This window comes from Nostoc sp. ChiQUE01b (assembly GCF_034531255.1).
Lineage (GTDB): Bacteria > Cyanobacteriota > Cyanobacteriia > Cyanobacteriales > Nostocaceae > Nostoc.
In genome coordinates this window covers 1-57460 of sequence record NZ_JAVRBM010000048.1, presented here as the reverse complement: position 1 = coordinate 57460, position 57460 = coordinate 1, and the positions used below count along the sequence as shown (strand labels likewise).

At 42.3% G+C, this 57460-nt stretch carries 58 protein-coding genes and 2 pseudogenes; 23 read left to right on the top strand and 37 right to left on the bottom strand.

Annotation, left to right across the window (positions count from 1 at the left end):
* Window positions 1-199 precede the first annotated feature (199 nt).
* On the bottom strand, window positions 200-661 hold the full coding sequence (rimP, locus tag RMY63_RS26565) for a ribosome maturation factor RimP (protein ID WP_322731563.1): 462 nt from the start codon (window positions 659-661) through the stop codon (window positions 200-202).
* A gap of 203 nt (window positions 662-864) precedes the next feature.
* Window positions 865-2283 (bottom strand): hypothetical protein, encoded by a 1419-nt coding sequence (locus RMY63_RS26560; RefSeq protein ID WP_322731562.1) that lies wholly within the window; start codon window positions 2281-2283, stop codon window positions 865-867.
* 626 nt (window positions 2284-2909) lie between these two features.
* Here RMY63_RS26560 and RMY63_RS26555 point away from each other — a divergent pair.
* Window positions 2910-3611 (top strand): peptidoglycan-binding protein, encoded by a 702-nt coding sequence (locus tag RMY63_RS26555; RefSeq protein WP_322731561.1) that lies wholly within the window; start codon window positions 2910-2912, stop codon window positions 3609-3611.
* A gap of 35 nt (window positions 3612-3646) precedes the next feature.
* Here RMY63_RS26555 and RMY63_RS26550 read toward each other — a convergent pair whose 3' ends face one another.
* Window positions 3647-4540 (bottom strand): SDH family Clp fold serine proteinase, encoded by an 894-nt coding sequence (locus RMY63_RS26550; RefSeq protein ID WP_322731577.1) that lies wholly within the window; start codon window positions 4538-4540, stop codon window positions 3647-3649.
* A gap of 106 nt (window positions 4541-4646) precedes the next feature.
* Window positions 4647-6536 (bottom strand): serine/threonine-protein kinase, encoded by a 1890-nt coding sequence (locus RMY63_RS26545; RefSeq protein WP_322731560.1) that lies wholly within the window; start codon window positions 6534-6536, stop codon window positions 4647-4649.
* Between the two features lie 294 nt (window positions 6537-6830).
* On the opposite strand from RMY63_RS26545, the gene RMY63_RS26540 reads away from it, so the two are divergent.
* Entirely contained in the window at window positions 6831-7751 is a 921-nt protein-coding gene (locus RMY63_RS26540; RefSeq protein WP_322731559.1) for a Tll0287-like domain-containing protein, read from the top strand.
* An 89-nt stretch (window positions 7752-7840) separates the two neighbouring features.
* Here RMY63_RS26540 and RMY63_RS26535 read toward each other — a convergent pair whose 3' ends face one another.
* Complete coding sequence (locus RMY63_RS26535) at window positions 7841-9085, bottom strand: serine/threonine-protein kinase (RefSeq protein ID WP_322731576.1); 1245 nt, start codon at window positions 9083-9085, stop codon at window positions 7841-7843.
* 582 nt (window positions 9086-9667) lie between these two features.
* Window positions 9668-10501 (bottom strand): Uma2 family endonuclease, encoded by an 834-nt coding sequence (locus tag RMY63_RS26530; RefSeq protein ID WP_322731558.1) that lies wholly within the window; start codon window positions 10499-10501, stop codon window positions 9668-9670.
* A gap of 589 nt (window positions 10502-11090) precedes the next feature.
* Between RMY63_RS26530 and RMY63_RS26525 the strand changes: the two genes are divergently transcribed.
* Window positions 11091-11564 carry a hypothetical protein gene (locus tag RMY63_RS26525; protein WP_322731557.1) on the top strand — a complete coding sequence of 158 codons (474 nt, stop codon included), beginning with the start codon at window positions 11091-11093 and terminating at the stop codon, window positions 11562-11564.
* Here the strand turns inward: RMY63_RS26525 and RMY63_RS41905 are convergent.
* The 5 genes from RMY63_RS41905 to RMY63_RS26500 form a co-directional block, all read right to left on the bottom strand.
* Window positions 11530-11664: a hypothetical protein gene (locus tag RMY63_RS41905; protein WP_416212551.1), complete on the bottom strand. Its 135-nt coding sequence runs from the start codon at window positions 11662-11664 to the stop codon at window positions 11530-11532. The genes RMY63_RS26525 and RMY63_RS41905 overlap by 35 nt on opposite strands.
* 244 nt (window positions 11665-11908) lie before the next feature.
* Entirely contained in the window at window positions 11909-12148 is a 240-nt protein-coding gene (locus tag RMY63_RS26515) for a DUF2283 domain-containing protein (RefSeq protein ID WP_190881993.1), read from the bottom strand.
* Between the two features lie 13 nt (window positions 12149-12161).
* Window positions 12162-12413, bottom strand: a complete 252-nt coding sequence (locus RMY63_RS26510) for a DUF4258 domain-containing protein (protein ID WP_322731556.1) — start codon at window positions 12411-12413, stop codon at window positions 12162-12164.
* A 27-nt stretch (window positions 12414-12440) separates the two neighbouring features.
* Window positions 12441-12563, bottom strand: a complete 123-nt coding sequence (locus tag RMY63_RS26505; protein WP_322731555.1) for a hypothetical protein — start codon at window positions 12561-12563, stop codon at window positions 12441-12443.
* Window positions 12563-12796 carry a hypothetical protein gene (locus RMY63_RS26500; RefSeq protein WP_322731554.1) on the bottom strand — a complete coding sequence of 78 codons (234 nt, stop codon included), beginning with the start codon at window positions 12794-12796 and terminating at the stop codon, window positions 12563-12565. Before RMY63_RS26500 ends, RMY63_RS26505 begins: the two co-directional genes overlap by 1 nt.
* Window positions 12797-12824: 28 nt before the next feature.
* Between RMY63_RS26500 and RMY63_RS26495 the strand changes: the two genes are divergently transcribed.
* Both RMY63_RS26495 and RMY63_RS26490 read left to right on the top strand, forming a co-directional pair.
* Window positions 12825-13151 carry a hypothetical protein gene (locus tag RMY63_RS26495; RefSeq protein WP_322731553.1) on the top strand — a complete coding sequence of 109 codons (327 nt, stop codon included), beginning with the start codon at window positions 12825-12827 and terminating at the stop codon, window positions 13149-13151.
* A 21-nt stretch (window positions 13152-13172) separates the two neighbouring features.
* Window positions 13173-13346 (top strand): hypothetical protein, encoded by a 174-nt coding sequence (locus RMY63_RS26490; RefSeq protein WP_322731552.1) that lies wholly within the window; start codon window positions 13173-13175, stop codon window positions 13344-13346.
* Between the two features lie 93 nt (window positions 13347-13439).
* Here the strand turns inward: RMY63_RS26490 and RMY63_RS26485 are convergent, their stop codons facing one another.
* Window positions 13440-14210: a Uma2 family endonuclease gene (locus tag RMY63_RS26485; protein ID WP_322731575.1), complete on the bottom strand. Its 771-nt coding sequence runs from the start codon at window positions 14208-14210 to the stop codon at window positions 13440-13442.
* A gap of 123 nt (window positions 14211-14333) precedes the next feature.
* Window positions 14334-15857: a DNA repair protein RadA gene (radA, locus tag RMY63_RS26480; RefSeq protein WP_322731551.1), complete on the bottom strand. Its 1524-nt coding sequence runs from the start codon at window positions 15855-15857 to the stop codon at window positions 14334-14336.
* A 170-nt stretch (window positions 15858-16027) separates the two neighbouring features.
* On the opposite strand from radA, the gene rpaB reads away from it, so the two are divergent.
* Window positions 16028-16756: a response regulator transcription factor RpaB gene (rpaB, locus tag RMY63_RS26475; protein ID WP_292866575.1), complete on the top strand. Its 729-nt coding sequence runs from the start codon at window positions 16028-16030 to the stop codon at window positions 16754-16756.
* A gap of 115 nt (window positions 16757-16871) precedes the next feature.
* Window positions 16872-17525, top strand: a complete 654-nt coding sequence (locus RMY63_RS26470) for a cofactor assembly of complex C subunit B (protein ID WP_322731550.1) — start codon at window positions 16872-16874, stop codon at window positions 17523-17525.
* 328 nt (window positions 17526-17853) lie between these two features.
* Here the strand turns inward: RMY63_RS26470 and RMY63_RS26465 are convergent, their stop codons facing one another.
* A complete protein-coding gene (locus tag RMY63_RS26465) occupies window positions 17854-18768 on the bottom strand; it encodes a M48 family metallopeptidase (RefSeq protein ID WP_322731549.1) in 915 nt (304 codons plus the stop codon).
* A 284-nt stretch (window positions 18769-19052) separates the two neighbouring features.
* On the opposite strand from RMY63_RS26465, the gene RMY63_RS26460 reads away from it, so the two are divergent.
* The 3 genes from RMY63_RS26460 to RMY63_RS26450 all read left to right on the top strand — a co-directional run bounded on the left by RMY63_RS26460 (window position 19053) and on the right by RMY63_RS26450 (window position 22475).
* Window positions 19053-20282 (top strand): RNA-guided endonuclease TnpB family protein, encoded by a 1230-nt coding sequence (locus RMY63_RS26460; RefSeq protein WP_322731548.1) that lies wholly within the window; start codon window positions 19053-19055, stop codon window positions 20280-20282.
* Window positions 20283-20556: 274 nt separating this feature from the next.
* Window positions 20557-21075, top strand: coding sequence for a DUF456 domain-containing protein (locus tag RMY63_RS26455; RefSeq protein WP_292748077.1), 519 nt, complete (start codon window positions 20557-20559; stop codon window positions 21073-21075).
* 707 nt (window positions 21076-21782) lie between these two features.
* Window positions 21783-22475 (top strand): PEP-CTERM sorting domain-containing protein, encoded by a 693-nt coding sequence (locus RMY63_RS26450; RefSeq protein WP_322731547.1) that lies wholly within the window; start codon window positions 21783-21785, stop codon window positions 22473-22475.
* A gap of 247 nt (window positions 22476-22722) precedes the next feature.
* Here RMY63_RS26450 and nblB read toward each other — a convergent pair whose 3' ends face one another.
* The 7 genes from nblB to RMY63_RS26415 all read right to left on the bottom strand — a co-directional run bounded on the left by nblB (window position 22723) and on the right by RMY63_RS26415 (window position 31675).
* Window positions 22723-23388: a phycobilisome degradation protein NblB gene (nblB, locus tag RMY63_RS26445; protein ID WP_322731546.1), complete on the bottom strand. Its 666-nt coding sequence runs from the start codon at window positions 23386-23388 to the stop codon at window positions 22723-22725.
* A gap of 105 nt (window positions 23389-23493) precedes the next feature.
* Window positions 23494-23958 (bottom strand): CBS domain-containing protein, encoded by a 465-nt coding sequence (locus RMY63_RS26440; RefSeq protein WP_322731545.1) that lies wholly within the window; start codon window positions 23956-23958, stop codon window positions 23494-23496.
* Between the two features lie 187 nt (window positions 23959-24145).
* Complete coding sequence (gene mutT, locus RMY63_RS26435) at window positions 24146-24562, bottom strand: 8-oxo-dGTP diphosphatase MutT (RefSeq protein ID WP_322731544.1); 417 nt, start codon at window positions 24560-24562, stop codon at window positions 24146-24148.
* 526 nt (window positions 24563-25088) lie between these two features.
* Window positions 25089-25433, bottom strand: coding sequence for a DUF760 domain-containing protein (locus RMY63_RS26430; protein WP_099102117.1), 345 nt, complete (start codon window positions 25431-25433; stop codon window positions 25089-25091).
* A 222-nt stretch (window positions 25434-25655) separates the two neighbouring features.
* Window positions 25656-26612, bottom strand: a complete 957-nt coding sequence (locus tag RMY63_RS26425) for an RNA polymerase sigma factor, RpoD/SigA family (RefSeq protein WP_322731543.1) — start codon at window positions 26610-26612, stop codon at window positions 25656-25658.
* A 656-nt stretch (window positions 26613-27268) separates the two neighbouring features.
* Window positions 27269-30559 (bottom strand): carbamoyl-phosphate synthase large subunit, encoded by a 3291-nt coding sequence (gene carB, locus RMY63_RS26420; protein WP_322731542.1) that lies wholly within the window; start codon window positions 30557-30559, stop codon window positions 27269-27271.
* A 561-nt stretch (window positions 30560-31120) separates the two neighbouring features.
* Window positions 31121-31675: a Dps family protein gene (locus RMY63_RS26415; RefSeq protein ID WP_322731541.1), complete on the bottom strand. Its 555-nt coding sequence runs from the start codon at window positions 31673-31675 to the stop codon at window positions 31121-31123.
* 455 nt (window positions 31676-32130) lie between these two features.
* Between RMY63_RS26415 and RMY63_RS26410 the strand changes: the two genes are divergently transcribed.
* The 5 genes from RMY63_RS26410 to RMY63_RS26390 all read left to right on the top strand — a co-directional run bounded on the left by RMY63_RS26410 (window position 32131) and on the right by RMY63_RS26390 (window position 34129).
* Window positions 32131-32388, top strand: coding sequence for an Asr1405/Asl0597 family protein (locus tag RMY63_RS26410; protein WP_322731540.1), 258 nt, complete (start codon window positions 32131-32133; stop codon window positions 32386-32388).
* A 62-nt stretch (window positions 32389-32450) separates the two neighbouring features.
* Window positions 32451-33119, top strand: coding sequence for a (2Fe-2S) ferredoxin domain-containing protein (locus tag RMY63_RS26405; protein WP_322731539.1), 669 nt, complete (start codon window positions 32451-32453; stop codon window positions 33117-33119).
* A gap of 296 nt (window positions 33120-33415) precedes the next feature.
* Complete coding sequence (locus tag RMY63_RS26400) at window positions 33416-33562, top strand: hypothetical protein (protein ID WP_322731538.1); 147 nt, start codon at window positions 33416-33418, stop codon at window positions 33560-33562.
* Window positions 33559-33840 (top strand): hypothetical protein, encoded by a 282-nt coding sequence (locus RMY63_RS26395; protein WP_322731537.1) that lies wholly within the window; start codon window positions 33559-33561, stop codon window positions 33838-33840. The genes RMY63_RS26400 and RMY63_RS26395 overlap by 4 nt, the downstream gene beginning before the upstream one ends.
* A gap of 43 nt (window positions 33841-33883) precedes the next feature.
* Window positions 33884-34129: a toxin-antitoxin system HicB family antitoxin gene (locus RMY63_RS26390; protein WP_322731536.1), complete on the top strand. Its 246-nt coding sequence runs from the start codon at window positions 33884-33886 to the stop codon at window positions 34127-34129.
* 171 nt (window positions 34130-34300) lie between these two features.
* Here the strand turns inward: RMY63_RS26390 and RMY63_RS26385 are convergent, their stop codons facing one another.
* From RMY63_RS26385 to RMY63_RS26345, 9 genes and pseudogenes are all read right to left on the bottom strand, one after another.
* Window positions 34301-36973, bottom strand: coding sequence for a tetratricopeptide repeat protein (locus RMY63_RS26385; protein WP_322731535.1), 2673 nt, complete (start codon window positions 36971-36973; stop codon window positions 34301-34303).
* 95 nt (window positions 36974-37068) lie between these two features.
* The gene (locus RMY63_RS26380; RefSeq protein ID WP_322731534.1) at window positions 37069-37386 is read right to left on the bottom strand and encodes a hypothetical protein; all 318 of its coding nucleotides are present in this window, start codon (window positions 37384-37386) and stop codon (window positions 37069-37071) included.
* 105 nt (window positions 37387-37491) lie between these two features.
* The gene (locus RMY63_RS26375; RefSeq protein ID WP_109009951.1) at window positions 37492-37965 is read right to left on the bottom strand and encodes a hypothetical protein; all 474 of its coding nucleotides are present in this window, start codon (window positions 37963-37965) and stop codon (window positions 37492-37494) included.
* An 84-nt stretch (window positions 37966-38049) separates the two neighbouring features.
* Window positions 38050-38844, bottom strand: a complete 795-nt coding sequence (gene phnE / locus RMY63_RS26370) for a phosphonate ABC transporter, permease protein PhnE (RefSeq protein WP_322731533.1) — start codon at window positions 38842-38844, stop codon at window positions 38050-38052.
* Between the two features lie 22 nt (window positions 38845-38866).
* Window positions 38867-39601 carry a phosphonate ABC transporter ATP-binding protein gene (locus tag RMY63_RS26365; RefSeq protein WP_322731532.1) on the bottom strand — a complete coding sequence of 245 codons (735 nt, stop codon included), beginning with the start codon at window positions 39599-39601 and terminating at the stop codon, window positions 38867-38869.
* A gap of 60 nt (window positions 39602-39661) precedes the next feature.
* Window positions 39662-40636 carry a phosphate/phosphite/phosphonate ABC transporter substrate-binding protein gene (locus RMY63_RS26360; RefSeq protein ID WP_322731531.1) on the bottom strand — a complete coding sequence of 325 codons (975 nt, stop codon included), beginning with the start codon at window positions 40634-40636 and terminating at the stop codon, window positions 39662-39664.
* Window positions 40637-40782: 146 nt separating this feature from the next.
* Window positions 40783-41172, bottom strand: a pseudogene (locus RMY63_RS26355) (RidA family protein); the annotation flags it as partial.
* 71 nt (window positions 41173-41243) lie between these two features.
* On the bottom strand, window positions 41244-41675 hold the full coding sequence (locus RMY63_RS26350; protein ID WP_322731530.1) for an NUDIX hydrolase: 432 nt from the start codon (window positions 41673-41675) through the stop codon (window positions 41244-41246).
* A 13-nt stretch (window positions 41676-41688) separates the two neighbouring features.
* Window positions 41689-41847 carry a hypothetical protein gene (locus RMY63_RS26345; protein ID WP_322731529.1) on the bottom strand — a complete coding sequence of 53 codons (159 nt, stop codon included), beginning with the start codon at window positions 41845-41847 and terminating at the stop codon, window positions 41689-41691.
* A gap of 14 nt (window positions 41848-41861) precedes the next feature.
* Between RMY63_RS26345 and malQ the strand changes: the two genes are divergently transcribed.
* Window positions 41862-43370 (top strand): 4-alpha-glucanotransferase, encoded by a 1509-nt coding sequence (malQ, locus tag RMY63_RS26340; protein WP_322731528.1) that lies wholly within the window; start codon window positions 41862-41864, stop codon window positions 43368-43370.
* On the top strand, window positions 43345-43488 hold the full coding sequence (locus RMY63_RS26335; protein WP_322731527.1) for a hypothetical protein: 144 nt from the start codon (window positions 43345-43347) through the stop codon (window positions 43486-43488). The genes malQ and RMY63_RS26335 overlap by 26 nt, the downstream gene beginning before the upstream one ends.
* Here RMY63_RS26335 and RMY63_RS26330 read toward each other — a convergent pair.
* A complete protein-coding gene (locus tag RMY63_RS26330; protein WP_322731526.1) occupies window positions 43478-44290 on the bottom strand; it encodes a RodZ family helix-turn-helix domain-containing protein in 813 nt (270 codons plus the stop codon). The genes RMY63_RS26335 and RMY63_RS26330 overlap by 11 nt on opposite strands.
* 29 nt (window positions 44291-44319) lie before the next feature.
* Window positions 44320-45078, bottom strand: a complete 759-nt coding sequence (locus RMY63_RS26325; protein ID WP_322731525.1) for a pseudouridine synthase — start codon at window positions 45076-45078, stop codon at window positions 44320-44322.
* Window positions 45079-45212: 134 nt separating this feature from the next.
* Here RMY63_RS26325 and RMY63_RS26320 point away from each other — a divergent pair, with 134 nt between their 5' ends.
* Window positions 45213-45926 carry a DUF2993 domain-containing protein gene (locus RMY63_RS26320; protein WP_322731524.1) on the top strand — a complete coding sequence of 238 codons (714 nt, stop codon included), beginning with the start codon at window positions 45213-45215 and terminating at the stop codon, window positions 45924-45926.
* 479 nt (window positions 45927-46405) lie between these two features.
* On the opposite strand, the gene tnpA is transcribed toward RMY63_RS26320, so the two are convergent.
* A complete protein-coding gene (gene tnpA / locus RMY63_RS26315; RefSeq protein ID WP_322731574.1) occupies window positions 46406-46807 on the bottom strand; it encodes an IS200/IS605 family transposase in 402 nt (133 codons plus the stop codon).
* Window positions 46808-46839: 32 nt separating this feature from the next.
* Between tnpA and RMY63_RS26310 the strand changes: the two are divergent.
* A pseudogene (locus tag RMY63_RS26310) lies at window positions 46840-47325 on the top strand (RNA-guided endonuclease InsQ/TnpB family protein); the annotation flags it as partial.
* Between the two features lie 182 nt (window positions 47326-47507).
* Here the strand turns inward: RMY63_RS26310 and RMY63_RS26305 are convergent.
* A complete protein-coding gene (locus tag RMY63_RS26305) occupies window positions 47508-48404 on the bottom strand; it encodes a phosphatidate cytidylyltransferase (protein WP_322731523.1) in 897 nt (298 codons plus the stop codon).
* A gap of 15 nt (window positions 48405-48419) precedes the next feature.
* Window positions 48420-49022: a precorrin-6Y C5,15-methyltransferase subunit CbiT gene (cbiT, locus tag RMY63_RS26300; protein WP_104905801.1), complete on the bottom strand. Its 603-nt coding sequence runs from the start codon at window positions 49020-49022 to the stop codon at window positions 48420-48422.
* Between the two features lie 93 nt (window positions 49023-49115).
* Between cbiT and RMY63_RS26295 the strand changes: the two genes are divergently transcribed.
* From RMY63_RS26295 to tatA, 3 genes are all read left to right on the top strand, one after another.
* Window positions 49116-50519: a serine/threonine-protein kinase gene (locus RMY63_RS26295; protein ID WP_322731522.1), complete on the top strand. Its 1404-nt coding sequence runs from the start codon at window positions 49116-49118 to the stop codon at window positions 50517-50519.
* A gap of 207 nt (window positions 50520-50726) precedes the next feature.
* Window positions 50727-51809, top strand: a complete 1083-nt coding sequence (locus tag RMY63_RS26290; RefSeq protein WP_322731521.1) for a site-specific DNA-methyltransferase — start codon at window positions 50727-50729, stop codon at window positions 51807-51809.
* Between the two features lie 210 nt (window positions 51810-52019).
* Window positions 52020-52193, top strand: coding sequence for a twin-arginine translocase TatA/TatE family subunit (tatA, locus tag RMY63_RS26285; RefSeq protein ID WP_094348761.1), 174 nt, complete (start codon window positions 52020-52022; stop codon window positions 52191-52193).
* A gap of 48 nt (window positions 52194-52241) precedes the next feature.
* Here the strand turns inward: tatA and cphA are convergent, their stop codons facing one another.
* Together cphA and RMY63_RS26275 are read right to left on the bottom strand one after the other, a co-directional pair.
* Entirely contained in the window at window positions 52242-54947 is a 2706-nt protein-coding gene (gene cphA / locus RMY63_RS26280) for a cyanophycin synthetase (protein WP_322731520.1), read from the bottom strand.
* 174 nt (window positions 54948-55121) lie between these two features.
* Entirely contained in the window at window positions 55122-55985 is an 864-nt protein-coding gene (locus RMY63_RS26275; RefSeq protein ID WP_104905797.1) for a cyanophycinase, read from the bottom strand.
* A 653-nt stretch (window positions 55986-56638) separates the two neighbouring features.
* On the opposite strand from RMY63_RS26275, the gene trmD reads away from it, so the two are divergent.
* Complete coding sequence (gene trmD, locus RMY63_RS26270; RefSeq protein WP_322731519.1) at window positions 56639-57391, top strand: tRNA (guanosine(37)-N1)-methyltransferase TrmD; 753 nt, start codon at window positions 56639-56641, stop codon at window positions 57389-57391.
* Window positions 57392-57460 lie beyond the last annotated feature (69 nt).

Here is a 57460-nt window from a genome sequence, read left to right as displayed (position 1 = left end):
GGGCATTGGGCATTGGGCATGGGACATTGGGCATTGGGAAGAGAACAAGGGGACAAGGAGAATTGGGGACAAGGGGAAAAACTTGTTGCAAGTTCTCACGTTCTTGTCACCTTGTCACCTTGTTACCCTTGCTCCTCTGCTCCTCTGCTCCTCTGCTCCTCCAATCCCTAGTCCCTAGCCTCTAGCCTTAGTAACTTGTTTATCGGCGCTCCTCTAACTGCACCTTACTTATTAGGGAGCGGGGAATTTCGACTACACGACCTTTTTGATTTAAGTAAAGTGCTGTCTCATCCCGACGAATCAACTGACCAATCCATTCTTGTTGTCCGTCGTAGGGTGGCGAAGTGGAGATTATGACAGGAAATCCTTTAAAGGAAATAAATTCCCTATCTGTTACCAGTTGGCGCGAAATACCAGGACTAGACACTTCCAAGACGTATGTATCTGGAACGATTTCCGCAGCATCTAAGGAGGCTTCTAAAGCACGGCTCATCTTCTCACAATCGTTCAACCCAGTGTCTTGCTCAGGATTGCGAATGTCTACCCGCAACACTGGTGGACTTTGGTTAGTGTGAAAAACCACGCCAACCACTTCCAATCCCAGTTCTTCTGCCACTGGTGTCGCCAAATCAATAATTTGTGGAACTAAAGGATGAACCATGAGAGAATTCAACAAAAAAAAGTGGGCATCGACCCACTTCCTGCGATAGGTATATCTTCCAAGAAGTCTTGTGACGAACCAAATTATGATTCGCCTAATTCGAGTTTAGCGCATTTAATAATCATTGGGCATTGGGCATTGGGCATTGGTTTAATAATTCTTCTACCCCTGCCTCCCCTGCTCCCCTTGCTCCCCCTGCTTCCTCATCTTTTCACTACTGCAGGAACTGATACTTGTGTTCTTAACTGCCTGGTTTGCTCGATAATTTGGTCTATGTCTTCTTGGGACAAACGCTGGACGTAGTTGAGTTTGATTTCCTCTAAGAAGTCAAAAAGTAAACTCTGAATTTCTGAAAGTACGTGTTTTTCCTTTATTTGAGATTTCAAAGCGTCACTGAAGCTTTGTATCAATTGACTGGTGAGTTTTGCGCCCACAGGGTCTTCAACAGCGCTAACTAAAGTTTTATAAAGATTAGTTGTGATTTGAGTCGCCAGTTGTTCGCTTAACTGGGTTTGAGCGTGTCCCACACCAGGGAGGTTTTGGAGATTGCGGTAGACGGGGATTTGATGGAAGACGGTTTCGATGTTGTGGCGCAGAATGGCAACGATCGCAGGTTGAATATCGGGTAGCACTCGGTAGACAATTGTTTTTACCAAAAGACCTGCGATCGCTTCCACTTCATTCACATTATTAATATCTATGTAGGGACGTAAATTTTCTTGTTGCGAGAGCCAGCTAGTTAATTCACCCCGCCGAATTGAACCCTGAACCTGATTAATCACTCTCACCACTACAATTTCTGTGAGTTCTTCGGCAAAATTGGCGACAATCCCCTGATTAATTTGCTTTCGTACTGGATGCAGATTCAATAACTGCGCTTGATCGAGGCGAATTAATACAGGTATGATTCGTAACCCCCGCCAAAATGGTATCAGTAAAAATAAATCGTACCAACGCCACAATAGTGCTTCCAACCAGCTTAAACCAGGATGTTGGCGTCTGAGCAAGAAGGTACGCCCTAGCAATTCTACACCAAATAAAATCACAAAGGGTAAGTCAATAATCCAGAATTTATCAATAAAATCGCCATTTTCCCCGATTTGGCGGTAGTAGTTACTGGCGATCAAAGGACGGATTTTCTGGTTGAAAAAATTAATTTCTTGAACCCAGCCATTTTGTGATAGGTACGGCTGACTCCAAAAAGTCGTAAAGGACTGTTTTGCAGATTCTTTACCGATGCGATCGCGCATCCGATTTTTGATTTTTTCCAGAGTACCACTCTTATTCACTCCCGCAAACGGGTTACTGTCAATCATCTCGTTGCTCAGACGTCTGATTTCCTCTAGTCTGCTATTTACCTGAGGCGACTGTAACCCTGTTTGGCTAACTTGTTCTTTTAATGCGTCTATTGTTTTTAAATAGTTTTCTGTGTCTCGATGACTTTCAATACCTTTGATTTGGTCATAAATCTTAGTAATTTGGGGAAGTTTTCGCAAGTAGAAATCCCGCCAAGGTACGTAACTTAAATCAAACAAAACTAAACTTAAATTTACGGTGGCAGCAATTGCCATAAAACTTTCAAACCAAAGATTACGCTGCTTAGAAGATTTTATATTTTTCATTTTCTGTAATATATGATACTTATTTAGGTGTTGAAAACATAAATTATTTCATTTATTAATTTTTGGCCCTTTCTAACCAGTTACAGCAATTTCTAGTCGAGTACACCCCAGGTTTCAACATTAAGCTCAAATCAAAACCCCTTTAAAACCTCTTTTCCAACCATAGGCTGGAAATACTCTTCATTTCGGCACAACCACAAGTCAAAAGACTGGCTATCACCTTAAATTGATACCAATGCACTGATGTGCTTAACTACCGCAGTTTAGTGTTATAGCACAAGCCTTGGTGGTTAGGACATCAAGAGATGATAAAACTTAGACACCAAAAGACTTTTCACCCAGTCCCCATTACCCCTTATCCCCAGAGGGACCCCACCATCCCCAGTCCCTTGCTATAAAAGGGTATATTTGCTTCAAATGATAACGGCTGTATCTTTGCTAATACAAGATACTTCTTTTGATAGATGACACAAATTATTTTTTATATTTTTAGTTAAATTTAACAAAAAAAATCACAATTTGTTCAAAATTCATTAAATAATCGTGAAAAAAGTTATTAAACAAACTTAAAATGCAGCTGTTAACGTTTATGATCCTGCTGATTTAACCCAAAGGAGTTTTTAAGTATGTGGTGTGGGTTTGGAAAATCAAGCGCAACCTTTGCTGTTACTTGCCTAATGACTGCTAGTTTGGTAATTACAGACACAGGTTTTGCAGCCCCTCGAAAAAGTTATACGCCCCAGCAATTCCGTGAGGTATTACGGGGATTAGGTTATAACGTCAAGGTAACAAATACTGCTTTGACAGACGAGGAAACTAAAAAGGCAATTCGAGAATTTCAGACTGGTTATAAGCTAAAACCAGTTGATGGCATCGCAGGGCCAAAAACCCAAGATTTTGCTGCTAATATCGTTCAAATTCTGCACAGAAATTTGAATGCAGTGGTGAAGCCAAATCCTCTCCTGCCGCGCGATCATTTTTATGGTTCCCGCACGGAAGAAGTGGTGAAGGAGTATCAGAAGAAATATCAGTTGCAAGAAACTGGAATTGCTAACTTAGCACTCCGCCAAAAGCTGAATGAAGAAGCAAAGACACTCTTCAGCCAGCCGACAACTAAACCATCACCTACACCAACGGCTAAACCTACGGTTAAACCAACGGCTAAACCAACGGCTAAACCAACGGCGACACCAACGGCGACACCAACAACTACACCAACAGCGACACCGACAGCGACACCAACAACTACACCAACGGCGACACCAACAACTACACCAACAGCGACACCGACAGCGACACCAACAACTACACCAACAACTACACCCTAGTCACCACAAAAAACTCCTACCCCAAAGCCAGCCCCTCAAGTCATCTGATTTGGTTCTTCTAAGGGTCTGCCTTTGGGTATAGGTAGAATTGGACGGGGGTCATTGTAAGGCATAGGAATGTACTGCACGCTGGGTCGTCCTCCTTGTGGCTGTGGGAACAGATCCATGAGGTCATAAATAGAATGGGGCAGTCCGACGGTTACGGGCAGTCCCATTTCTGTTGCTTCTTCAATAGTGATGGGATAGTCGTGGGTGACGCGCCCAGTTGTCAAGGCTTCGATAATCGGTTCGATGTTTTCTGGCAGAACTTTTTGTTTAGGTATACTGTCTTTTAGCAAAGTTCGCACAAATCGCTGTACCTGCTGTATTGCTTTGCGTGAGAGGTCGGCCATAATTAGAGTTTGGTCATCAATCTCACTGATGGGTTTATCTTCAACCACTTTTAGGATACTGGCTGCGGGGTAATTACCCAATTGGGGATCAACTGGCCCCAAAACAGCGTTAGCATCCATAATAATTTCATCAGAGGCGAGGGCAAGCATTGTACCGCCACTCATGGCATAGTGGGGTACAAAGACTGTGACTTTTGCTTGGTGGCGAATTAACGCTCTGGCGATTTGTTCAGTAGCCAAAACTAAACCGCCAGGAGTGTGTAAAATTAAGTCAATAGGCACATCTGGGGGTGTGAGGCGAATTGCTCGCAATATTTGTTCTGAGTCTTCGATAGTAATGTAGCGAGATATGGGAATTCCCAAAAAGCTAATGGACTCTTGGCGGTGAATTAGTAAAATCACCCGACTTTTGCGTTCCTGCTGGAATTGTTGTAAAGCACGCAAGCGCCGATATTCTATTTGACGTTTTTGCCAAAGGGGTTGCAAAGAAGTCAGAAGGAGGAAAATCCAGAATAAATCACCGATACCAAAGCCCATAAATATTAATTCTTGTTCAAAAATAACGGTTGCCGTCATTATTGTCACAAATTTGGGGCGATCGCAGTTCTATCTATAGATTTATAGAAAAATTACGAATTATTTACTATCCTCTTCGCCAAATTTTAATCGTGTCGTCATCACTACCGCTAACTAAGGTTTGGCCATCGGGACTGAAGGCAACGCATCTAACATAGTTGGAATGCCCTGTAAGTGTGCTGATTTCTCTACCACTGTGTATGTGCCACAGTTTGATAGTTTTATCCCAACTGCCACTAGCAAGAAATTGTCCATCCTGACTAAAGGCGACTGACCAAACTGAATCAGAATGACCAATAAGAGTACGAATTTCTCTGCCTGTATTTACATGCCACAGTTTAATCGTGTTGTCACCACTACCACTAGCAATAATTTCCCCATTTTTACTGAAGGCAATACAGTTGACAAAGAAGGAATGGCCTGTAAGTGTGTAAATATTTCTGCCTGTATATATTTGCCAGAGTTTAATCGTGTAATCATTGCTGCCACTAGCCACTAGCTGTCTCTCCTGGCTATTAGTTGCAGGTGTTCTCGGAGAGTAAGCGACTGACGAAACTGGGTCACAATGACCTGTGAAAGTTTGGATTTCTATGCCTGTGTTTACCTGCCACAGTTTAATTGTGCAGTCAGCACTGCCACTAGCCAGAAACTTGCCATCTGAACTAAAAGTAACGGAATTCACCCAATTAGCATGACCAGTGAGAGTGCGAATTTCTTTACCTGTGTTGACATCCCACAATTTGATTGTATTATCCCAACTGCCGCTAGCTAAGATTCCCCGGTTCAGGTCTGCAACTCCCGCAGATTTGCCGGACTCGCCTTGATAAGAAAGGTTTGAAGAGATTGGGCTAAAGGCGACAGAATGAACCATACTAGAATGATTAGAAGACCAACGACCCAGTTGACGCACTAGCTTGCCAGTACCTACTTGCCAAAGTTTGATGGTCTTGTCATTACTGCCACTAGCAATAAATTGCCCGTCTGGGCTAATGGCGATCGCATGAACCATACTAGAATGACCTTTGAGAGTCTGTACACATTGCCAGTTCTGTCGGTCTAATACAACAGGTACAGGTGGTTGCAGCTTAGGGGTTATCACTAAAGTAGATGATGTTTTTGTTACATATTCCCCTGTCTCAGGGCCCAATAAATCCAACCACTCCTGCACAGACTGGGGACGGTACGTTGACTCCAGATCCATGCCGCACATAATAGCCTGATTTACCCTGTTGCTGATGTTGGGATTAAAATATTGTGGTGGTTCTAAATTAATATTGTGACGCCTATCATCTGCACTAGTTGGTACAACTGCGGTAAGCAAATTATACAAAGTAGCAGCTAGGGCGTAAATATCAATGTATTCTCCTCGTGGCGCTTCTGATTCATACTGTTCAGGTGGGGCAAAACCAGGAGTACGATACACTGTATGCCTTTGGATCATATTAGGAACAAATTCTCTAGCAATGCCAAAGTCTATCAGCACTGCTTCTAATTTATCAATGCGGATCATGATGTTGCGTGGTTTGAGATCCCGATGCAACAGTCCTTTAGAATGGATTAGGGTCAAAGCATCGCCAATTTGCCGGATGTACAGTAATGCTTCTGCCTCTGATAGCACCCCTATTCGCCTCAAACGCTGTGCTAAGTCTTCCCCTTCGATGTAATCCATCACCATGCAGGGCAAATTCCCCTCATCAAAGATGGTTTCTATTTGTACTATATGAGGATGGTGGCACACAGCCAGCCGAACTGCTTCATCACGAAAGTCTTGCCGTAACTTGTTTCGGTGGAGTATCCAGGCGGGGTGATTCAGGATTTCTTCTTTGAGAGTTTTAATCACTCGCAGTTGATTTCGTTGATTTCTGGCAAGATAAGTAATGCCAATTCCGCCTTCACCTAGTTGGCTTTCAATAATGTAGCGTCCCCCGAATAAAGACTTTCCTGCATTCCACACCATTAGTAATATTTGACAATTGCTGGTATTTATTTTGGCAAGGTATCAGAACAGCCAACACGAATTTTTGGGAATTCCATTTGAATTGCTGTTGTAGCTTTTTGGAACTTAGTTACTTAGATAACATTTTCATTAACCTCAATAATTACTAATAGTATAAAGTTGGATATACTCTCATAGTTTTGCCTAAACTATGCCTTTACACGAAAATATGAAAGTTGATTGCTCGTGTTAGAGTAAGCAGTAACTTTAGACATATTTGTTCATAATAATTTGACTTGTAGGTAATCTAAAATTATGCTAAAGAATCTCAATTTGAAACAAAAATTTACAATTCTGCTACTGGTAATTTTGACATTTGGTCTGAGCTTGAGTGGATTTGCTCTTTCTTCTCTACTGAAGGAGAATGCTAAACAAGATATTAGCTCAACTGGTCTGATGCTCATTCAAACAATGAGTTCTGTTCGTAAATACACCAGTACTCAAGTGAATCCAGAGCTAGTTGATAAATTGGCTACTGAATTTTTGCCGCAAACCGTGCCTGGATACTCAGCACGAGAGGTGTTTGAAATTTTACGGAAAACAACAGACTACCGTGATTTCTTTTATAAAGAAGCAACTCTCAATCCTACAAATCTTCGGGATAAAGCTGACGGTTTTGAGACGGAAATTGTAGAACAGTTCAGAAATAAATCAGACCTTAAAGAAGTTAGTGGATTTCGCTCAATTCCTGGCGGGGATATCTTTTATATTGCTCGTCCCTTAGCAGTTTCTGAAGAAAGCTGTCTGGTCTGTCATAGTGTACCTGAAGCTGCACCTCAAAGCATGATTAGTCTTTATGGTGCTGCTAATGGATTTGGGTGGAAGCTTAATGAAATTGTCGGCGCTCAGATTATATCAGTACCTGCCAAGAATGTCATCAACAAAGCTAATCAGTCTTCCTTACTAATTATCTTGATTGTATCAGCTATATTTATCACTACTATCCTGTTAGTCAATTTGTTTTTGAATCGACAAATTGTCATTCCTCTCAAACGCATGACTCGCATAGCCGAAGAAGTTAGTACGGGACACATGGAAGTTGAATTTGAGCAGATGTCTAATGATGAAATCGGTAATTTAGCTAAAGCCTTTAAACGGATGCAGTTAAGTTTAGAAATGGCGATGAAAAGAATCAAACGTACTCAAGGAGGTACAGGCGATTATAATAATTCGTAATGACGCTCTCAAGACGACTCTCTTGACTTAAAGCCACAGAATTAGTTAAGAGATTAAAAATTTTCCCTCAATTCATGATGTCTAAATCTCTATGAAAATAAGCTTTTTTTGAATTCAAAAGCTGCTTGAAGGTTAGGAATTTCCTTTGTGACAAGTTCAATAAATTGGTCAGCTGAAATATAAGGATTGTGAGCTAGTATTTCTTCTATAATCAGATTTGCCATTGGGCCAATGTGGTAAGCTAATTCTTGCTGGCAATGTTTGATAAATGCTGGCTGGAGTAAAGATTGTTGTTGTTCAATTCTTTGCCCAGTTTGGGGACTAGTAGGTGAACTAAAAATTGTTTCTTCAGGTTGGTTATATGACTGTGATATAACCGACATAGCCTGAAATTCAGGGTTAAATACCGTGGCTGGCAAATCATCAACCATGATTGCAGAAGATATTGCCACTTCTGGTTCTCCAATATGCTCTAAATCTCTAAGAACTTCGCTGGCTGTTTGGTATCGCTTATTAGGTCTATCTTCCAACATGCAATCAAGCACTTGAGCCAACCCATCAGTAACATAAGTATAATCACGCCAGTTCCATTCAAGTGAGTATTGATCCATTAGTAAAGATGGATCTCTAGCTGTGAGTAATACAATAGCAGTTACACCTAAAGCATAAAGGTCACTAGAGGGTGAACATAAACCCAAACTAATCTGTTCGCGGGGAGCATATCCCACTTTGCCGACAAGGGACATTTTACCAACAAACGTTACCTGGTGGTTGGAACTTCTCCCTTCGTTCATGTCAGCAATTTGCTTGCCTACCCCAAAATCAATCAGCACTGGCAGATCCTTGCCATCGGGTAACATGATGTTGTCAGGAGAAATATCTCGATGGATGATGTTGTGCTGATGGACATATTCTAAAACAGGCAGTAGATTCTTTAGCCACTGTATAACTTCGTCTTCAGAAAAATTTCTTCCTTGACGTTGAAGTTCTCCTAGCAGTCTTGAATATGTTTTACCGTCAACATACTCTTGTACTAAAAATAGCCGACCATCTCCTTCAAAGCAAGCCAAAAACTTGGGAATTTGAGGATGTTGCAATTGATGAAGGATTTTTGCCTCTCTTTTAAATAAGTTACGATATTGTTCCAGTCCACTTTCGCCTGTGCCAATGGGTGCAAATTCTTTAAGAACACAGGCTTCATTAAACCGACGAGTGTCAAATGCTAAGTAAGTTCGTCCCAATCCTCCCTGTCCTAGAAGTTTTTGGATAATATAGCGGTTATCGATTAGAGTTCCAGCAGCTATTTCTGGTCTTGTCATAGGGGACTGTGACATCATCATCGCACTCCTAGCGATTTTGTTATTGATAAATTATCTAATTTGCTGAAAGTCAGAAACTCTAGCAGATAAAGGCTGATAACATCCTTTAAATTGAGGTTAGCACCACTATCGAGCCAAGGAAATACACTTTTCTACAATTTTCTGATGGTCTTGTGTTACCAAATAGACAATTTTAACCTGAGTAGTTTGATCATACTACCCATACTTAAGTATTTTAGCCGCCGCAACATAATCAGTGTCTGCGGTAATATCTGCAAATGTTCAGGCATCGCCTTTTAGATTTGCTGCTGAACCTTATTTTCCCCTTAGTAACCCAATTGAAACTCAGTTGAGGAACAGTAAGGATATAGCGTGACATCATGATTTTTCATAAAAACTGAGGTTGCTATAGACTTGCCCAAAGGAATATTATATGTATTTCAAGTGCTAAATATGCGATCGCTCTCAAAAATTAATCTTTCTGAGAGCTAATATTGTTAAGAGATAGCTGCTTCGGCATCGGCTATCAAAGTTTTCAGTACAGGTGATTCCTCAAAAGCAGAAAATTATGCTGCGTATCAGAAAATACTCGTGAAGCTACAATAATTCATCTATTTCATCAGGATTCACGCCTAACTGACGCAAACGTTCTGCTAATTGTTCTGCTTTTCGTTTGGCTTGAGCAGCTTCTTGTTTAGCTTCTATAGCTTCTTGTTCTGCAATCATAGCTCGTTCAGTTGCAGCAGCAGCTTCCTCTGTGGGTGCGGTAATTAATTCTCCCGCCAAAGTGAACCACCTTAACCACAACCTTTCAATATCTCGAAATGAACCTTGCCATAAGCCTAAACTTAAATCTATCTCTGGCATTAGTAAGCGCCCTTGGGTCAAATTCATCGGTTCATAGTGACCGCCGACTAACTGAAAAGCCCGAAGTTCATTAGTATAGCGACTAAATACAACATAGTAGGGAATTCGTAAAATTCGCTCATAAACTTCCCATTTGCTAGGAGGTTTATCTGCTGCACTTTCCCTTCTTGTACCTAAATCTTCGTCTTCCGTACCTGGAGATAATAACTCAATAACCACGAATGGATTTGCTGGTTCTTGCCAAGTTACATAACTTAACCGCAAGTCTTGCCCTTTGTATAATTTTCTTACACCTACTACACCAAACCAATCTGGGCGCTTATACCACAAAGGATGCTGTAAATCATAGTAGAGATTAAGGTCAGCAGCACTGTAAACTAGTTCTGAATTCCAGTTAATGGGCTGAAAAGTTAAGTATAAAAGTAAGGGTTGTAAAAAGTGAAAATCGTCTGGCAAGCCTGGTTCCTCTGGGTTGTCACTTGGTAAATCATACATCGTTGGTAGCGTTTCCCAAGGAGGAAGCGGCGGGTCAGATTGAGGGATGTAATGGGGAGAAGAAGTCATAATAAAAATTGGGTTTGATATTTTTCGGCTATTACTTTTATGGCTCTACCGTACTGATTATCCTAGATTCACAGCTTCTAAGAGGGAATAGGGAATAGAGAACAGAAGCGAATAGATATGTACTGAGTTTTTTCACGCAATCAAATACGATTCCTATAGAAGTAATAATGTTATTCCACAACTAGCTGCGAAGTGTTCGCGCACCGCTCTGCTAACGCTAAATTTTGAGATTACCTCTGCTACTATTATCTCTAAATGTTCGGCTTCCTTGGGTCAAATGCCACTGCAATACCGTTCGGTTAAGGAATTTTTTGGTTGAGGCAGGCAGGGGGGCAGGGGGAGAAGAGAAGCAGGGGGAGAGAAGAATTACTGAACAATAACTCTCTTTCCTTAAGAGCCTCAAGAGCTTATCCGAACAGTATTGAATGCCACTGGACTCTAATCGTGAAACTTGCTCAAGGTTGGTAATTAGCGAGATATCACTTATTTAAAAATATAAAAATTTTTTCTTAATTGCTTATAAATAACTATTACTGCCTAAATAACTTGGGGAATACTGAAAATTAGTACCATTAAAGGCGTATGAAAAATGGCAGATAATAAAGTCAGTGCAAAACTTTCCTCCGCAGACAGGGAAGCCGTGATGCAAGCTATTACTACTATCTGCGAAAAGTTACCGTTTTTGATTGATTTGACAACCGAGGAGCGTAAAGCTTTACCCAAGCTGGGGGATAAGAGTCGGGCGTTTGTGAGTAAGGCGTTGGAAATCGGCACACAAAACCCTGACTTCTTACCTCGTTCTTTTGACTTGAATGAAATGCGCCAAGATATCGAATTATTTGAAGCCCTGTATCCCATTTTGCTGTCATTGACGCAACTGCAAGAACTGGTGGATGATACATCTGTGGCTGTTGGTAGCGAAGCTTATGCGGCGGGTTTGATGATATATAACTATGCTAAAGCCAGTGGTAAAGGCTCTGGTTTAGATTCAATGGTTGATGATTTAGGACGCAGATTTGCTCGGAAAGCTAAAAAAGTGCAACCACAAAGTTCATTGCGTTGATATGGGTGAAAATTCTATCTAGTTCTCCAATTTCTTCAAGTTCAATCGCTTCTTCTGAAGTTAGTAAATCAGCTTTTTTGCGTTCTAAAAGTTCTTCCATTTGAATAGGTTAAATTTATCCAGCTTTTCTATTCTGATACTGCCAATCAAGGATGAAGGTCTAGCAATTACGGTTGTCATAGTCAGCGCGATACAATTTATGATATGTGTTTATCTAAAGATATTGTATCAAGGAAAAGTTTTATAAATATCTTTACAATGTGCGACTCTTTGACAAATTAATGTTTGTGAGCATCGACTTCGGCATCATAGCTAATTTTTATAAGAATATCAGTAGTTTGACACTATAGTAAAAGCTTAATTTCGGCAGATTCTCCTAATGCTTCATTGACTACGATTAACTTCCCCTGTTCATCAGCACCTAATTGCTGGTTAGCATTGAGCAATTCAATTCCATAAATTGTGCCATCAGGAGCAATATCTACATTCATTTCTTCGCTGACTTGAATTGTTTCTACTTGTGCAGTTTTTTCTTGGAGATAGATATAAGCTATGTTGTATCTTGGGTCGTAGGTAATTTTCATGGAATTTTTCTCTTTAAAAGTATTTGACGATTACTGTAATAACTAACCAGTCTTCTTCTTCTTGAACAGCTATTGCCTCAATTTTTTTAGTAGTATAAAACTTGCCATTCCATTCAGCATTGAAGGGAAAGTTACACCTAAATCCCGTTCTACCAAATTGAGCAGGAAAGGTAACACCATTTTCCACTGTGGCAATAACTTCTGCTTCTGTTGCCCCACGTTGATTTAATCGTGCTTGTGCATGGGGATGCAACCTGACGTTCATATATTGTTTAATCCTAACTCCCACAAATTATCCATCTTCATTTTCTCGCGCCATAACAATATGTTCGCGTTCCCGAACTATGCGAAACCCCAATAACTCAAATGCTTTAATAACTCTCTTCTTGGAAGCATCTACAGGAAACTTAGGCATTAAATAGCCACCTCTGCATCTGTCACAAAAGCTTCGATTACTGGTGAGTCATCTTCAAGTATTTCTTTGCCAAATATCTCGATATAACAGCGAATAGCTGAATTGACATCAGCTAAAGCTTCTTCATAAGTGTTTCCTTGACCAACTACGGCCCCTTTTATACCAAGAGGATAGGCAACATAACCGTCAGAATGTTTTTCTACAATAATTTTGATTTGTTTCATTACGGGCATTTAGCAAGGTAAACTTTAAGCAATGCTGATGGAGCCTACAATAAGCGATATATCCAATTGTAATAAACTTATGGCGATCGCACCTATTAAACCCTCATCCTGGCTAGAGAATGGTATTCGACTTGAAAAAGTTAGTAATATTAATCTATTTAAAATTACAGATGAATTGTCAGATCGGATGCAAGAACTTGTTGATAAGAAAACAGCTAATTCTCAGACACCAGAAGAAGAGGCTGAACTGGAAGCAATTGGAGAATTAGTGATAATTGTTACCTACATCAATGGGATGATTGCTAATAAAGTGCAAGAATCCAACGAGACAGAAAACAGGGATATGGGAATAGACAGAAATTAATCCAATAATCCTATCTTATTTGTGAAAATTCTGATAAAGGGGCCAGATAAGGGCGATCGCATTCATCTTTTGCGGGATTGGGCGATCGCCTTTATCATGCTTGTAGCTAAATGTATAATTTTATACTTATTAACTATAAATTCCCAAATTTCTATGAATAATTGTCAAATTTTAACGGCAATAAATTATGCCTAATTCGAGTTATTTAAAATTTCATTGCTATAAAAAAATGCTAGATTTAGCAAATTTTTAACTAAACCTAGCAATCTTTAATTATTTACAAGAAGTCTAATCTTCAGGTTCAATTCCCGCCGCCCACAATTGTGCTGCTAGTCGTTGGGCACGTTGGCGTTCTTCTTGGGCACGTTGGCGTTCTTGTTGTGCGCGTTCGCGTTCTTGTTGTGCGCGTTCGCGTTCTTGTTCGGCTAACTCAGAACCCCAAGGTAAAAGGTTTCCTTGTTCATCCCACCACCGTAACCACTTTCCTGTGCGATTTTCACGAGTACCTTGCGACACTCCAAGGTAAAGATTCATTTCTGTTATCCAATAGCGTTGATTTTCATCAGGCTCTTGCAAAACGTACTGTTCTGTGTTTTCTAAGCGATACATCTCGAAACTGCCACTATCTGGCTCAAAGATAATGTAGTTTGGCACTTTTAAGATGCGCTCGTAGAAAAACCATTTTCCTGGGGGATATGTCGCTTTGATAGAATATTCTGTTTCCTGTGTATCAGAAACAAATTCCATCACAATTACGGGAATGTCACCCTGTAATTGAGGTGTGTAACTGCGTGTTACTTCTTCTCTACTAACATTAATTTTGGCAATGAAAGCCCAATCAGGCGCTTTAATGACTATTTTGTTGTTTAGAGTGGCACAAATGCCGTAATTAGTTGTTGTTAGGGCGTTAGCTGAAATTTTTCCGGCTAATTGTAGGCTTTCTGTAAGTGCAGCAGCTAAGGCTGGTTGATTAATGTTGTCCACTGGATCATCTGGGAGTTTGTAATCATCGGGTAGTTTTTCCCAAGTGATTTGGTAGTCTTGGGTGAGGGTTGTCATAATGGGTTTTCCTTTCAGATTGGGCATTGGGCATTGGGCATTGGGCATTGGGCATTGGGCATTGGGCATTAATTCTTGTCCCTCACTCCCTCACTCCCTCATCTTCCCAGTCCCCAATAGTTACTAATCTTCGTCGGGTTCTAAATCGTCGGCTGTCAATTCTTGATGGGGGATGGCGGCGATAATTGCATCTATGACTTTGGATACTGGCAATATCTCTATATTCAAGTCGGGAAATTTTGTCCCTTTTGGCACGATCGCTCTTTTAAATCCCAACTTAGCAGCTTCTTTCAACCGCAGTTCCATTTGGGAAACCGATCGCACTTGTCCACCTAACCCAACTTCACCGATTAATACTGTACTGGGATCAACTATGCGATCGCGGAAACTGGCAACGATTGCGATCGCAATTCCCAAATCTACCGCAGGTTCTTCCACATTCAACCCACCCGCAGAAGCAACGTAAGAATCTAACTTTGACATGGGAATTCCTACGCGTTTTTCTAAGACGGCGAGAATTTGCACTAGACGGTTGTAGTCTACGCCAGTTCCAGCACGCCGAGGGGAAGGGTAGCTGGTAGGACTCACTAAAGCCTGCAATTCTACAACTATCGGGCGAGTACCTTCGCAAGCAACCACAATGGCAGTACCTGGTGCAGGATCGTCACGGTTGCCTAAAAATAGCTCTGAGGGATTGGAGACTTCTCGCAATCCATCTGTCACCATTTCAAAGATGCCGATTTCGTGAGTTGCACCAAAGCGGTTTTTGACTGTCCGTAATAACCGATGGGAGGCAAAGCGATCGCCTTCAAAATACAACACTGTATCGACTAAATGTTCTAAAACTTTTGGCCCGGCGATCGCTCCTTCTTTGGTGACGTGTCCCACAATCAGCATGGTGACATCTTCGTGCTTTGCCACCTTCATCAATGCTGCGGTACATTCCCGTACCTGAGCTACTGAACCTGGTGCAGAAGTCAGCGCCGGAAAAAACACTGTTTGGATACTATCAATCACCGCCACATTTGGTTTGAGAGAGTCTATTTCCCGTAAAATTTCTTCTAAATCTGTTTCTGGCAGTACATATAAATCTGCACCGATACTGTCAGGGTCTATAGGAAGTGTAGTATCTACTACTACTGTTACCTTCTCCTCGTTTACCACACTTAGGGTTTTTGATACTCCCAAACGCGAAGCTCGTAATTTTACCTGCTGTCCCGATTCTTCACCAGTTACGTAAAGGATGCGGTATTTCTGTGCTAATTGATTAGATACTTGCAACAATAAAGTCGATTTACCAATACCTGGATCGCCACCAATCAGCACCATAGAGCCAGGGACAACCCCACCTCCAAGCACTCGATCTAATTCTTCGTAACCAGACTCCCAACGAGCAATTTGGCGATCGGTAATTTGATCAAATGTTAAAGAGGCTCGTGCTTTAGCTGGTTTACCGTGAGATTTGCCATTGCCTTGAGCTGATTGCCAACTACTCACTCCCCCCCGACTGGGTACATCTACTGAGGATTGAATCGAAATTTGTTCTTCTAGAGAGTTGTAAGTACCGCAAGCAGGACACTTACCAAACCACTGGGGCGATTCTGCTCCACATTCGTTACAAGTGTAAAAAGTTTTTGGCTTTGCCATTCTTAAATCTTATTAAATAATCTTAATATTTACTTAATTATTGAAAAAAACTAAAAACTAATAATAGTGGTATTTAGAGCTTTTTCCAAATCAATTCATGGAATGATATCTTAATATTATGGTATTAAAAATTAATCATGTAAATTTTTAGTCAAGGAGCCTAGAGAAACTTGGAAAGCCATAAAGAAAAAATCTTGGTGGTAGACGACGAAGCCAGCATTCGCCGGATTTTGGAAACACGCCTTTCCATGATTGGCTACGATGTAGTGACTGCTGGCGACGGGGAAGAAGCTTTGGATACTTTTCGCAAAACAGAGCCTGACCTGGTAGTTTTAGATGTAATGATGCCAAAGCTAGACGGCTATGGTGTATGTCAAGAATTACGAAAAGAATCAGATGTCCCCATTATTATGCTAACAGCCTTGGGTGATGTCGCCGATCGCATCACTGGATTAGAATTAGGTGCTGATGACTATGTAGTTAAACCATTTTCCCCCAAGGAGCTAGAAGCCCGGATTCGCTCGGTACTGCGGCGAGTAGATAAAAACGGTGCTTCTGGAATTCCCAGTTCTGGGGTAATCCATGTCGCTAATATTAAAATCGATACGAATAAGCGACAAGTCTACAAAGGCGATGAGCGGATTCGATTGACGGGTATGGAGTTCAGCTTATTAGAGTTGTTAGTCAGTCGCTCTGGAGAAGCTTTTTCTCGTTCGGAAATTTTGCAGGAAGTATGGGGTTATACACCAGAACGTCATGTAGATACCCGCGTAGTAGATGTGCACATATCACGTTTGCGGGCAAAATTAGAAGATGATCCTAGCAACCCAGAATTAATTCTCACCGCACGGGGTACTGGTTATCTTTTCCAGCGAATTATTGAACCAGGGGAGGAGTGAGAGATGAGGGAGCAGGGGGAGCAGGGGGAGCAGGGGAGAAGTTGCAGTAAGTGTTTTCCCCTCTGCCCCTTTGCATCTCTGCCTCTTATGCCCAATGACAAATGACAAATGACAAATGACAAATGACAATCGAGTTTTGCGGCGTCTACCCATTGTCGTAGGTGGGCTAGGCGCTGTACTTTTATTGATTAACCGTTTATTGACACCGGAATTAACCCAGTCTCAATCGCGTGGTGATGTCGTGGGCGTGATTTTGAGTGCGGTGTTAATTTTGACGGGTTTAATTTGGCAGCAAGTTCAGCCGCGATCGCCTGATATTGTAGAACTAATTGGAGAAGAAGGTTTTGTACTCGCAGCAGATTTACCAGAATCCGTAAAAACAGAGCTAGCCTGGGCATCTCATTTATTGTTGACTAATACAGTAACGCGATCGCTTGTAGTTTTTTATCAAGGTAAAGTTTTGTTGCGTCGCGGCATTCTGGGTACTAAATCTGAAGTTGTGCCAGGAGTAATCTTAAAACAGGTACTCGAAAAACAAAAACCGATTTATCTAGTTGCTCTAAAAATATATCCAGGTAAAGTTGAATTTGATTATTTACCAGAAAATACTCAAGGTGTAATTTGTCAACCTATTGGCAACCAAGGTGCATTAATTTTGGGAGCAAATGCTCCTCGAAGTTACACCAAACAAGATGAAAACTGGATTGCAGGAATTGCTGATAAATTAGCCGTTACTCTTGGCTCGAATTTATCCAACCAAGCGACTTAACCTAAATTTAGGTTTGTCATCTGTGAGAATAACTCGTAATTGTAATTACTAAGCTGTTACGCAAAGAAAATTGCACATTAACTAGTGAGGGTTGTTTTTTGTCATTTGTCCTTTGTCTTTAAAAACGCTTTTGATTAATGATTAATGACGGTCTATACAGAAAATAGTGCAATACATATAGCAATCCTATCTGATTTGTGAAAATTCTTGGTGTCCAGATCCCCGACTTCTTTGAGAAGTCGGGGATCTAATTTTTCACGAATGATTTAGGATTGCTATAGGCGCATTAGCTTATCTATAAGTTAATTACGAATTACGAATTATTAACTCACCAAGAAGTCAAAAAATTCCAACCTTCCTTTTCTTCTGGTATGTTTCCTTCTTTTTCTTCTAGTTCTTCCGGTGTCTTTAAATTTGTCTGTTGAATTAAATTATCATAAGCTCCTGAATCAACCCATTTTAATAACTCGCCAGCCCGCATAACTATCCAAGAAAGCCCAGGCTCTGTATAGCTTAATATTTTAGTGACTTTATCCACGCTATCAAAGTTATTGGATGCAAACTCACGGGCTTGGACGAGGAAATCTTCAATTACAGCAGTAGTCAAGTACTCATCTGGTAAACCCGCGAGTTTCATCAGTGTAGTAGTTGCTACATCAATATCCTGACAAGCCAGCATTGCAGCCCGATCGGCAGTAAACCTAGCCATCATCCGCCAATTATACAAACCTAATTCCATTCCACCAGCTACTAAGCCACCAACTCCCAGTGTGGTACTGCTCAACAAATTTTTCAACGTTGGCATAACAATTGCCATTTGGTGATAAACCATGTGCTGACTCTTGATGCGAGCGATTTCGTGTCCGAAAATGTAAAGCAACTCATCTACGCCAAGCCACTCCATTGCATCTAAATTGATACCGACAAGGGGTTTTTCTACGCCAACAATATAGGTTTGAATGTTACCTGTGCCTCGAAATAGATACAATTCAGGAAGTGGAGCAACATCAAGAATTTGGCAGGTTTCTACAAATGTTTGATGTAATTGGGGAAAATTACGGGGCGAAATTCTAATTTCACTACCAAGGCTTTGCAGTCTAAGTAGGCGATCAATACCGTATTCGTTAATTTTTTTGAGTAGTAGAGAGACACCGGGCATATTTTGCAAAGAAGCCAAAGCTTTGCGATCAAAGGGGTGCTCGTAGGCTTCAGAACTTAGTCCAGTTAATATTTTTCTCGTCATAGGTTTTGAGCTTTTAAATAAATCGCCGTAAGTCCCGCGCTATAACGGTACTCCGTTTAGCGCCGGGATATAAGGCGGGTGACGACGAAAGTATCTTCGACGGCAGTTGCTCTACTTGGGGAAACCCCTTGGCGCTAGCCTCTCCCTTTGGGAGAAGACCGCACTGCCTCACCAATGCCGTAAGGCAAGGAAGAAGATGCTTGAGGAGTCACCAATTTTTTCTACAATAATATTATCACTAAATGCATATTGTGATAAAATAAAAACCAAGGAGGTGATACTGAGTGCTACACAAAGCCATACAAGTTCGCTTATACCCATCAAAAGAGCAAGAAATACTACTAGCGCAGACATTTGGTTGTTCTCGCTGGTGGTGGAACTATGCCTTGAATAAGTCAATTGAAACCTACAAAGAAACAGGGAAGGCACTTGGACGCTCGGCACTCAATGCACTTCTTCCAGACCTTAAAAAAGCAGAAGATAGTTGTTGGTTAGCTGATTGTTATAGCCAAGTTTTGCAAGCTACAACACTCAACCTAACCACTGCATATAAAAACTTTTTTGAGGGTAGAGCGAGGTTTCCCCGATTCAAGTCTAAGCACGGAAAACAGTCTATTCAGTATCCTCAAAACGTCAAAATTGTAGAGGATAGCGTTAAACTTCCCGGTAAGATCGGGGTAGTCAAAGCCAAAATACATAGACTCTTTGAAGGCAAAATCAAGACTGTCACTGTTAGCAAAACTCCATCAGGAAAGTATTTTGCATCTATCTTGACTGAGGTAGAAGGAGATAGCCCAACTACTACAGAAGGCAAGATTTATGGCGTTGATTTAGGATTGAAACACTTTGCTGTTGTTACAGACGGTGAAAAGGTTTCTAAATACGATAATCCTAAACATATAGCCAAGCATGAAAAAAACCTGAAACGTAAACAGCAAAAACTAGCACGTAAACAAAAGGGGAGTAATTCAAGAAATAAGTATAGAAAAGTTGTTGCTAAAGTGTACGAACAAGTTAGTAATTCACGGCAAGATTTTCTACACAAACTTAGTTACAAGTTGGTCAGCGATAGCCAAGCTGTCATAGCAGAGAATCTTCATATCAAAGGTATGGTTCGTAATCACAATTTGGCAAAAGCAATATCTGATTGTGGATGGGGAATGTTTACCAACTTTTTAGCCTACAAGCTAGAACGCAAAGGTGGGAAGTTGGTTGAGATTGATAGGTGGTTCCCTAGTTCCAAAATCTGCTCAAATTGTTTCCATCAGTTAGGTGAAATGCCGTTGGAAGTGAGAGATTGGATTTGTCCTCACTGTGGTATTCATCATGACAGAGATGGAAATGCGGCTATCAATATTAGAGCAGAAGGTATCAGAATGCTAAAGGCGGAAGGTTCAGCCGTCTCTGCTGTAGGAGGGGAGGTAAGACCAAAGATGGGACGAAAGTCTCACCTGCGGCACTCGCCATTGAGTACAGAAGCCCACACCGTACCCGATAGGGTCGGTGCTGGGTAGTTCACCCAGATAGAATAAACTAGTAGGAGCGCGCAGATGGCCATTGGTGTAAACTTAAGCCAAAACCCTTTTCAAACCTCGTTTCCAGCCAGAGGCTGGAAATGCTACTTCTGGCGGCAGAGCCGCGAGGAGAGGGAGGCGGAGCCTCAATGAGGGGCATTCCCAGTCTCCGACTGGGAACGAGATAACGAGATAATCTGCTAAAAGCTTTTTCTAGAGTAGCTTTAACCTGAAGTCACCCCTATGAGAAAATTTGGAAGTTTACAATTGATTTATGCAAATTATTTATTGGCTATTAGTTGCTGTAATGGTTGTGGGTATTATTGGTGCTGTAGTTCCAGCCATTCCCGGTAGCAGCTTAATTTTAATTGCAATTATCATCTGGGGAATCGTTAGTAGTTCCTTTGCAGCTATCAAGATTCCACTAATTGTGACAATTATAGTTTTACTGCTCAGTGTCGGAGTAGATTTTTTAGCTAGCTATGTGGGAGCAAAACAAGCTGGGGCTAGCAAGTGGGGGCAAATTGGCGCAATTGTTGGTTTGGTGGTCGGATTTTTGGGATTATTGCCAACTTTACCTTTTGGGGGCCCACTGTTAGGAATTTTACTAGGCCCGCTTTTGGGAGCAATTATTGGTGAGTATCTTTACCGACGTGAATTCGGGTTGGCGGTTAAAGCAGGTATAGGAATTGTAGTCGGGTCTTTGGTTGGAAATTTGATTCAAGGGTTGTTAGCGATCGCCGCAGTTGTAGTTTTTGTGGTGACAACCTGGCCACAGGTATTTGGCTCTTAGGATTTGAAAAATCTGACAGATTTGAGAACAGTGGTAATAGCTAGCAATTAGCTATTTATTACAGACATTCAATTTGATAACCAAGACTATCCATAGTAAACAAATACAGCGGTTCCTCCCATTTATTCTATGAGAGGAACCGTTTCACTAAATATTAGTAAGTAGAAAGATTATAGATCAATACGGTTCAGATAAGCTTTTTTTCTCCCCCTGCATCCCCTGCTCCCCCTGCCTGCCTCAACGGATAAATTTCCTTGACTGAACCGTATTGGATTATAGATACCCCAGTCCCCAGTCCCCAGTCCCGAGCGGCGTTCCTCCCGCCACCAACCTTCAGTATGTATGGTGGGGGACTCCTCGTCACAACTTGCTAAGTATAAAGAATGGCTTTAATTTCTAGTATTACGTAAGCAATTTTTCTTGAAGTCGGAGCTACTGCCAATAATTTAAACCTTAGAGAGTAAGAGATATACGAAGCGCAGATATGTAAGAAATTAAAACTTTATGAAGACGTTTTACTAGTTGAAGATGTGATGAAGACCACTCAGTAAATATTGCAGGTTCCAAATCTATGTGATTTTATGGAGATAAGAAATACATCACACAAGTTTCGCTTTCACTGACAGTATTTTAAATAGATTACTGATAGTAAAAGTTAAGCAATCAATTTCTCTGTTCCATATTATTGTTAGGACTATCAAACGCTGATGATTAGTTTAAAATCTAAATTAGTAAACGCGACTCTGGCTGCTACTTTTGCAATCCCTTTGGCTACTGCTGGGATGTTTACATCTGCTGGTTCTGCTCAAGCGGCTATTATTGGAAGTGCCTCTTTCGACGGAAATTTGATATTTCAGAATAAAACACAGGACACTCCAACCACTGAAGTACTCAAATTTGATAATCCAGCAGATGTATCGTTTGCAGATGGTATATTTAGTGGTGTGACTGAGGTTATGGTAGGTAACACCGACCCTTACAGCTTAATATTAAATCAACTTTCAGTCCTAAGCTCTACACCTGGAAACGCATCAGCTTTGTACAAAGTTGATATGAGTTCAGTAGTTGATCCGTTCCTTACTTTTGATAATGGGATCAAGTTTAAGGCAACTAGTATATCTAATATTACTAGGAGAAGGCAAGAAACTACTCCTGGGTCGTATACTACCAGTATAGATACCTTTTCAGTTTTAGGAACCTTCTATAATGGTGTAAATGCTGTAGGCGATGGCTCGATTAATGCACTTCAGAAGAACACAAATAATGCTCGTCCTGGGCGCTATGAGTTTCAAATAGATGCTATCTCAAAATCCGTTCCTGAGCCAACAACAATACTAGGCTTAGGTGCAGTAGGTGCAGTCGTGGCTATGTCTCGCCGTCGCAAAACTCTGGCTAATTAATGAAAAATATCCAGCAGAGAAATTGCTGAGAAAAAAGGTGGTAGAACAATTGTAAAGACTACCACCTTGTACAAAATCTATCCAATTATATCGGTTTTCAATGAAGTGTTATAGGCTTTGGTTCGTAGTAATTTAGCGATTACTGCGAACCTTTAATTATTTCCAAGAAAAACTTTATTGAAAACGACTTTTCCAGTTTTGGTAATTCTATGGAAAAGTCAGGTTAACTATTCCTAGAAAGACGAACTCAGGCTGACTGCAAAAAATTTTTAGCTTCGCTTGCGATCGCATCTACTTCATCATTAGCCAGAATTTCTAATATAGATTTGGCTTCTGGATTACCCAAACGAATCAAAGCTTGTACAAGTCTGTAACGAATTTGCCAATCTGGATTGCTAGCATAGGGAGCCAACAGAGGAACTGCTTGTACATCTCCCAAGTCACCCAAAGAACTAATAGCAGCAGTTTGAACTAATTCGTTTTCTGATGAAAGTGCCTCTTTGAGTAGTTCAAAAGCTCGCGGATCGCCCAACTCTCCCAATGTAGCAATAATACTGAATTGTATTAGCCATTCATCGGTTGTATGATAAAGCTGCTGTAAATCTTCAAAAGCTTCATGTAACTTCAGAGCGCCCAAACAGTCTGCTGCTGCTGCTTGTACATCTACTTCGGAGTCATGAAGCAAGCGATCGCGCAAGATATCCAAGGATAACTGTAAATCTTGGGTTCCGAGTGTATCCATTTGACTCACCGCTGAGTAACGGACACGGGAATTGCGATCGCCAATCGCACTTTGAATTAATTCAAAGCCAACCGCAGGTTCTAATTGGCGGATTTGATTTACAGCACGTAAGCGATCGCCTAAATCCTCAGAACTGAGCAATTGCTTAACAGACTCCGGAGTAATACTCATTTAGTTATCCTTGATTTTCAAATGTATAAAAAAGACAGACGCGATTAATCGCGTCTCTACTTTTGGCTTTTGTACAGACGCGATTAATCGCGTCTCTATTATTGACTAATCTTGACTAGCAGCCATTGCGCGAATAATATCACCACGAGTGAGAATACCAATTACTAAACCTGTGCCGTCAAGTACTGGTAAGCGGTGAACGCTGCGATCGTGCATGATTGTAGCTGCTTCTTTTAAAGTTTTATCAGGGGAAATAGCGATCGGGTTTTTACTCATCACCTCCCCGACGGTTTGCCCTAAAGCCTTGTGCAAATCACGGTCATACGTAGCAGGATTTTTTAAATAGATAACACTATCAAGAAACATAATGTACGCAGGTGGAGTAACACCAGTTTCTTGCCACATCAAATCGGTTTCCGAGATAATGCCTACCATTTTACCGAGATCATCCACAACAGGTAGTCCGCTGATATGGCGTTCTGCGAGAATTTGGATAGCTTCCTTGAGTGGAGTTTCCTCCCGGACAACAATAGGATCGCGGCTCATTACATCGGCAACGGTTTTAGGCATTTATTTGCTGACACCTTAAATCAAAGTCCCTGCGCCTATTGTAGAAAATTGCGGGACTCAACCTGATGCAATTAATAGATTGTTACGGGATTAGTCATTAGAAATTGGGCATTGGGCATTGGGAATGGGGCATTGGTTATTCTTTCTCCCCCTGCTCCCCTGTTCCTCTGCTGCATCTGCTTCTTTCCTAGTCTCCAGTCGCTTTTAATGCAGCAATAATTTGAGTATTTGCTTTCGGAAAAGTAAACTGCTCCAGTTCTTCCAAAGTTACCCAGCGAATTTCATCGGATTCTAAAGGTTGGGGAACACCTGTAAGATGGCGGCAGTGATGTACTGTGAGAGTAACGCGTAAGTTTGTATAGCTGTGGTCAATAGTAATCAGATGCTCTCCCACTTCAATTACTATTCCCAGTTCTTCGGAAATTTCCCTTTTAATACACTCTTGGATGGTTTCACCAGGCTCTATTTTACCACCAGGAAATTCCCATAAACCACCCATCGCTCCTTCTGGACGACGGCGGTCAATTAAAATTTGCTTTTGGTCATTCCAAATTACTGCAACACCAATGATTTTATGGGGTGGGAAAGAACTGGTTTCACTCATAATTGAATGGGGAGTAGGGAAAGAATTCTTGAATTTAGACTTTTGACTAATAACAAAACTCGGCAGACTAGTTGTAACTCTGCCGAGTTTAGATTTATTTATTGCAAAGGTCATCTAGCACTGTTCGTTTATCTACAAATGTGCATTAATTATTTATAAATACGCCTTTAATATCGTGTTCGGTTAAAAACTTATTATTAAAACCGCAGAAGGTTAGAGGAGAGGAATTTTTATACTTTCTGCATAGGTTCAGAAATTATAACTAACTAGCCGAACAGCATATAACTCATTGAATTAATCAAAAAATTACAAGAGTTCACAGAGAAGCGAAATCAAAGACTCCGCATTCCTCTGCGTTTAAATTTCAACCTGAATTCGTCACTATTTTGAATATTTTAAAAAAATCTAGCTGATTTGGGAATTAGGGGCAAAGATTTCGCAGAGACTTATTTTCAATTCGTATCGCCGTAACTATAACTAGCTATCAACCTAACAATATTGATTGGATTTCCCAAATATTACATTTCTAGTCAATTTCGCTGTTGTCGGTTTCAGATCCTTGTAGGGCCATTTCAAAATTCATTCTCTGTTCAGCGTTACGCAAGAAATAACCACTAATCATGGCAGAAGCAAGAAGCCTACCCAGATTTTCTCGATTTGTGGTTACAGTAACACCAAAGTGTTCTGAAGGTAGATTACCTAATAGTCCTGTAATATTCCGTTCCATCACCTGAAAGACTTCGGCAGACGTGGGTTTGGATAGCTGGGTAACTGTCTCTGGACTCAAGGATTTAACGTACTGCCAGAGTAAATCGTTAGTTTCTGATTCGCTATTAAAAAATTCTGAGACACGATTGGATGGGTTACTCATTTTTTAGCTCCTTAACTACCACTATTAGCTGCGGTGCTTGTGATTTGAATATTAAATGTCTGTTTTGGATTTGACTTAGTTATTTTGTCTTCCTGTCAACTAATGTAACAGCCTAGCGTCAGAGTGGGAGTAGGTGTAACCGTACCAAAGTCAGCGTATTTTCTCACCCCATTAAATAAGTAAGGAGTGGGGAGTTAATTAAAAACTCATCACTCCTTACTCCTAACTTGCCAAATATTCATCCATATTGGCTTTAGACTTGCGAAGTTTGCTTAAGGCTTCCCGTTCAATTTGTCGGACTCGTTCTCGACTGATGTTCAATATTTCACCAATTCTAGCCAGAGTTAGAGCTTGCCCATCAGTTAAGCCAAAGCGCAGTGTGATTACTTCCCTCTGTTGTGGTGTGAGATCGCCCATTAAGCGATCTAAATCATAAGATAGGGAAGATTGCATAACAAACTCTTCGGGAGAAGCCCCTGGATCTTCCAGCATTTCTCCGAGTTCGGTGTCGTAGTTATCACCCAGCCGCAAATCCAAAGAAAGAGGCAAACGCGCCTTTTCTAAATATTCTCGTACTTGTTTGGGCGTCAATTCTAATTCTTGAGCTAGCTCCCCAGCCGTCGGAGCGCGTCCCAACTTTTGAGACAAGTGGCGCTGTGCCTTTTTAATCTTATTTAATTTTTCGGTGATATGGATTGGCAACCGAATGGTACGAGCTTTTTCAGCTATAGCACGAGTAATAGCTTGCCGAATCCACCAATAGGCATAAGTAGAAAATCTGTACCCTTTGGTGGGGTCAAACTTTTCTACGCCCCGTTGCATACCAATACTACCTTCTTGGATCAAGTCCAGTAAATCGACGTTGCGCTTGATGTATTTTTTGGCAACGGAGACTACCAGCCGCAAATTGGCTTCTACCATTTTGCGCTTGGCAATTTCACCATCTGCGATCGCTTCATTCAACTCTGCTGGTTCTAGGTTTGTTACTTTGGCCCACTCTTCTAGAGTCGGTTGATGACCTAGCTGGGTGGCAAGAGATTCTCTTGATTCGTGCAAAGCGCAGGAACGTTGCACCTGTTTACCATAGAAAATCTCTTCCTCGTGGGTTAAGAGTGGCACACGGCCAATCTCACGCAGGTAAGTCCGCACGAGGTCTGTGGCTGTCTGAGCGGTCTTCATGGCGCTACTCTTTGGTAATGATGGGTTTGGCGGTAGGGTCATTAAGGGATAGATGCTTTTTTATTTATTAGGGTGCTACCCAGTCAGACTGGGAACCCATACTATGGTTTGCAACTTACGGTTTGCAATTTACGCGCCTGAGAAACTCGGCTGCTCATAATAATCAAATTTAGGCTTCTTAACTGCTAAAACTACAGTTATTTCCTACTTTTCACAAGTATCTACAGTTAGATAAAAGGTTGCTTTTTAAACATTTTTTATGGAAGTCCTATTAACAATTGTAACATTTATGAGAATATTTTGGCTAGATGGCGACATGAAATTTCCTAGTTTTTCCAGTTCATGCAATGTTGCCCTCTATCTTAAGGCTGACTAGAAGTCAATTTAAAAAATAATCTGGTTCAAATAATTTTCCTCATATTTGTTAAAGTATCTCAATGAGAACTATATTCATTCTCTTCTAACAATTGTTTAATTTTTTTTGGGCATGGGGCATGGGGCATGGAGCATAGGGCATGGGGCATTGGTAAAAGACAAGGAAGAGGGGGGAGACAAGGAAGAAACTTGTTTAATAATTCTCCTTTGTCCCCCTTGTCCTCCCCACTCCCCACTCCCCACTCCCCACTCCCCACTCCCCACTCCCCACTCCCCACTCCCTAGTCCCTCGCGATCGCGCAGTACTCTTGGATAGTTTTTACATCCAAAGTCGTATTTTGTAAGGAACGGATGGCGGCGACGGTAGCTTTTGCACCGGCGATGGTAGTAATGATGGGAATTTTGTAAGCTAAGGCTGTGCGGCGGATTAACCTAGCATCAGTCTGGGCTTCTTCCCCTGATGGTGTGTTGATAATAAGTTGGATTTTCTGGTTTTTGATCGCATCAAGGACGTGGGGACGACCTTCATGGAGTTTTAAGACTAATTCAATATTTAACCCCTGTTCCAGAAGAACTTGGCGTGTACCAAGGGTAGCCATCACTGTAAAGCCCAAATCGATAAATTCCTTGACCACACCACTTGTAGCAGCTTTATCGCGATCGCTCATTGATACAAATACAGTTCCCGTTAACGGTAAACGCTCCCCAGCACCCATCTCCGCTTTGGCAAAGGCACGGCCAAAGTCGCTGTCAATCCCCATCACCTCACCAGTGGATCTCATTTCTGGGCCCAATATTGTATCAGTTCCTGGGAATTTATTAAAGGGTAATACTGCTTCTTTTACAGCAATATGTGTGGGAATGACTTCCTCTGTAAAATGTAGCTCCTCTAAGGTTTTGCCCGACATAATTAAGGATGCTAGTTTCGCTAACTGTACGCCCGTAGCTTTAGATACAAATGGCACTGTGCGAGAAGCGCGGGGATTGGCTTCTAGAATGTAAACTTGGGGAGAATAACTGCTTGCACCGACAACAGCAAATTGAATATTCATCAACCCTACGACTGACAACGCTTGTGCTAGCTGTATCGTCCAAGTGCGAATCTGATTGAGAACTGCTGGTGATAGGGAAATGGAAGGTAAAGAGCAAGCGGAATCTCCTGAGTGAATCCCTGCTTGTTCGATGTGTTCCATGATGCCACCAATCACCACCCTTCCTGTATGATCGGCGATCGCATCGACATCGACTTCAATCGCGTTTTCCAAAAACTTATCAATCAAAATTGGATGTTCTGGTTCTACTAGCACCGCAAAGGTCATGTAGCGTTCTAACTCAGCATCGGAATAAACGATTTCCATCGCCCGTCCCCCTAACACATAGCTGGGACGCACTACCACTGGATAGCCAATGCGTTTAGCAACAATCAGCGCATCTTCGTAACTCCGCGCAATACCATTAGGCGGTTGGGCAATATTCAACTGTTGGAGAATCTTTTCAAACCGCTCCCGGTTTTCTGCCATGTCGATGGAATCTGGCGATGTACCCCAAATTTGAGTGCTGAGTCCTGTTAGTGGTAGCGGGGCGTTTAGCCCGTCCTGAGTGCTGAGAAATTGCTGGAGTGGGATAGCCAACTTCAGCGGGGTTTGTCCGCCAAACTGGATAATCACCCCAACTGGATTTTCAGTTTCGATAATATTAAGGACATCTTCTTTTGTTAAAGGCTCAAAGTAAAGGCGATCGCTGGTATCGTAGTCTGTGGAAACTGTCTCTGGGTTAGAGTTGACCATAATCGTCTCATACCCTGCATCCTTCAAGGCATAGGCGGCGTGACAACAACAATAATCAAACTCGATTCCCTGCCCAATCCGGTTGGGGCCACCACCCAAAATTAATACTTTTGGTTTGGTTGCTGGCAAAACCTCTGTTTCTTCTTCGTAGCTAGAATAGTAGTAGGGAGTAAATGCTTCAAACTCAGCAGCGCAGGTATCCACTGTTTTGTAAACTGGGATGATTCCTAGTGACTTGCGGTAGGCGCGAACTTCATCTTCAGTGGTTTTGGTAGCATAAGCAATCTGGCGATCGCTATATCCATCCCGCTTCACTTCATAAAGTTGCTCTTTTGTCAATTGCTGCAAAGGTGTCCGCTTGAGGAATTTCTCGACATCTAGCAGTTGCTGAAATTTATCTAGGAACCACGGGTCAATACCAGTCAGTTCGTAGATTTCCTCAGCACTAATTCCTAGTTGCAAGGCATGGCGCACGGAGAAAATGCGATCGGGGTTAGGTGTCCGTAGTTGGGCGCGAATTTGTTCGCCACTGGGTAATTTCTCCGCTTTGTCGCAACCCCAACCAGCGCGTCCGGTTTCGAGCGATCGCAGTGCCTTTTGGAAGGATTCGTTGAATGTGCGCCCAATTGCCATCGCTTCCCCCACAGACTTCATTTGAGTTGTCAGCACTGGTTCTGAGCCGGGGAATTTTTCAAAGGCGAAGCGAGGAATTTTTGTTACCACATAGTCAATTGTCGGCTCAAAGGATGCCGGAGTTTTCTTGGTGATATCATTTTTAATTTCATCCAAGGTGTAGCCCACAGCCAATTTTGCGGCCATTTTGGCGATCGGGAAACCCGTGGCTTTGGAAGATAAAGCTGAACTGCGGGAAACGCGCGGGTTCATCTCAATTACAACTACATCCCCATTAACCGGATTGACAGCAAATTGAATATTAGAACCGCCAGTTTCCACACCAATCTCGCGGATGATTTTAATTGCCATATCCCGCAGCCTTTGATATTCTTTATCAGTGAGGGTTTGCGCGGGAGCCACGGTAATCGAATCGCCAGTGTGGATGCCCATAGGATCAAGGTTTTCGATGGAACAGATAATCACTACGTTATCTGCCAAGTCACGCATCACTTCGAGTTCGTATTCTTTCCAGCCAAGTAAAGACTGGTCAATAAGAATTTGCGAAACAGGACTAGCATCTATACCCACCTGTGCCATTTCTTCAAATTCTTCTTGGTTGTAGGCAATACCGCCGCCACTTCCACCCATTGTGAAAGCTGGACGAATAATTAGGGGATAAGTACCAATTTGGCGGGCAACAGCTTTGGCTTCTTCTAAAGATTCGGCTGTATCGCTAGGACAAACAGCTACCCCAATCCTTGCCATTGCTTCACCAAACAGCTTTCGATCTTCGGCTTTTTCGATCGCTGGGAGTTTAGCGCCGATTAACTCAACGCCGTACTTTTCCAACACTCCATTTTTGGCTAAAGCAACGGCGAGATTGAGGGCGGTTTGTCCTCCCATTGTTGGTAGTAGAGCATCGGGGCGTTCTTTTTCGATGACTTTTTCGACCAATTCTGGAGTTAGCGGCTCAATGTAAGTGCGATCGGCCGTTTCCGGGTCGGTCATAATCGTTGCAGGGTTGGAGTTGACCAAAACCACTTCATAGCCTTCTTCTCGGAGTGCTTTGCAGGCTTGAGTGCCAGAGTAGTCAAACTCACAGGCTTGTCCGATCACAATTGGACCAGAACCTAACAGTAGAATCTTCTGGAGGTCGTCACGGCGGGGCATAGTCGTTGCCTTGGAATAGGAGAATACAAATCCTGATCATTTTAAGGGTCTTTACCCCCTGTGGTGCTTTTTATTATTAATGTTTTCTAAGTTTGATGACAGGAAGGAGTGGGGAGCAGGGGAGCAAGGGAGCAAAGGAGCAAGGGAGCAGGGGGGCAGGGGAGAATAGAATAATTAATAACAAATGCCTAATGCCCAATGCCCAATGATTATTTTGTATTTCTAATTTTATTTAATTATCATGCTCAAATTTCTAAAGCTTTTGCGAATCTTTATTATTTAATATCATGAAGGTTGCAATAAATGATGATTTATTTTTGTTTGTTTGTATATATCTGTCTGCTTATTTATCCACAAATAGATTACTTAGATAAAAATTTATCTAAACTAGCTAATTGCTAAATATTTTCAACGTTAAATATTATATAAATATGTTTACTTAGATTAAAAATGGCAGAGAAATAGGGACACCATTCTCTGCCATTTTTTATAATATTTTAATAGTTGGTGCTGCCAACTTTTTCTTTCAGTCTAGCTAGACAAATCTAGATTATGAAAATTTTAGCTTTGAGCAGCTTGGACAAACCCTAAAGTTAAGCTGTCTTTGGCGAGGAAGTGAGATAAATGATACGCACGTTCCTCAGTTTTCAACAAAATCTTTTCGTATAGATAACGTGTGCCCCGATCGCCTAAACTCTCTGCCTGAGCAGCTTGACGGCGAATTACGCCAATGATTGCTTGTTCGGCAGCTAGGTCATTTTCCACCATTTGGCGAGAGGAATATACGCCTTCAGATTCTTGCTCAAAACAGGTTAATTCTGCTAATTTGCTGAAGGTAGCTACTGGTACGCCACCCAGTCCATCCAAACGTTCTCCAATTTCATGAACGTGGTCTTGTACTTCGTTGTAGCTTTCGTTAAAAAACTCATGCAGAGAGTAAAATTCTGAGCCTTCAACTACAAAATGATGTTTTTGGTACTGCAAGTACAGTGCCTGGAAACTAGCTAATACAACGTTAAATCCTTCTGTAACTGGAGCAGTTACGCTGTGATCCAGCAACACCGGATTGTCATATACATGACCAAAATTCCGTAACAAAGTTTGCGTTTCAGACATTGTTCTCCTCGCTATTTAGCAATTATAGATTTTAACTGCTTATTCTTTACATATTAACATTTTCACAATCAGAGCAAGCCAATTTGCCATCACAAGATTTTGTATTTTTGTTTACTAAAAGTCTTAAGTTTATTGTTTACTGGATTATGGCATGCTCATCAAGTTGTGTATATTTCTCATTACTGTTGACATGATAAGTTAAGTGTGCGTATATCCCGAAGGGAGTGAGGGGAGATGGAAAAGTAAATGCCTCCTTACCCTGATACTGCTCGTCATCCTCCTAATCTCCCTCATAGGATGATTGCAAGAATTTTATTTTTTTTCTAAAATTAATGAGAATTCTTTGCACTTAAGGTATGCTGGTTTTAAGAGGTTAGACTACTAAGACTTTCAAAAAGCAGGGAGTTAAATGGCGGTAGTTACTGCAAGTTTGTTGCACTTTGAGGGCAATTCTCTTGAAATCGTATAGTTCAGAAATAGAAATAAACCACCTTGTAGAGGTGAATTGGGTAGACCGCTGGCAAGTGTATCAACGCTTAGAGGAGTTAGATATTCCCTGTAGTTGTGCGGCTAACCAGCCATTAAAAGTTGAAATTAGCAATCCAACTGCGGCTGTTCAACTTTGGAGTGTAATACGACGATTTACAGCCTCTCGTCAAGACCAAATTTGGACTCTTGAGTGTTGCTGGAAAAGTCGCTATCAACAGTTCTAATTTTTAGCTAATGCTGAGAATATCTCGCTTGACAGCTTGTATTAATTAAAAGGAGGTTAAAAATGGGTGGATCTCACAATATGGAAGTATCAGAATTTTGCCTTGAGGGCAGATTTATAGATTTTGTTATTAAAGATGGCTATAAGCTAAAAGGTTTATTGCTGGGTACTCATGAGGGTGAATGCTACGTTAAACTCGCTAAACATTTACGGGCTGCTTTTGACTTGCGGCTACCAGCAGGTACTTGGCTACAAGTTGTTGGTTATAAAGAATACGATATAAAAAAAGACAAAGTTACACTGAAAGCTGAACGTGTGATGGCGGCGCGTTCTGAAATAGCAACAATTCAAACTATCGCAGCACCACAAAAACCCCAATCTATTGATAACGTCAAGGTAAAACCAGCTAAGACTAAGGCCACGATTTTGGTGTGTCAAAAGTCTGATTGTATGAAACGCGGTGGTAAAGCAGTTTGTCAAGCGTTGGAGGCGGCTTTAAGCGATCGCGGTTTAGAAGACCAAGTTACAATTAAGGGCACTGGTTGTATGAAGAACTGTAAAGCTGGCCCGAACCTAGTTATGCCAGATAAAACACGCCATAGTCGAATTCAAGCTGCACAAGTTCCCGCCTTGATGAATCAGCATTTTGGCGACAAAAATTTAGAAGCACAGCCTGAAAATTTAAGGGAAGTAGCGATATCTAATGGCAAACTTTGGGGAAGTAGTTCATAAAATCTTGACATTTTAGTGAGAAAGTTTAATAATATCTTCTCAAGTGTGTTCCGTTAAGACTCGACTCGGCCGTAAGCTTTGCTAAAAGTTAGCAATAAAATCAAAAAACTGGCTTTAATTAAGGCCAGTTTTTTGAATGAAGAGGATTTTTATTAAGCAATTTTTAACTGGGATGCTCCCATAATTTGAAAAAATTCAAGGGAATGTGATTGATTGATGAATACGTAGACGCACTGAGGCTTGGTGTTAGACATCGCTTACAGTGGAAGCGTCAATCATCAATGATTTAAAAACAAATGCCACATAACCTTCAGTGGATATACATCGTTTTTTTCCCATTTAGCACGATAGTCATGATTTTTCTATTCCGTCATGACTGGAATCGCCTCGCTAAACTCTACCGCACCCAAGAAGCGCCGCCACACTACACTTCTACTGAATGAGAAGCGGTTCTGTGGGTTTGATGTACTACAAAGGAACTTTAAATATTGGTACAAATCCTCAAGGGATTTATTTGAGTATTTTCCCTTTGTTTAGCTTTGGGCTTACGCCGTTGTTGATTCCCTGGAGTGCCATTAGGAAAATTGAACCTGCTAACCAACTTTTTATTCAGCGTTTTCGTTTGTATCTTGGTTCCCCAAAAATCACCCTGGTTTTAAGCAAAGATATTTTGGAACCAGCTAAAGAATTTTTAGCCACACAGGGATTTGAGTGGATTTAGATTTGACACCTGCGGAGTTTTTGCAATCTATTGGAACATTGTCATGAGCAACCTCAGCGTCCAGCTTCCTGACTTTTTGTACAAAAGTTTGCAGGAACTTGCTAAACAAGACGGCATTTCTATCGATCAGTTTGTGGCGACAGCAGTTGCGGAAAAAATCGCTGCACTCATAACTGAAGTTTATCTAGGGAAGTTAGCAAAGCGAGGCAGTCGGGAAAAATATGACGCAGTATTAGCGAAAGTACCAGATATTGAACCGGAATCTTACGATCAATTACCCACAGCCTAGCAACTTAGTCTAGGTTCTTCACCTTCAGGGGTAATTTTTGCCAAGCTTTTGCAAAAGTTGGGAATTGGCAATTGCAATGCACTTTGTCATGAGTTGGGCAAAGTTGTAAAAGCATAGGCATAGCCCGCCGCAGGCATCGTTTAATATTTTTATTGGAAATTACAACATGATTTAAGTTAGAGAAGATTGCAACAACTGTCGCATGGATGTAGCTTGCACATGATCAGGGAACACGGTTAAAAAGTCATTTAGGTCTTGGATAGCTTCAGGGATAGATTCTGAAGAAGTATCCTTAGATAAGGTATACCGATATAACTGCTCTGCTGGTTGAGTATATTGAGCAACCAAATAATAAAGAGCTAAATTAAAGGCATTACACCAGTCTTTAGCATCTTTTTCGTAATGCTCTTTAGCAAGCTTGATGGCAAGGGCTAGGTCAGATCGTGCTTTGTCTGCTTGGTTAAGAGTTAGGTAGGTTAAAGCGCGATCATACAAATACCAATCTTTATTAGATTTTAAGTTGATAGCATGGCTGAAATCTGCAAGAGCTTCGGTGTACCGATGAAGTATCAGGTAAGTTTCACCGCGAAGTGCGATCGCCCAGGCATATTTGGGGTTAACTTCAATCGCACGGTCAAAATCTTCTAGGGCTTCTTGGTAACGCTCCATTAAGCGGTAAGTTCTACCGCGATGTGTGATCGCCCAAGCAGATTTGGGGTTAACTTCAATCGCGCGGTCAAAATTTTCTAGGGCTTCTGGGTAACGCTTTATTGAGCGATAAATTTGACCGCGACTTGCAATCGCCCAGTGAAGTTTGGGGTTAAGTTCAATTGCGCGGTCAATATCTTCTAGGGCTTCTGGGTAACGGTTCATTGAGAAGTAAGTTAGACCGCGATGTGCGATCGCCCAGTCAAGTTTGGGGTCAAGTTCAATGGCGCGATCAAAATCTTCTAGGGCTTCTGGGTAACGCTTCATTGAGCGATAAGTTAGACCGCGACTTGCGATCGCCCAGTCAAATTTGGGATTGAGTTCAATCGCGCGGTCAAAATCTTGTAGAGCTTCTGTGTAGCACTTCATTTGGTGATAGGTTTGAGCGCGACATGCAATTGCCCAGTCGTATTTAGGATCGAGTTTAATGGCGCGGTCAAAATCTTCTACGGCTTGTTGGTAACGCTCCATTTGGCGGTAAGTCTCACCGCGCCAACTTAGAGCAATTGGTTGCCATTTAACCTCAATCCTAGAATTCTCTAGAACTGCGGTAAACATTTCTAATGTAACTTGATAAAGGTTTTCCTTATAAGCTTTTAACCCATTTGCTAATTGCTCACCCCAACACTGAACTTCAGCACAATCTACATCCTTGCCAGCTTGAAGCATTGTTTCTGCATATTGTTGGGGAAATTTGCGTTGATTTTTGAGTGCAGCCAGGAATTCATTGAGAGCTATGGGCAAGTATTTTTGTGGTGATTGGCATAAGCGGTGATACAAAACGTTAAGCTTATGGCTTTGCCAAGCTTTATCTTGCCAGGCTTTTACTTGCTCTAATTCCAGTTCATTTCCTAATATGTCGTAATAGTCTGCCAACTTGCTATGTATATCAGCCCAACCTTGCGGCGATGAAAGACGCTTGTGACGTAACATTTGCGTTTTAACCACATCATGATAAGCCCAGCCATCGGTACGTTCGTTGACAAAAGATGTTTCTTTTAGCCAAGTAAATAACTCGTCAGCTTCTTCTTCTCCTTTTAACTTAGCTATAACATCTCGATTCAAGCACCGAGGAATGGCAGCATCAAGCGCCACTTGTCGCTGCTTGGGGTCATCAATCCATTTTAAAAAGCGTTCTACAGCACTGCTGCTAGGCTCAACTACTTGGTTAGGGTCATTGGGATGAGCATCTGCTAACATTCCTACTAGCAGGGGTAAGTTTCCAGAAAGGCGTAAAATCACTTCAATAATGCGATTGTCCGTAATGCCTTTGCGAGTTAGATATTGTTGGGCTTCTTCTTCTGTGAAGGGTTCCAGAGGGAAACGAACAATTAACCCCTCGTAGGGTGCCCAATGATTTTTATCTAATTCATGCCGACCGGCAATAGTTATCAATATATTGAGAGATACTTCTCCGTGGCGACCCTCCAAAATTTCCCGTAGCCAGTTATCTAGGAATTCTCCGGTGCGTTCATAAGTATCAAAAAACAAAACAACAGCAGTTTTCTCAGCAATTTTAAAAATATCTTGCAAAAATAGCGGGGTCAGAACTTCCACAGGTTCTTGAACTAAACGCACCTCGTCTTTATTTGTTATTTTCTTTGCAACATAAGATGACCATTTTCCGGCTTGAGTAGCCAAAGCATCCTCATCTACTAAATCAAATACAGCACCGCCAATTGGAATTTGACGTGCCAGACGCATACCAGTTTTAAAGACAGTTTTGCCTACAAAAGCCGAAAAGCCTTGAGGAGCTTCTGGATCAGTTTCTAATTCTTGGCACTTTTGGCGGTAAACTTTGTAGCGTTCTGTAAACTGCGTTAGTTTATGACCTTCCCGTTCTAACTCTTCAGCTAAACGACCCATAACTTCTGGTATAGTTTTTTCAGCTTCATCGATGTAAGCCGAAATAATTTTTGCTTCGTCAGCAATTTTACGAAACTGTCTTAGTAGGGTACTTTTACCAACTCCGCCTTGACCCCAAACGTTATAGAGAAAATGACGGCGATCGTCTTCTGGGGGTAATGTTAGATTTTGGCGAAATTGGTTTACTTGGTCTTCACGACCCACAAAACCTGATTGCTGGCGCTGCTTAAGAATATCTTGTAAACTCTTGGGCTTGTTTTGCGGGTTCATTACAAGATTCAATTTTGAGATGCTAATACTTACAGAATAACTACTAAATATACAAGGTGTATTTCGGAATTTATCAAACTTTTTCTAGGTAATTTTTATGCGTTGACCTTTTGAGGCTCAATGTTGACCTTTTGAGGCTCGACGTTGACCTTTTGAGGCTCAATGTTGACCTTCTGAGGCTCAATGTTGACCTTCTGAGGCTCGACGTTGACCTTCTGAGGCTCAACTTTGACCTTCTGAGGCTCGACGTTGACCTTCTGAGGCTCAACTTTGACCTTTTGAGGCTTGATGTTGACCTTCTGAGGCTCAACTTTGACCTTTTGAGGCTCGACGTTGACCTTCTGAGGCTCAAAAATGCCCTGGCGACTAGAAGTCGCGGCTACACAGACAAAACCCGCCTGCGCGGGTTTCAAAAATCTTTGGATTCAAGACGCAAAAAGGGCATAACATTGTTATGCCCCTACAAATGATGTGTATTTTACCAAGTTGACAACTGGTCTAATTGCCTATTGCAAGCTTTAGCTAACTGAGACTTCGGGTTTCTTTTTCTTAGAACGGCGGTTAAACCTGCGTCCCATCTCATCAATTACTGCATCCAAACCCGCGACATCACCGCTAGCTTTGGCATAGCTATAAACTGCTAATGCAGCAGCATACGCTTCGCTAGCAGAGGCGATACAGGTATCATCCACCAATTCTTGCAGTTGGGTTAGAGACAACAGCACCGGATACAAGTCCTCATATATTTCCAAATCTCGGCGCATCTCTTCTAAATCAAAAGAACGGGGCAAAAAGTTAGGGTTCTGTGTCGCCACTTCTAAAGCTTTGCTGACAAAAGCCCGACTTTTATCTCCCATCTTTAGCATCGTTCGCCGGTCTTCAGGGGTCAAATCTACCAAAAACGGTAACTTTTCTCTAATTGTAGCGATCGCTTGCATAACCGCTTCCTTATCTGCTGGGGATAAGCTGGCACTGATACGATTTTCTGACATTTTTAATACTCCTCTAGGATACTTAATTTCAGTATTCCCAAAGTCATATTGCTTTGCCCCAAATTTTAAATTAACAATTAAATACTACATAGAATCGAGCCGATGACGTAATTGACTACTAAAAGCATCAATTACCGTGACGACTACCAAAAGCACTAACATCATGGTTGTTGCTTTGGTGTACTCGAACCCGTCGATGTAACTTTTCAACTGAAAGCCAATACCACCTGCACCAACTACACCCAAGACAGAAGCAGCACGGATGTTGTACTCAAACATCCAAAAGGTGTAACCCAATCCCAGTGGTAGCACTTGCGGGAGAATGCCGTATTGAGCAATCTGTAGCTTCGAGGCTCCGATAACTTGCAAAGATTCAAGAGAACGCGGATCAACCGCTTCAATTGCCTGTTGATAAAATTTGGCAAGGTAGCCGATGGTGTAGATTCCCAAAGCTAAAGTTCCTGCTGGTGCGCCTAACCCAGTGGCGGCTACAAAAATTAGCCCCAGAATAATTGAGGGGACAGAACGCACAGTATTTTGCAGTAAATTAGCTAGCGATCGCAACCACCCAGGCGCAATGTTGCTGGCGCTAGCTATAGCAATCGGTACAGAAAGAATTGCTCCAATGGTAGTTCCCCATAAAGACATCTGTACAGTTTCAATTAGTGCCTTAACTGCAATATCTAAAACTTTCCAATCGGGAGGAAATAACCGGGTAATAAAATCGGTGATATATGGCCAGCTAGAACGCAGCAGTTCAAAATCGAGTTTGAGTCCTCGCAAAGCCCAACCATAAACTACCACGACAATTAATAAGATGAGTAGAGAACTCAGCCAAGGCAAGAAGCGTAAGCGTTTTAACTTAAAAAAGTAACTCATACTGGATTAAATCAAATCCCACTCAACCGGAAACTCTAGCAAATTTAGCTTGTAAGTTGTCACAAAGTCCTTGATAAACGACGCGTCCAGCATCTAAGACGATCGCTTGCCCTGCGTATTTTTCTGCGATTCCCAAATCGTGCAAAACTGCGACAATAGTCATGCCTTGCTGAGTGTGCAATTGGGATAGAGTTTCCATGACTTGTTGGGATGCCATAACATCTAACCCAGTGATGGGTTCATCAACTAAGAGAATTTGCGGTGATTGAATTAAAGTCCGGGCGATCGCTACTCGTTGTTGCTGTCCCCCACTTAATTGACTGGTTTTTTGAAAAGCTAACTCTCCTAGTCCTAACTGTTCTAATAAATTTAGTGCTAACATGCGATCGCGTTTGGAAAATCCAAACAGTGTTTGCCAAGTTGTTCTTTTACCAAGGCATCCGCACAAAACATTTTCCAGTGCTGATAACTGCCGAATCAATCCGCCACCTTGAAATAACATGCCAACATCGCGCCGAATTTTTGGCAGTGTTCGGGAATTCATCTCAACATTATTGACGAGCATTTCTCCTCTGACTGATGGCACTAGTCCAACTAGCGATCGTAGTAATGTAGACTTACCAGCACCGTTTAGCCCCAGCAAAACGACAAATTCACCTCGTTTAATCCGGCAATTAATCCCGTTGAGAATAGGACGATTGAGAGATGCAGCATAAGCTGTCTCTAGGTTATGACACTCAATAGCATAATCATTCATAGAAATTTATTTATCCGCTAACAGTTATTCAAGATGTTCACTGAATAACTGTTAACTGAATTATGGTTCAATGCCAGCAATTTGCAGAGCGTTACGCATAGTTGCTAGGTGACGATCGTGGTCAATTTGCACTAATTCTGTGGAATTATACAAGTCACTTAACAATTTATTATTTTGCGACTGATTTAATTTGAGTAAGGCATTGATGATTTTTTTCCGTGTTGGAGCTGGAACATCATCATCAATGGCAATACCGTGGGCAGGTACACCAGTAATTTTGTGCAGAACCCGTAACTTACTCTTCTCTTGTGCCGTGATATAAGGTGGATTGAGAGCATATTCTGACACAACAGCTACATCAGCTTGACCGCGCACAACTGCTTGCAAGGCTTTGCTGTAATTGCCGCCGTAAGAAATTTGACCAAAGAAATCATCTAAGCGATCGCGGTTGGGTACAAATTTTTGTTTGACCAACTCAGCTACAGGGATAATAAACCCAGAGCCAGAAGTAGGGGAAGTAAAAGCAATTTTCTTGCCCCGCAGTTGTTCTAAAGTGGCTTTAGCTGAATTTTGAGTTTTTAGGGGACTATTGTTGGGGATAACAAATGTTGAGCTATAGGTGTATCTTCCAGAATAAGTGGAACGAACTTCGGCTAGATACAAGCTGGAGTTTGCTAATTGTTTCGCTTTCAAAGCCGGACGGCTACTTAAAAAAGCTACATCAGCCCGATTTGCTCTCAAAGCTTCCACAGCAGCTGTATCATCACCAACTTGTGCGACGACTGGAATTCCTAACTCTTTCGATAAAAAAGCTCCTACTGCATTTGCCTTATTTTGCAAGTCTGTAGAATCAGCACGACTGGGAAAAATTATTGTTAAAGTCTTCAGCCCTTGGGCAAGTAAGCCTGGTGTCTGTTGATTAGCGGTGGGGTTGGCGATCGTTGCCTGCATAGCCCCTAGTGTGCTGACTACTAAACCTGTAAGCACTGCAAATGACGCGCCAGCACCCAATAAGCTCTTTTTACTCACACTCATCTCTCCATTAGGAAATTTTCTCAGTTTTTTTGCTAATTAATTTTAATTAATCCCTAAAAAAGATTTATAGCTTTTAAGAACAAAAGTCAATAATCAAGCCTAGTTTGTTTTTAGAGTTGTAGGCTTCTTTTGTGAGTGTATTGGCACTAACCACTAATCACAGCGATCGCATCAATTTCTACCAACACATCTTTAGGTAAGCGTGATACCTGGACACAAGCCCGTGCTGGGGCTGTATTTTCCGGGAAATATTTCGCATAAACGGCATTCACCGCCGCAAAATCATTCATATCAGCCAGAAATACAGTAGTTTTCACCACATCTTCAAAAGTCGCACCAGCTGCTGTGAGGATAGCTTCAAGGTTAGCTAATACCTGCTCAGTTTGCTTTTTGACATCATCAGTGTAGACGACATCACCAAGGTGGGGATCGATGGCAATTTGTCCAGCAATGAATACAAATTGACCTGAAGCTGCGATCGCTTGATTATAAGGGCCCACTGGTGCAGGTGCGTTATCAGTATTAATTACTTTTTTACTCATCTTTACAACTCCTAACTCCTAACTCTTGTACAGACGCGATTAATCGCGTCTCTACTCCTAACTTCCTACCCCAACCTCGGACGTATCCCATAATGCCGATATCGCCAATAATCGCGCAAAATGCGATCATGGTCAAAACATAAATTACCAGGCACTTGCCAATACTCAAAAATGCCTACACCCTTAGCATCATCCCCAGCCAGAGGTTCACCCGTAGCTGTCGCCAAAAACACAATGCTAATCGTATGCTGACGCGGATCGCGCTCGGGGTCAGAATACACCAATAATTGTTCAACCAACTCCACCTGCAAACCCGTTTCTTCCTCAGCTTCCCGCCGCGCCGCCACTTCCACCGCTTCCCCATAATCTACAAAACCACCAGGAATAGCCCAACCTAAAGGTAGATTATGTCTTTCAATTAACACTATTGGCCGATGAGGTCGATCTACTAGTTCAATGATGATATCAACTGTCGGTGTAGGATTTCGGTAAGACATGCAATTTGGGATTTTAGATTTTGGATTTTGGATTAATTAGGTGAACATTGGGCATTAGCCAAGAACAAATGACAAATGACAAATGACAAATGACTTTACCGTGCAAATACTGTTCCGTGATAAATTCGATGCGATCGCCTAGCGTGTCGTTCAGACAATAGCTTCCTCCCATAATTCAGATTACTTATGCCTTTTCCTAGATCAAGTGGTATTTTGCTGCATCCTACCTCCTTTCCCAGTCGATTTGGCATTGGGGATTTAGGCTTAGAAGCTTATCGCTTCATCGATTTTCTTAAAGAAAGCCATCAACAATATTGGCAAGTTTTACCTTTGGGCCCCACTGCATACGGTAATTCTCCGTATATGTGCTACTCGGCAATGGCAGGAAATCCCCTGCTGGTTAGCCTAGAAAAACTGCGAGATGAGGGTTTGTTAACAGAAGAAGACTTTGCTAATTTACCGGGATTTTCAGAAGAAAAGGTAGATTACGAGAAGGTTGTGCCGGTTAAGATTGGGCTACTCAAAAAAGCCTATGAACATTTTAGAGTGAATGCCACACCCATTCAACAAAAAGAGTTTGAAGGTTTTTGCGACAGCAAAGCCTATTGGCTAGATAATTACGCCTTATTTATGGCGTTGAAAGATGCCAACGAGAATGCAAACTGGCACACATGGCAGTCAGAACTTGTCAAGCGCGATTCCCAAGCAATGGAGCAAGTACAGGAGCGGCTCAATGGAGAGATTTTTTATTACAAGTTTGTCCAATTTGAGTTTTTCCGCCAGTGGTCAGAGCTTAAAAGCTACGCTAATATGCGCGGTATTGACATTATTGGCGATATCCCCATCTACGTAGCTCACGATAGCGCTGATGTGTGGGCGCATCCCGAAATATTCTGCTTAGATCAAGAGACAGGAGCTGCTGCCCTAATGGCAGGAGTTCCACCAGATTACTTTAGCGCCACTGGTCAATTGTGGGGCAACCCGGTTTACAACTGGGAGGAATTGCAAAAACAAGACTTTAAGTGGTGGGTACAGCGCTTTGAAGCAATGCTTGATTATGTAGATATAATTCGCATTGACCACTTCCGGGGCTTCGAGGCTTATTGGGCTGTGCCGCAAGGCGAACAAACTGCCATCAATGGTAAATGGGTGGAAGCGCCTGGAGATGCTTTTTTTGCAGCGATTAGGGAAAAGCTGGGCAAGCTACCTGTCTTAGCGGAAGATTTGGGAGTAATTACACCAGGGGTAGAAGCACTGCGAGACAAGTATGAATTTCCGGGGATGAAAATTTTGCAATTTGCCTTTAGTGCTGATTCCGCTAATCCATTTTTACCATTCAATTATCCGCACAATGCTGTAGTTTATACCGGGACTCACGATAATGATACAACTATAGGCTGGTTCAATACAGCTGAGTACGAGGAAAAGCAAAACTTGTTGCTTTATTTAGGTTCTATCAGCCCTGATGGCATTCACTGGGATTTGATTCGCCTAGCTTTGAGTTCTGTAGCCAACCAAGCGATTATTCCCTTGCAAGATATTTTGGGATTAGGAAACGAAGCGCGGATGAATTTTCCCAGTGTTGCAGAGGGGAACTGGGAGTGGCGCTATCGAGCCGGAGCGATAACAGACGAATTGCGCGATCGCTTGAAAGTTCTTACCAAACTCAATGGACGCGCCCCAGAAGCCCAGTAATGAATGGGGAGCAGGGGGAGCAGGGGGAGATGAGGGAGTAGGGGGAGATGAGGTAGCAGGGGGAGATGAGGGAGATGGGGAAAAAATACTTCCTCATCCCCCTCATCTCAAAACTTAGGCTTGGCAGCAATCCTAACTTCTTCCTCTTTCCCTGGCTCTCCCATTTTCTTGGCTTTCTCTTGATTGACGCTCACCAACACACCGCCAGCATTATCAGTTTTCACTGTCAGTTGCTCTTGGGCTTTCCAAATTCGGTGAGTTCCCTCTGGCAGAATACCTTCAAACTCGGTTTTGCCATCGGCTACTACACGAATCCAAGATGAGGCTTTCAAAGTCACACCAACCTGGACAACCTGTCCCTTTTGGACACCGCTCAGGGTATCGCTGACAGGTTGTACCTGTGTTGACTCTTTTAGTTGAGCTATTTCTGGTTTAACAACGGACTTTTGTTTTGGATATGGCTGGTTTGGGCTATTACTTGCTTGTAGTAACGCGTTATTTAATAACTGAGATAAGCCATTTACAGAGCATACTATTAGTAATATGTAAAGAAAGTAAAGATGAATCGGACGTAGTTGAGCCAGGGGTGAAGTATTCCCCCTACTTAGAGGGCTAACTTGTGCAGAACTGATTGGAAAAGTGCCAGAAAATTCTACTCCATTCAAGCCTAGTGCATCGGCAAATTGCCTGATCAAACCCTGAATATAAACTGGTTCTGGCAGATCGTTTAAATTACCTTCTTCGATCGCCTGCAATAATCTTCGGGGAATCCTGGTCAATGCAACCACTTGCTCTAGAGATAAACCCCGTTCTTGACGCAATGCCCAAAGTTGAGCGCCTAATTCTGCCAACTTTTCGGCTCGTTGTTCCTCTAATGAAAGTGATGGCTGGTGCTTATTCTTCTTTCTTAGCCATTTCATGCCTACTGACACTCCTTAACTCCACTGAATCAATAATTAGGTTGCGTTATCTGATCTTGCAAAAAGTGAATCTCACGATCTTTGAGGGAACGATATTTACCCTCTGACAAAAAGGGTTCTTTTAGAGTTTGTAATTGAATTGGGCCGATCGCAGTCCGATGCAGCTTGATTACTGGGTATCCTAACTGTTGAGCTATCCGGCGAATTTGGCGATTTCTTCCCTCCTGCAAGACTATTTCTAAAACACTTTGCTCGGTACGACGTTCTATGAGGTGTACCTTAGCGGCCCTGGTTTTTCTACCCTCCAACATCACACCTTGACGCCACATCTGTAGTACTGTTTCTGGAGGATGTCCTTTGACCAAAACATGATATGTCTTGGAAATACTGTGACGTGGATGGGTTAATCCAAATGTCAGTTCTCCGTCATTAGTCAGGATTAATGCTCCTGTAGAGTCTGCATCTAAACGGCCAACTGGGTGAATACCTGAACCCTCCCGTAATTCTTTCGGTAGTAAATCTAGGACTGTTGGTCTTCGATGAGGGTCGTAGCAAGTCGAAACCACTCCCGGTGGTTTATGCAGCAATAAATATATTAAAGCCGGACGCTGCTTTTCGGATACAGACTTACCATCAATTGCGATCGTATCTTTTTGGGGATCGACTTTTTGACCTAAATGTGCCAATACCCCATTAATCCGCACCCGTGAGTGCCTAATCATTTCTTCGGCTTCACGACGTGAGGCGATACCCCATTGAGCAAGAATTTTTTGTAACCGTACCTCCATGTGGAAATTGCTTATTTACTGTTATCAATTAAATGATATTTGCATTTTGTAACGAGTAGGCATAAATGTTACATTTAAAGCTTATTTAATTTATGTTCGGTTGTTGAGCAAATACTCATAAACAGATTGGTTAAATGCCAGAGCAAAATTCCCAAACAGCAAGTCGAAATAAAATCCGCATAATTACGCAGGTACTCACGACAGCAGTTAAGCTCTGGTTAAGAGCGCAGGTCAGCCAAATATCGGAATTAGAAGTGGAGATTAAAGCTAGCGATCGCCAACTTTTCTCTGGACGCATTCCTTCGGTATCTGTTTTTGCTACTCATGCAGTTTATCAAGGTCTCCTAATTACACAAATTCAATTAATAGCAGAAAATATTCGGGTAAATATCGGTTCCATACTCAAGGGAAAACCTCTGCGACTGTTAGAAATAGTACCAGTGGTTGGCGATTTGATCGTAGACGAAAAGGATCTGAATGCTTCTGTCTCATCTAACTTATTATCGACTGCTTTGAGCGATCTATTGGTTAAGGTTTTACCAACAGATTACCCCCAGTCACAACCAATCAAGTGGCAAGAAATTCTCCTTGGGAACAACCAAATTATACTGCGAGGTTTGAGAGTAACCAATAGTGAAACAACGCCTCTAGAGATTTGTCTGGGCTTACAATTACTCAGTGGGCATGAGTTGCAACTGGCACATATCCCAATCAAGCCCGACCAAGGAGATATATTAAAGGGCAATTATGAGTACAATCTGGATCTTGGCTCAGATGTCGATATCCAAGAACTAACGCTGATCCCAGGCAAGCTGGTATGTCGTGGGCGGATTAACGTTAACCCGTAAAAGGGACTGGGGAAGGTGGGGCCCCCTCTGGGGATAAGGGGTAATGGGGATTAGGGACTCTTTATTGGGTTATAAAACGAAAAATGATGTTCGGGGCTATTACCCACAGAAAATTTTGGGATGTTTCCCAGTCCCCAGTACCCAGTCCCTAAGCTTTTTTAAAGTATTTTCCCATTTGCTATCTTGAGGCGATCGCTAATAATCGGCTGCTTGCTTTCTCTTAGCCCCTTCTGCTGAGATGTCGTGTAACTACTATTTCACGACATTTTGACCCACTGGGGGGCCTGCCGAGATACGCGGCTCGACACCGACACGGTGCTTATGCTGCTTGTAGCCGTTTCAATTCTTGTATCAACGCAAGACATTGTTTACTAGCGTCTCTAGCTTGCCGCATTAAATCAAGTCCTTCTTTACGAGTCGTGATGCGTAAAGCCCCCGTGCTTTAGCTGGGGGATATAAGCGAACTTCTCTGAATTCATTCAGCCATGATGTGGATCATTGATGTACTCTAAAACTTTCTGAGTGCTAACTTTTCCTCTAGTGTCAAACATATATGAATGTGTCCACAAGCTAGGTAGTCTCATTAATTCTGGAAACTCTTGTCTTAAATATCTTGATGACCGACCTTTGAAAGCTTTAACTACCTGAGATATTGAATGGTGCGGGTTAGATTCAACCAGTAGATGAACATGATCTGGGGCAACTTCCATTGCCTTGATAACCCATTTATTCTCATTAGCTACAAACTGGAATATTTGAATGCATCGAAGTTTCAATTCTTCGTTATTGGCAAATACTTTTCTACGTCTACATGGTATCCAGACTAAGTGAACAGTTGCTAGCCCTAAGCAGTGATTGTAATGATTATATACAGATTTTATGTAGATGAGTCTTGATTTTCTACACTAGTTATCGGCATCACTCCAATAAGTTAAAAGGTTCTTCAAATAGAGAACGAGCAAGGAAAAAGTTAGTACGCGCCCATGAAGATATAGCCAACCGCAGAAGTGATTGGTTTTGGAAGTTAGCGCATGAGTTAACGAATAGATTTGATGTGCTGTGTTTCGAGACATTAAACCTCAAAGGCATGAAGCGCTTATGGGGAAGAAAAGTTAGTGATTTAGCACTTCGAGATTTTTTAGATATTTTGGAGTGGGTGGCGAGAAAGAAGGGGAAGCAGGTAGTCTATATTGACCAGTGGTATCCTTCTAGCAAAACTTGTTCTAACTGTGGACACGTTTTAGAAAGTCTGGATTTGTCGGTCAGAGAGTGGCGTTGCCCTGATTGTCAATCCGTGAATGGACGCGATGAAAACGCATCTAAGAATATTCAATCCGTTGGGGCATCAATGGTTAGGTTAGGCAATGTAAGTCGGTCTGAGACTGCGGTTGCTGTTTGATCCTAGAATCCCCCTTTCTTTAGCGAAGCGGATTCGGGGGAGTATGTCAAATTCTCCATTCTCCCCTAAAGTATTGCACTCATGGGTGGTAGTGGCAGCGATGGCGTACTCGCCCGCCTCTCTCTTCTCCTCTAGAATGATTATCATTCTTGTTAATTGTATATTTTATTTTCTGGAAGTCCCTAAGTCCCGCTATTTGTTATCAATGGCAATAACAATGTCACAAAATAGTAAACCAAAGGAGCTGTGAAAATATAACTATCGGTACGGTCTAAAATACCACCATGACCGGGGATTAACTGCCCAGAATCTTTAACTCCAGCATCCCGCTTGAGCATAGATTCTGTGAGATCCCCTAAAAGACTAGCAATGCCAATCAGCAAACCCAATGCTAAACCAGTGAAAGGGGATTTAGGCAAGTGGAGATAATAGGCTCCTGCTATGGCTACGGCAACACTTGAAGTAATGCCAAAGACAGCACCTTCAACAGTTTTTTTCGGGCTAATGTCAGAGAGACGGGTTTTACCAAAGAATTTGCCAATGGTGTAAGCACCGATATCAGCTGCCCAAATACACAAAAAAGTCAGTAGTGTGGCTGTAAAACCTTGTGCTAAAGAAGCGGAATTTGCCTTTTCCCAAAAATCTGTCCAGGTTGTGGGCCAGTAACCTCCGAAAGGGAGATTGCTAAAAGCAGGGCTATCAATTGCTCGTAACCGCACCCAGTAACTTGGTAAATAACCGACGTAAAATAGCCCCATAATAGAAGCGGAAACATCAGCGATCGTGGCAAATTTGGGTTGAAACAGTAGGTAAAAACAAATAAGTGTGCCAGCTATTGGCATCACAGCGTCAGCTAAACTGCCATCAAGGGTACAAATTACCAGCAAGATTTGACTGACAGCCATAGTAGTTTTAGCGGCGGGAGCGATGCCTCTGGCTCGCACCAAATTAAAATATTCCTGTTGACCCAAAAAGATGATAACCGCAAAGATGATGGTAAAGTACCAACCCCCCAAAAGGGTTGCACAAAGAGCAAGAGCGATCGCAACAATTCCACTAATAATCCGAGACCAAGGCATAGAAGTATTTTGGATTTAGTCTAGTTTCTCACCACTAAGGATAAAAATGGGATCAACGGCGGTAAAAGTTTGAGAAAAGCCGCGTGTCTCTAGGCGGTTAACCGCAGATTGGACAACTTCGATATTTCTAGCTCTTAATAGGGAAAAGCTTTGGGAAATAGCATACAGACTTTCTAAATTAGCAGCTGTGGCTACAACCCGACCGGATGGCGGCAAATAATGCCAAGCTGCTTGCAGTATTTCTTGAATGGGGCGACCTCCCTCAATACAAACGCGGTGAGGGGTAATCTTGAGGTCATGTAAACACTCTGGGGCGCTGCCTTCAACAACTTCGACATTTTTCACATCAAAGCGATCGCAGTTACGCTTGATCAGATTAGCTACTTCTTCATCCCTTTCGATAGCGATAATCTGTCCATCTGGACACAATAGCCCCACCTCTACCGGAATTGTACCTGTCCCTGCACCAATATCCCACAACACGGAATCTGATTTTAGCCGCAGTTGGGCAATCAATAGCAGTCGGACTTCTCGCTGGCTCAGAGGAATTCCTGGCAAATGCTCGAATAATTCATCGGGAATACCAGGAGTAATATAAGGCCAAAGTTGGGAGGGCATAGAACTACGCAATTATACTAAAGATATCGATTTGCCAAATTGAAAAGCTATAAGCTATAAAACTTTTCAACCGTAGCATTAGAAGAAACCATAATGATCGGCGAAATATTAGGTGAGCGTTACGAAGTTCAGCAGCTACTAGGAAAAAAAGCAGGGCGGCGGACGCTATTAGCTCGTGATTTGCAAACTCAGGAATTAGTTGCGATCAAATTACTCTCTTTTAGTAGTGATTTTGAGTGGGATTCACTCAAGCTGTTTGAGCGAGAAGCCGAAACTTTACAAAACCTAGCACATCCCTCAATTCCTGGCTATTTAAACTATTTTGAGGTTAATTTACCAACCATCAAAGGGTTTGCTCTAGTACAAACTTATATAAGAGCACAAACTTTAGAGCAATGTTTACAAACTGGGCGAAGTTTTACCGAAGCTGAAGTCAAACAGATAGCCAAAGCAGTTTTAGAGATTCTCATTTACTTACATGGGCTGTATCCGCCTGTAATTCACCGTGATATTAAGCCTAGCAATATTTTATTGGGGGAGCGTTCTGGCAATAGTGTCGGTCAAGTTTATTTGGTAGATTTTGGCTCAGTGCAGACTGTCCTGGCTACCGAAACCGGGACAAGGACTGTGGTAGGAACCTATGGCTATATGCCACCAGAGCAATTTGGCGGACGTACTGTTGCAGCATCAGACCTTTATAGTTTAGGTGCAACCTTAATTTATTTAGTCACAGGTACTCACCCAGCCGATTTACCCCAAAAGGATTTTCGTATTCAGTTTGAACAACTGGCTAATCTCAGTCTCAGCTTTAGCAATTGGTTAAAGTGGATGATTGAGCCTAGTTTAGAACGGCGTTTGAGTTCTGCTGACCAAGCTATTGCAGCTTTAGAGAAACCACAACCGACAAACTTGCCTACTTTGGTTGTTGGCAAACCAGATGGGAGTAAAATTCAACTAACCAAAAATGGGGATTCTCTAGAAATTATCGTTCCACCAGCTGGTTTTGATCCATCAATAGTATTCACAGGTTTATTTGCGATCGTCTGGAATTCATTTATTCTCTTTTGGACAATTGGCGCACTCTCAGCACCTTTTCCTGTCAACATCCCCTTTGCCTTGTTCTCACTTCCTTTTTGGGGTGCTGGCTTTATGATGGTGTATAAATTTTTCTTTCATTTATTTGGACGCATCTGCTTACGCCTGAATCCCGAACAAATTTCCCTAACCTGGGAGTTATTTACTTGGAAATTTTATCGTCCCCGTGCATCGCCAAGACAAAGTATTAATAAGTTAGTTTATATTCCCAAACATTTCACTAAAGATTCTGAAGGCACTAGAATTGCTGTTCCCGCACAATTGGATATTTGGGTAGGAGTAAAAAAATATCAGCTTGGTGGTAGTGGTGGTGCAATTAAATCTGAAGCGGAACTGGAATGGCTCGCTCAGGAATTAAGCGATTGGTTAGGTTTGCCAATTACCAATCCAATTAGAAGTTAGTTGTGCTGATTATTACTTTGTTCAATGTGTCCAGTTCTGTCTCTACTATACTCAATATCGAACTCACGTTATATAAGTGCAGATACTTGGCACATTGCCCTATTCATTCAGCAAATTGATCAAAAACATAGCTAATAGTTTGAAAACTTATGCTTTTATGGATGATACTGTCTTCAGAGACCGTACAACTGTACTAACAAAGTTTAGATGAGACTTAATTGTAACCCTTACTACGAAACAAAATTTGGTGCTGCTTATTTAGGAAACAGCCTAGAATTAATGGTAGGTATTCCCGATGAAAGTATCGACCTAATTTGCACCTCTCCACCTTTTGCACTAGTTCGTAAAAAAGAATACGGAAACGTTGATGCTGATGAATATGTTGAATGGTTTAAAGATTATGCAGCACAGTTTTATCGTATTCTGAAACCAACAGGCTCACTGATTATTGATATAGGTGGCAGTTGGATTAAAGGTATGCCAGTTCGTTCTCTTTATCATTTTGAACTAGTTGTTACTTTGTGCAAAGCAAAAGAAAAAGGCGGACTAGGGTTTTATCTGGCACAAGAATTGTATTGGTATAATCCAGCAAAACTACCCACCCCTGCCGAATGGGTGACAGTCAAGAGAGAAAGAGTTAAAGATTCGGTAAATACAATTTGGTGGCTATCAAAAGAACCGCATCCTAAAGCTAACAATAGAAGAGTTTTAAAGCCTTATAGCGATGCGATGAAAAACCTTCTCAAAAATGGGTACAAGCCCAAAGTTAGACCATCAGGGCATGATATTTCCGATAAATTTGGGAAGGACAGGGGAGGAGCTATCCCCCCCAATATTATTGATGGACGTTGTAATACAGACAAAGAAGAAATAGGGCAACAGACTCTTATACAAGAAATTTTATTTGAAGATTTAGTCCAACCTGTAAATGTGATTTCCGCCTCAAATACTGCTTCTAACGATTATTATCAACGTCGTTGCAAAGAGGAAGGTTTTAAGCCACATCCAGCAAGATTTCCTCAAGCTTTACCAGAGTTTGTCATCAACCTTTGTACAGAACCAGGCGATATTGTTTTAGAACCTTTTGCAGGTTCTAATATGACAGGTCGAGTTGCAGAAACTTTACAAAGACGCTGGTTGGCTTTTGAGATTGATGAAGACTACATTATCAGCTCAAAACTGAGATTTGAAGAAAATGCTCCTTTAGTTGTTGAAACTCCAGCAGATTTACCACCAATAGCAACAGAAAATACTGATAAAAACCAGTCAATACAGTTAGGACTGTTTTAAAAAAGGCGCTCTAACTAATCAGATGTTTTAGGGAAATTGCAGAATGGAGTCTAAAAAATTAAAAAGTTTTACTTATAGACAATACTTGAGAATTTTAGTTCTATTTATACCCTGTTTTGCAAGAGGGTAGAGTGCTTATCAGTGACGAACTTATGGGATGTGACCCATCAATGTTTATATTTAATTACAGATGCCTTAGAGGAAATTTATATGTTTGGACTGGGATGGCCAGAAATAGCTGTAATTAGCATAGTCGCTATTCTAATTTTCGGCCCCAAAAAAATTCCTGAATTGGGAACTGCACTGGGCAAAACCCTACGAGGTTTTAAGGAGGAGATGAAAACTCCCAGTGAGGAAACCAATCAGGAAGAAGAAAAACAGTAATTAAAGGAGTCAGGAGGAGCCAGCACGGTGCTTTATCCTGATTCCTGACTAAAACAGGGTATTAACAACAGAAGAAGGTGTGCTCCCATTTTGGGAATCGATGATAGTTGTGCCGGGATTTTGTTGGTGTGTCTCTTCCTTGGCTAAACCACGCAGCTTAATTAACTTAATCGCCCTACTAACACTTTCTGGTAAAATTACCACCAGACTGTTATCAGGAGCCATGTCTAAGCCTTTATTTATGGCTTGGGTTTCATCCAGAATCGATTCATAGCGGCTATCAGGCTTAACTTCCGTGATGCCTTGAATAATCAACTGGGCAGCTGAACCACGTAAGCGTCCCCGTGTATCATCGTCTTCTTTGATGATGATGTAATCAAAAATTTGTGCTGCTAATTTACCCAAAGTAACAAAGTCTTCGTCACGGCGATCGCCTGGGCCACCAATTACGCCAATCCGTTGTCCTGTAGTCCAGTTCCGCACAAAGGAACCTACAGCTTCGTAACTGGCTGCGTTGTGAGCATAGTCCACCAAAGCGTGGTAGTTGCCTAAATTAAATAGATTCATTCGTCCTGGTGTTTGGCTAACTGAAGCCCGGAAGGTCTTCAAACCAGCACGAATCTGCTCAATTGTGACGTTTTGCACAAACGCTGCCAAACTGGCTGCTAAAGCGTTGGCAATCATAAACGGTGCACGTCCGCCCATTGTTAAAGGTATATTTTCGGCTCTTTCTATGCGGTGTGTCCAATCACCTTTAACAATTGACAAATAGCCATTTTCATATACTGCCGCGACTCCACCCTTGAGGATGTGCTTCCGCACTAATTCCGAATTGGGGTTCATGGTGAAGTAAGCAATATTAGCCTTAGTTTTTTCTGACATGGCAGCGACGCGGCGATCGTCGGCGTTAAGTACCGCATAGCCATCAGGGAATACAGCTTCTGCTACTACACTTTTGAGGTTAGCTAACTGCTCAATGGTATCTATATCGCCTATTCCTAAGTGGTCGGCGGCCACATTCAATACTACCCCTACATTTGCAGCTTCAAAGCCCAATCCAGAGCGGAGAATACCACCGCGAGCTGTTTCCAGTACTGCTACTTCTACTGTCGGGTCTTGGAGGATGAGGTGGGCACTTTGGGGGCCTGTATTATCGCCTGATTCTACTAAGTAATCACCGATATATGTACCGTCAGTAGTAGTATAACCTACTACTTTTCCAGTCTGTTTATAAATATGTGCTAGTAGTCGAGTTGTGGTGGTTTTGCCATTAGTACCCGTGATGCTGAGGATGGGAATTTGGCTAGATTGCTCGTTAGTAAACAGCATATCCATCACTGCACCAGCAACGTTGCGGGGAATACCTACGCTTGGGGCAACGTGCATCCGAAAACCGGGAGCGGCGTTAACTTCGACAATTACGCCATCCATTTCCCGCAGAGGACGGCTAATATCCGAGGTGACAATATCGAGTCCGGCGATATCCAAACCGATAATCTTGACTACTCGTTGTGCCAACCAAAGATTTTCTGGGTGAATTTCATCGGTACGGTCTACGGCACTACCACCTGTACTTAAGTTGGCTGTTGCCCTGAGATAACAAATAGTGCCCTTGGGTGGCACGCTATTTAGCGTATAGCCTTGCCTTTCTAGGAGCTGGTAGCTGGTGCGGTCTAGTTCAATCTTGGTTAGGACGTTATCATGTCCTTCACCGCGATTTGGGTCAAGGTTTGTTTCTTCAATCAGTTCGGCGATGGTGGATCTGCCGTTGCCAATGACATGAGCCGGGACGCGCTCGGCTACTGCTACTACTTTCCCATTTACCACCAGTACCCTGTGGTCGCGCCCAATGTAATATCTTTCGACAATAATTGATCGGGAAACCTGTCTGGCAGCTTCGTATCCAGCTTCAGCTTCTTCCCAAGTTCTGATATCAATGGTGATCCCACGTCCATGATTGCCATCTAGGGGCTTGATGACGATGGGATAGCCGCCAACAAATTCAATGGCTTGTTCCAAATCGTCTAAAAAGTTGATTACTGTACCTCTGGGTACTGGCGCACCAGCAGCAGCGAGGATACGTTTAGTGGCTTCTTTATCGCAAGCTAGTTCTACGCCCAAAATGCTGGTGTTGTCCGTCATTGTCGCCTGCATCCGTTTCTGATTCACGCCGTAGCCTAGCTGAATCAAAAAGCGGGCTTCCAGTGCCATCCAGGGAATACCTCTTTTTTCTGCTTCTTTGACGATCGCTTCCGTAGAAGGGCCTAAGGAAGCATCACGGTTGAAGTCTTTCAGGTCTTGGATATCTTGCTCTAGTTCTGCCTTGGGATAACGGCCTCGATCAACGATACTCTGGCACAGCCTTACTGCGGCTCGTCCAGCGTAGCGTCCCGCTTCCTCATTCAGGTACTCGATTACTACTTGGTAAATTCCGGGTGTGGCAGTTTCGCGGGTGCGACCAAAGCCGACATGCATACCAGCTAATTCTTGGAGTTCTAAGGCTACGTGTTCTACTATGTGGCCGATCATAGTGCCTTCTTTGACTCGCATCAGAAAACCACCGCGACAGCCAGGCGAACAATAGTGACCCTCCAGACTTGGCAGCGCCTCAACTAATCCTTCATAAAAGCCAGGGATTTCATTCGAGGGCGTCTCGCCAAGGTTTTCTAAATCGAGGCGCATGACGATCAGTTTGTGGCGTCGAATGCTCCAATAGTTTGGGCCGCGTAATGTCTGGATCTTGAGAATTCTCATGGGAATAGGTAGATGGAGATTCGGAACCAAAATTCTAGTTTCTTACTGGAATTGACCGCTAAACTGTTCATTCAAAACAGTTTTTTCTTTTTACATGGTATTTATCATTTTTTTTTACGGTAAGAAATAATAAATGTGCGGTCAACTCAGTGTAACCTCAGATACTCTATCCCGTCAGCTGGAGATTCGGTGTACAGCAGGCAATACAGTCCGCTGGTACAAGTGAAAGCGATCGCCGTAGCTGAGGATATGGAGACGTAAATTATGTACGGTTAACGGTTCATTAGCACCGACATGGGGTTCGTTGGTATGGGTCAGCTCGGTGGGATCAACAATGGTGACACTGCCTTTGCCCATAACTTGTAGCCAACCATCACGTTCAAACACAGCACAAGTATCTTCGTCAATGCCAATACCTAAGCGATCGGGATGAGCTGCGATCGCACTAATCAGTCGCCCCATTCGATTCCGATTGTGAAAGTGTTGGTCAACGATTACTTCTGGAATAAATCCCAAACCCGTTGCCATATCCACTAGGGAACGATTGGGCGCCTCTCCACTACCGCCGCCAGCAATCATGTGATGCCCCATCACCGCCGCTCCTGCACTGGTGCCTGCTAACGTAAGTTGCCCCGCCCTCACTCGCTGACGAATAATTTCCATTGCTGGCGTATCTGCCAAGACGCCACAAAGACGCAGCTGGTCTCCTCCTGTCAAAAACACCCCACTACAGGCTTCTAAGGATGCTTTGATCTGGGAGGCTTCACACTGTTCCCGTTCGCGGATGTCTAAAATTTCTACCTTCTGAGCACCCATTTCTTCAAAAATGCGAATATACCGACCACCGATGATGGCAGGTTCGCGAGAGGCAGATGGAATTATTGTAATATAAGCCTTACTAGCACCGGCGCGTCCAAAAAAAGTTCGTAGGATTTCGCGCCCATGAACTTTATCTTCTGCACCTCCGATAACCAGAACGGCGGTTTTAGTTGCTTGGGGTGTCCTCATTTCTAGCGATTTAGCTTGTAATTGCGGCATTTTGGTTCTCCTGTCAACAACTTCAGGAGCCATCACCTTGGTGTTCGCCTAGCGTCTCCGTCAGGAGAGGCAGTCTGATCTTGGGGGTTTCTCCCATGAGGAACTGCCGTGCATGGTTTCCCGGTTTGTGGCGAATGGCGTGTGAATTTAACAAGGTTCAGTTACCTGATAATTTTTGCGCTTTGCTTCTTTGAGAGGACACATTTTGGAAGTTTGGAACTGGGGAAAGCCACTCTCCAAATTCTCGCTTAACGTTCGTGTTGCCTCAGTCTAAACGTGTTTGTTCCCATTCCTCAAAGCAAGCGCCTTGTTTTTCACCTGTCCACTTGCAGCAGGGCAAAATAGTCTTTAAGTGGCTACATTCTCCTTTTAGGGTTGGGGATGAGCAGTTAAGACTACGCTTTTTTCTGAGGCTGGCTCGATGCATCCTGGAAGTTGTTAACTTGATATGATTATTAATTTAAATGTAGTTGTGACAACATTTAAACATAAATTAAGTAATTAGAAAAACTTTTGATCCCATCTAAAATCCAGGAGGTCTGGTAGTTTTAGATACTATTGATAAAGTTTAACTGGAGTTTAACCCGACCTTGGCTTGCTGGTGTTTGCTAGACATTCAAATTTAAGATTAGTGTCCTCGAATACGAATAACTGTGCGCTTTGATATAGTTACGCTTTTTCCTGACTGTTTTAACTCTGTTCTCAATTCTGGGCTGCTAGGTAAAGCCTTAGCCAAACAGATTGCCGAAGTGCATCTGATTAATCCACGGGACTTTACGACTGACAAGCACCGAAAAGTAGATGATGAACCCTACGGCGGCGGTGTGGGGATGCTAATGAAGCCAGAACCTATTTTTACCGCTGTGGAGTCGCTGCCGATTCTACCCCGAAGAGAAGTAATTTTGATGAGTCCACAGGGTCAAACAATTAATCAACCTCTTTTGAAAGAATTGGTGACAAATTATGACCAGTTAGTAGTTATTTGCGGGCATTACGAAGGTGTGGATGAGAGGGTGCTACATTTGGTAACTCGTGAAGTATCTTTGGGCGATTTTATTCTGACTGGTGGGGAAATTCCAGCAATGGCTTTGATTAATGGCGTCGTGCGGCTAATCCCAGGAACCGTAGCCAAAACGGAGTCCCTCACCGCAGAAAGTTTTGAGGAAGGGTTATTGGACTATCCCCAATATACTCGTCCGGCGATTTTTCGGGGCTTGAAAGTGCCTGATGTCTTGCTCAGTGGGAATCACGCCGCCATCGCTCGCTGGCGTTACGAACAACAAATTCAAAAAACCCGCGATCGCCGCCCTGATCTTTTGGAGAAATGGGAGCAGGGGGAGCAGGGGGAGCAGGGGGAGCAGGGGAGCAGGGGGAGCAGGGGAGCAGGGAGAGTGGGGAGAGAATAATAATTTCTAACTCCTGACAAATGACAAATGACAAATGACAAATGACAAATGACAAATGACAAATGACAA

Coding starts and splice junctions, on each gene's coding strand:
- rimP (WP_322731563.1), bottom strand. CDS start 661: ATGGTTCATCCTTTAGTTCCACAAATTATTGATTTGGCGACACCAGTG.
- RMY63_RS26560 (WP_322731562.1), bottom strand. CDS start 2,283: ATGAAAAATATAAAATCTTCTAAGCAGCGTAATCTTTGGTTTGAAAGT.
- RMY63_RS26555 (WP_322731561.1), top strand. CDS start 2,910: ATGTGGTGTGGGTTTGGAAAATCAAGCGCAACCTTTGCTGTTACTTGC.
- RMY63_RS26550 (WP_322731577.1), bottom strand. CDS start 4,540: ATGGGCTTTGGTATCGGTGATTTATTCTGGATTTTCCTCCTTCTGACT.
- RMY63_RS26545 (WP_322731560.1), bottom strand. CDS start 6,536: ATGGTGTGGAATGCAGGAAAGTCTTTATTCGGGGGACGCTACATTATT.
- RMY63_RS26540 (WP_322731559.1), top strand. CDS start 6,831: ATGCTAAAGAATCTCAATTTGAAACAAAAATTTACAATTCTGCTACTG.
- RMY63_RS26535 (WP_322731576.1), bottom strand. CDS start 9,085: ATGTCACAGTCCCCTATGACAAGACCAGAAATAGCTGCTGGAACTCTA.
- RMY63_RS26530 (WP_322731558.1), bottom strand. CDS start 10,501: ATGACTTCTTCTCCCCATTACATCCCTCAATCTGACCCGCCGCTTCCT.
- RMY63_RS26525 (WP_322731557.1), top strand. CDS start 11,091: ATGGCAGATAATAAAGTCAGTGCAAAACTTTCCTCCGCAGACAGGGAA.
- RMY63_RS41905 (WP_416212551.1), bottom strand. CDS start 11,664: ATGGAAGAACTTTTAGAACGCAAAAAAGCTGATTTACTAACTTCAGAA.
- RMY63_RS26515 (WP_190881993.1), bottom strand. CDS start 12,148: ATGAAAATTACCTACGACCCAAGATACAACATAGCTTATATCTATCTC.
- RMY63_RS26510 (WP_322731556.1), bottom strand. CDS start 12,413: ATGAACGTCAGGTTGCATCCCCATGCACAAGCACGATTAAATCAACGT.
- RMY63_RS26505 (WP_322731555.1), bottom strand. CDS start 12,563: ATGCCTAAGTTTCCTGTAGATGCTTCCAAGAAGAGAGTTATTAAAGCA.
- RMY63_RS26500 (WP_322731554.1), bottom strand. CDS start 12,796: ATGCCCGTAATGAAACAAATCAAAATTATTGTAGAAAAACATTCTGAC.
- RMY63_RS26495 (WP_322731553.1), top strand. CDS start 12,825: ATGGAGCCTACAATAAGCGATATATCCAATTGTAATAAACTTATGGCG.
- RMY63_RS26485 (WP_322731575.1), bottom strand. CDS start 14,210: ATGACAACCCTCACCCAAGACTACCAAATCACTTGGGAAAAACTACCC.
- radA (WP_322731551.1), bottom strand. CDS start 15,857: ATGGCAAAGCCAAAAACTTTTTACACTTGTAACGAATGTGGAGCAGAA.
- RMY63_RS26470 (WP_322731550.1), top strand. CDS start 16,872: ATGACAAATGACAATCGAGTTTTGCGGCGTCTACCCATTGTCGTAGGT.
- RMY63_RS26465 (WP_322731549.1), bottom strand. CDS start 18,768: ATGACGAGAAAAATATTAACTGGACTAAGTTCTGAAGCCTACGAGCAC.
- RMY63_RS26455 (WP_292748077.1), top strand. CDS start 20,557: ATGCAAATTATTTATTGGCTATTAGTTGCTGTAATGGTTGTGGGTATT.
- RMY63_RS26450 (WP_322731547.1), top strand. CDS start 21,783: ATGATTAGTTTAAAATCTAAATTAGTAAACGCGACTCTGGCTGCTACT.
- nblB (WP_322731546.1), bottom strand. CDS start 23,388: ATGAGTATTACTCCGGAGTCTGTTAAGCAATTGCTCAGTTCTGAGGAT.
- RMY63_RS26440 (WP_322731545.1), bottom strand. CDS start 23,958: ATGCCTAAAACCGTTGCCGATGTAATGAGCCGCGATCCTATTGTTGTC.
- mutT (WP_322731544.1), bottom strand. CDS start 24,562: ATGAGTGAAACCAGTTCTTTCCCACCCCATAAAATCATTGGTGTTGCA.
- RMY63_RS26430 (WP_099102117.1), bottom strand. CDS start 25,433: ATGAGTAACCCATCCAATCGTGTCTCAGAATTTTTTAATAGCGAATCA.
- RMY63_RS26425 (WP_322731543.1), bottom strand. CDS start 26,612: ATGAAGACCGCTCAGACAGCCACAGACCTCGTGCGGACTTACCTGCGT.
- carB (WP_322731542.1), bottom strand. CDS start 30,559: ATGCCCCGCCGTGACGACCTCCAGAAGATTCTACTGTTAGGTTCTGGT.
- RMY63_RS26415 (WP_322731541.1), bottom strand. CDS start 31,675: ATGTCTGAAACGCAAACTTTGTTACGGAATTTTGGTCATGTATATGAC.
- RMY63_RS26405 (WP_322731539.1), top strand. CDS start 32,451: ATGGGTGGATCTCACAATATGGAAGTATCAGAATTTTGCCTTGAGGGC.
- RMY63_RS26400 (WP_322731538.1), top strand. CDS start 33,416: ATGCCACATAACCTTCAGTGGATATACATCGTTTTTTTCCCATTTAGC.
- RMY63_RS26395 (WP_322731537.1), top strand. CDS start 33,559: ATGAGAAGCGGTTCTGTGGGTTTGATGTACTACAAAGGAACTTTAAAT.
- RMY63_RS26390 (WP_322731536.1), top strand. CDS start 33,884: ATGAGCAACCTCAGCGTCCAGCTTCCTGACTTTTTGTACAAAAGTTTG.
- RMY63_RS26385 (WP_322731535.1), bottom strand. CDS start 36,973: ATGAACCCGCAAAACAAGCCCAAGAGTTTACAAGATATTCTTAAGCAG.
- RMY63_RS26375 (WP_109009951.1), bottom strand. CDS start 37,965: ATGTCAGAAAATCGTATCAGTGCCAGCTTATCCCCAGCAGATAAGGAA.
- phnE (WP_322731533.1), bottom strand. CDS start 38,844: ATGAGTTACTTTTTTAAGTTAAAACGCTTACGCTTCTTGCCTTGGCTG.
- RMY63_RS26365 (WP_322731532.1), bottom strand. CDS start 39,601: ATGAATGATTATGCTATTGAGTGTCATAACCTAGAGACAGCTTATGCT.
- RMY63_RS26360 (WP_322731531.1), bottom strand. CDS start 40,636: ATGAGTGTGAGTAAAAAGAGCTTATTGGGTGCTGGCGCGTCATTTGCA.
- RMY63_RS26350 (WP_322731530.1), bottom strand. CDS start 41,675: ATGTCTTACCGAAATCCTACACCGACAGTTGATATCATCATTGAACTA.
- RMY63_RS26345 (WP_322731529.1), bottom strand. CDS start 41,847: ATGGGAGGAAGCTATTGTCTGAACGACACGCTAGGCGATCGCATCGAA.
- malQ (WP_322731528.1), top strand. CDS start 41,862: ATGCCTTTTCCTAGATCAAGTGGTATTTTGCTGCATCCTACCTCCTTT.
- RMY63_RS26335 (WP_322731527.1), top strand. CDS start 43,345: ATGGACGCGCCCCAGAAGCCCAGTAATGAATGGGGAGCAGGGGGAGCA.
- RMY63_RS26330 (WP_322731526.1), bottom strand. CDS start 44,290: ATGAAATGGCTAAGAAAGAAGAATAAGCACCAGCCATCACTTTCATTA.
- RMY63_RS26325 (WP_322731525.1), bottom strand. CDS start 45,078: ATGGAGGTACGGTTACAAAAAATTCTTGCTCAATGGGGTATCGCCTCA.
- RMY63_RS26320 (WP_322731524.1), top strand. CDS start 45,213: ATGCCAGAGCAAAATTCCCAAACAGCAAGTCGAAATAAAATCCGCATA.
- RMY63_RS26305 (WP_322731523.1), bottom strand. CDS start 48,404: ATGCCTTGGTCTCGGATTATTAGTGGAATTGTTGCGATCGCTCTTGCT.
- cbiT (WP_104905801.1), bottom strand. CDS start 49,022: ATGCCCTCCCAACTTTGGCCTTATATTACTCCTGGTATTCCCGATGAA.
- RMY63_RS26295 (WP_322731522.1), top strand. CDS start 49,116: ATGATCGGCGAAATATTAGGTGAGCGTTACGAAGTTCAGCAGCTACTA.
- RMY63_RS26290 (WP_322731521.1), top strand. CDS start 50,727: ATGAGACTTAATTGTAACCCTTACTACGAAACAAAATTTGGTGCTGCT.
- tatA (WP_094348761.1), top strand. CDS start 52,020: ATGTTTGGACTGGGATGGCCAGAAATAGCTGTAATTAGCATAGTCGCT.
- cphA (WP_322731520.1), bottom strand. CDS start 54,947: ATGAGAATTCTCAAGATCCAGACATTACGCGGCCCAAACTATTGGAGC.
- RMY63_RS26275 (WP_104905797.1), bottom strand. CDS start 55,985: ATGCCGCAATTACAAGCTAAATCGCTAGAAATGAGGACACCCCAAGCA.